At 58.1% G+C, this 56,262-nt stretch carries 54 protein-coding genes (1 of these 54 only partly in view); 36 read left to right on the top strand and 18 right to left on the bottom strand.

What is annotated here, in order from left to right:
• The 5 genes from AC2LD7_RS06440 to AC2LD7_RS06420 form a co-directional block, all read left to right on the top strand.
• On the top strand, window positions 1–513 hold the end of the coding sequence (locus tag AC2LD7_RS06440; RefSeq protein ID WP_021207989.1) for a hypothetical protein. 516 nt of this gene lie to the left of the window's left edge; only the last 513 of its 1,029 coding nucleotides appear in the window; its start codon lies beyond the left edge, outside the window; it ends in the stop codon at window positions 511–513.
• Between the two features lie 73 nt (window positions 514–586).
• On the top strand, window positions 587–1,372 hold the full coding sequence (locus tag AC2LD7_RS06435) for an SDR family NAD(P)-dependent oxidoreductase (RefSeq protein ID WP_392569946.1): 786 nt from the start codon (window positions 587–589) through the stop codon (window positions 1,370–1,372).
• A gap of 46 nt (window positions 1,373–1,418) precedes the next feature.
• Window positions 1,419–2,672 carry an MFS transporter gene (locus tag AC2LD7_RS06430; RefSeq protein WP_392569945.1) on the top strand — a complete coding sequence of 418 codons (1,254 nt, stop codon included), beginning with the start codon at window positions 1,419–1,421 and terminating at the stop codon, window positions 2,670–2,672.
• Window positions 2,673–2,738: 66 nt separating this feature from the next.
• Entirely contained in the window at window positions 2,739–3,095 is a 357-nt protein-coding gene (locus tag AC2LD7_RS06425) for a hypothetical protein (RefSeq protein WP_021207986.1), read from the top strand.
• A 102-nt stretch (window positions 3,096–3,197) separates the two neighbouring features.
• Complete coding sequence (locus AC2LD7_RS06420; protein WP_417780115.1) at window positions 3,198–3,959, top strand: SDR family NAD(P)-dependent oxidoreductase; 762 nt, start codon at window positions 3,198–3,200, stop codon at window positions 3,957–3,959.
• 11 nt (window positions 3,960–3,970) lie between these two features.
• Here the strand turns inward: AC2LD7_RS06420 and AC2LD7_RS06415 are convergent, their stop codons facing one another.
• The 5 genes from AC2LD7_RS06415 to AC2LD7_RS06395 all read right to left on the bottom strand — a co-directional run bounded on the left by AC2LD7_RS06415 (window position 3,971) and on the right by AC2LD7_RS06395 (window position 9,036).
• Window positions 3,971–5,167 carry an MFS transporter gene (locus AC2LD7_RS06415; protein WP_417780116.1) on the bottom strand — a complete coding sequence of 399 codons (1,197 nt, stop codon included), beginning with the start codon at window positions 5,165–5,167 and terminating at the stop codon, window positions 3,971–3,973.
• 104 nt (window positions 5,168–5,271) lie between these two features.
• Complete coding sequence (locus tag AC2LD7_RS06410; RefSeq protein ID WP_484596971.1) at window positions 5,272–6,108, bottom strand: oxidoreductase; 837 nt, start codon at window positions 6,106–6,108, stop codon at window positions 5,272–5,274.
• Window positions 6,109–6,154: 46 nt separating this feature from the next.
• The gene (locus AC2LD7_RS06405; protein WP_417780117.1) at window positions 6,155–7,390 is read right to left on the bottom strand and encodes an NAD(P)/FAD-dependent oxidoreductase; all 1,236 of its coding nucleotides are present in this window, start codon (window positions 7,388–7,390) and stop codon (window positions 6,155–6,157) included.
• Between the two features lie 33 nt (window positions 7,391–7,423).
• Window positions 7,424–7,744 (bottom strand): 2Fe-2S iron-sulfur cluster-binding protein, encoded by a 321-nt coding sequence (locus AC2LD7_RS06400; RefSeq protein WP_417780118.1) that lies wholly within the window; start codon window positions 7,742–7,744, stop codon window positions 7,424–7,426.
• Between the two features lie 23 nt (window positions 7,745–7,767).
• The gene (locus tag AC2LD7_RS06395) at window positions 7,768–9,036 is read right to left on the bottom strand and encodes an MFS transporter (RefSeq protein WP_417780119.1); all 1,269 of its coding nucleotides are present in this window, start codon (window positions 9,034–9,036) and stop codon (window positions 7,768–7,770) included.
• A gap of 156 nt (window positions 9,037–9,192) precedes the next feature.
• On the opposite strand from AC2LD7_RS06395, the gene AC2LD7_RS06390 reads away from it, so the two are divergent.
• The 7 genes from AC2LD7_RS06390 to AC2LD7_RS06360 all read left to right on the top strand — a co-directional run bounded on the left by AC2LD7_RS06390 (window position 9,193) and on the right by AC2LD7_RS06360 (window position 16,388).
• Window positions 9,193–10,869, top strand: coding sequence for a methyl-accepting chemotaxis protein (locus AC2LD7_RS06390; protein ID WP_417780120.1), 1,677 nt, complete (start codon window positions 9,193–9,195; stop codon window positions 10,867–10,869).
• 62 nt (window positions 10,870–10,931) lie between these two features.
• Window positions 10,932–11,150, top strand: a complete 219-nt coding sequence (locus tag AC2LD7_RS06385) for a ferredoxin (protein WP_021207972.1) — start codon at window positions 10,932–10,934, stop codon at window positions 11,148–11,150.
• Window positions 11,151–11,212: 62 nt separating this feature from the next.
• Window positions 11,213–11,974, top strand: coding sequence for an SDR family NAD(P)-dependent oxidoreductase (locus AC2LD7_RS06380; protein ID WP_212619688.1), 762 nt, complete (start codon window positions 11,213–11,215; stop codon window positions 11,972–11,974).
• Window positions 11,975–12,035: 61 nt separating this feature from the next.
• Window positions 12,036–12,977 carry a VOC family protein gene (locus tag AC2LD7_RS06375; protein ID WP_484596970.1) on the top strand — a complete coding sequence of 314 codons (942 nt, stop codon included), beginning with the start codon at window positions 12,036–12,038 and terminating at the stop codon, window positions 12,975–12,977.
• Window position 12,978: 1 nt separating this feature from the next.
• Window positions 12,979–13,875 (top strand): fumarylacetoacetate hydrolase family protein, encoded by an 897-nt coding sequence (locus AC2LD7_RS06370; protein WP_484596969.1) that lies wholly within the window; start codon window positions 12,979–12,981, stop codon window positions 13,873–13,875.
• A 40-nt stretch (window positions 13,876–13,915) separates the two neighbouring features.
• Entirely contained in the window at window positions 13,916–15,502 is a 1,587-nt protein-coding gene (locus AC2LD7_RS06365) for an MFS transporter (RefSeq protein WP_484596968.1), read from the top strand.
• 91 nt (window positions 15,503–15,593) lie between these two features.
• Window positions 15,594–16,388, top strand: coding sequence for an IclR family transcriptional regulator (locus tag AC2LD7_RS06360; RefSeq protein ID WP_484596967.1), 795 nt, complete (start codon window positions 15,594–15,596; stop codon window positions 16,386–16,388).
• Window positions 16,389–16,391: 3 nt separating this feature from the next.
• Here the strand turns inward: AC2LD7_RS06360 and AC2LD7_RS06355 are convergent, their stop codons facing one another.
• Together AC2LD7_RS06355 and AC2LD7_RS06350 are read right to left on the bottom strand one after the other, a co-directional pair.
• Window positions 16,392–17,582: a thiolase family protein gene (locus AC2LD7_RS06355; RefSeq protein ID WP_484596966.1), complete on the bottom strand. Its 1,191-nt coding sequence runs from the start codon at window positions 17,580–17,582 to the stop codon at window positions 16,392–16,394.
• Window positions 17,583–17,981 carry a Zn-ribbon domain-containing OB-fold protein gene (locus tag AC2LD7_RS06350; RefSeq protein ID WP_131648019.1) on the bottom strand — a complete coding sequence of 133 codons (399 nt, stop codon included), beginning with the start codon at window positions 17,979–17,981 and terminating at the stop codon, window positions 17,583–17,585.
• A gap of 132 nt (window positions 17,982–18,113) precedes the next feature.
• Here AC2LD7_RS06350 and AC2LD7_RS06345 point away from each other — a divergent pair, with 132 nt between their 5' ends.
• From AC2LD7_RS06345 to AC2LD7_RS06330, 4 genes are all read left to right on the top strand, one after another.
• Window positions 18,114–18,815 (top strand): SDR family NAD(P)-dependent oxidoreductase, encoded by a 702-nt coding sequence (locus AC2LD7_RS06345; RefSeq protein ID WP_417780124.1) that lies wholly within the window; start codon window positions 18,114–18,116, stop codon window positions 18,813–18,815.
• A complete protein-coding gene (locus AC2LD7_RS06340) occupies window positions 18,812–19,807 on the top strand; it encodes a fumarylacetoacetate hydrolase family protein (protein WP_417780125.1) in 996 nt (331 codons plus the stop codon). Before AC2LD7_RS06345 ends, AC2LD7_RS06340 begins: the two co-directional genes overlap by 4 nt.
• Before the next feature lie 137 nt (window positions 19,808–19,944).
• Entirely contained in the window at window positions 19,945–21,351 is a 1,407-nt protein-coding gene (locus AC2LD7_RS06335) for an aromatic ring-hydroxylating dioxygenase subunit alpha (protein ID WP_417780126.1), read from the top strand.
• A gap of 47 nt (window positions 21,352–21,398) precedes the next feature.
• On the top strand, window positions 21,399–21,974 hold the full coding sequence (locus AC2LD7_RS06330) for an aromatic-ring-hydroxylating dioxygenase subunit beta (protein WP_042928779.1): 576 nt from the start codon (window positions 21,399–21,401) through the stop codon (window positions 21,972–21,974).
• Window positions 21,975–22,031: 57 nt separating this feature from the next.
• Here AC2LD7_RS06330 and AC2LD7_RS06325 read toward each other — a convergent pair whose 3' ends face one another.
• Complete coding sequence (locus tag AC2LD7_RS06325) at window positions 22,032–22,775, bottom strand: DUF2889 domain-containing protein (protein ID WP_417780127.1); 744 nt, start codon at window positions 22,773–22,775, stop codon at window positions 22,032–22,034.
• Between the two features lie 103 nt (window positions 22,776–22,878).
• On the opposite strand from AC2LD7_RS06325, the gene AC2LD7_RS06320 reads away from it, so the two are divergent.
• Complete coding sequence (locus AC2LD7_RS06320; RefSeq protein ID WP_484596965.1) at window positions 22,879–23,679, top strand: SDR family NAD(P)-dependent oxidoreductase; 801 nt, start codon at window positions 22,879–22,881, stop codon at window positions 23,677–23,679.
• A 111-nt stretch (window positions 23,680–23,790) separates the two neighbouring features.
• Here the strand turns inward: AC2LD7_RS06320 and AC2LD7_RS06315 are convergent, their stop codons facing one another.
• Window positions 23,791–25,422, bottom strand: a complete 1,632-nt coding sequence (locus tag AC2LD7_RS06315) for an ATP-dependent acyl-CoA ligase (protein WP_484597017.1) — start codon at window positions 25,420–25,422, stop codon at window positions 23,791–23,793.
• Between the two features lie 260 nt (window positions 25,423–25,682).
• Here AC2LD7_RS06315 and AC2LD7_RS06310 point away from each other — a divergent pair, with 260 nt between their 5' ends.
• From AC2LD7_RS06310 to AC2LD7_RS06245, 14 genes are all read left to right on the top strand, one after another.
• The gene (locus tag AC2LD7_RS06310) at window positions 25,683–26,333 is read left to right on the top strand and encodes a TetR/AcrR family transcriptional regulator (protein ID WP_021207957.1); all 651 of its coding nucleotides are present in this window, start codon (window positions 25,683–25,685) and stop codon (window positions 26,331–26,333) included.
• Between the two features lie 341 nt (window positions 26,334–26,674).
• The gene (locus AC2LD7_RS06305) at window positions 26,675–27,751 is read left to right on the top strand and encodes an amidohydrolase family protein (RefSeq protein WP_484596964.1); all 1,077 of its coding nucleotides are present in this window, start codon (window positions 26,675–26,677) and stop codon (window positions 27,749–27,751) included.
• Window positions 27,751–28,605 (top strand): fumarylacetoacetate hydrolase family protein, encoded by an 855-nt coding sequence (locus AC2LD7_RS06300; protein WP_484596963.1) that lies wholly within the window; start codon window positions 27,751–27,753, stop codon window positions 28,603–28,605. The genes AC2LD7_RS06305 and AC2LD7_RS06300 overlap by 1 nt, the downstream gene beginning before the upstream one ends.
• 16 nt (window positions 28,606–28,621) lie before the next feature.
• A complete protein-coding gene (locus AC2LD7_RS06295) occupies window positions 28,622–29,527 on the top strand; it encodes a 3-hydroxyacyl-CoA dehydrogenase (RefSeq protein ID WP_484596962.1) in 906 nt (301 codons plus the stop codon).
• The gene (locus AC2LD7_RS06290; protein WP_021207953.1) at window positions 29,524–30,699 is read left to right on the top strand and encodes a thiolase family protein; all 1,176 of its coding nucleotides are present in this window, start codon (window positions 29,524–29,526) and stop codon (window positions 30,697–30,699) included. The genes AC2LD7_RS06295 and AC2LD7_RS06290 overlap by 4 nt, the downstream gene beginning before the upstream one ends.
• Window positions 30,700–30,723: 24 nt before the next feature.
• A complete protein-coding gene (locus tag AC2LD7_RS06285) occupies window positions 30,724–31,227 on the top strand; it encodes a carboxymuconolactone decarboxylase family protein (RefSeq protein WP_484596961.1) in 504 nt (167 codons plus the stop codon).
• Between the two features lie 163 nt (window positions 31,228–31,390).
• Window positions 31,391–32,665: a cytochrome P450 gene (locus AC2LD7_RS06280; RefSeq protein WP_484596960.1), complete on the top strand. Its 1,275-nt coding sequence runs from the start codon at window positions 31,391–31,393 to the stop codon at window positions 32,663–32,665.
• 231 nt (window positions 32,666–32,896) lie between these two features.
• Window positions 32,897–34,204, top strand: coding sequence for an amidohydrolase family protein (locus tag AC2LD7_RS06275; protein ID WP_042928790.1), 1,308 nt, complete (start codon window positions 32,897–32,899; stop codon window positions 34,202–34,204).
• Between the two features lie 137 nt (window positions 34,205–34,341).
• Window positions 34,342–35,490, top strand: a complete 1,149-nt coding sequence (locus AC2LD7_RS06270; protein WP_484596959.1) for an acyl-CoA dehydrogenase family protein — start codon at window positions 34,342–34,344, stop codon at window positions 35,488–35,490.
• A gap of 2 nt (window positions 35,491–35,492) precedes the next feature.
• Window positions 35,493–36,566, top strand: coding sequence for an acyl-CoA dehydrogenase family protein (locus tag AC2LD7_RS06265; protein ID WP_484596958.1), 1,074 nt, complete (start codon window positions 35,493–35,495; stop codon window positions 36,564–36,566).
• Window positions 36,563–37,363, top strand: coding sequence for a crotonase/enoyl-CoA hydratase family protein (locus AC2LD7_RS06260; RefSeq protein ID WP_021207947.1), 801 nt, complete (start codon window positions 36,563–36,565; stop codon window positions 37,361–37,363). Before AC2LD7_RS06265 ends, AC2LD7_RS06260 begins: the two co-directional genes overlap by 4 nt.
• Before the next feature lie 44 nt (window positions 37,364–37,407).
• Complete coding sequence (locus AC2LD7_RS06255) at window positions 37,408–38,532, top strand: acyl-CoA dehydrogenase family protein (RefSeq protein WP_484597016.1); 1,125 nt, start codon at window positions 37,408–37,410, stop codon at window positions 38,530–38,532.
• 43 nt (window positions 38,533–38,575) lie between these two features.
• Window positions 38,576–39,448 (top strand): cache domain-containing protein, encoded by an 873-nt coding sequence (locus tag AC2LD7_RS06250; RefSeq protein ID WP_484596957.1) that lies wholly within the window; start codon window positions 38,576–38,578, stop codon window positions 39,446–39,448.
• Between the two features lie 44 nt (window positions 39,449–39,492).
• A complete protein-coding gene (locus tag AC2LD7_RS06245) occupies window positions 39,493–40,239 on the top strand; it encodes an alpha/beta fold hydrolase (protein WP_392633810.1) in 747 nt (248 codons plus the stop codon).
• A gap of 838 nt (window positions 40,240–41,077) precedes the next feature.
• Here AC2LD7_RS06245 and AC2LD7_RS06240 read toward each other — a convergent pair.
• The 3 genes from AC2LD7_RS06240 to AC2LD7_RS06230 are packed head-to-tail and all read right to left on the bottom strand — an operon-like array spanning window position 41,078 to window position 44,199.
• Window positions 41,078–41,485 carry a phosphate ABC transporter substrate-binding protein gene (locus AC2LD7_RS06240; RefSeq protein WP_392633812.1) on the bottom strand — a complete coding sequence of 136 codons (408 nt, stop codon included), beginning with the start codon at window positions 41,483–41,485 and terminating at the stop codon, window positions 41,078–41,080.
• An 11-nt stretch (window positions 41,486–41,496) separates the two neighbouring features.
• Complete coding sequence (locus AC2LD7_RS06235; RefSeq protein WP_319299168.1) at window positions 41,497–42,552, bottom strand: porin; 1,056 nt, start codon at window positions 42,550–42,552, stop codon at window positions 41,497–41,499.
• Between the two features lie 27 nt (window positions 42,553–42,579).
• Window positions 42,580–44,199 (bottom strand): methyl-accepting chemotaxis protein, encoded by a 1,620-nt coding sequence (locus AC2LD7_RS06230; RefSeq protein ID WP_031310958.1) that lies wholly within the window; start codon window positions 44,197–44,199, stop codon window positions 42,580–42,582.
• A 413-nt stretch (window positions 44,200–44,612) separates the two neighbouring features.
• Here AC2LD7_RS06230 and AC2LD7_RS06225 point away from each other — a divergent pair, with 413 nt between their 5' ends.
• Entirely contained in the window at window positions 44,613–47,012 is a 2,400-nt protein-coding gene (locus AC2LD7_RS06225; protein ID WP_484596956.1) for a putative bifunctional diguanylate cyclase/phosphodiesterase, read from the top strand.
• A gap of 445 nt (window positions 47,013–47,457) precedes the next feature.
• On the opposite strand, the gene AC2LD7_RS06220 is transcribed toward AC2LD7_RS06225, so the two are convergent.
• A complete protein-coding gene (locus AC2LD7_RS06220) occupies window positions 47,458–48,291 on the bottom strand; it encodes a DUF1206 domain-containing protein (protein ID WP_484596955.1) in 834 nt (277 codons plus the stop codon).
• A 202-nt stretch (window positions 48,292–48,493) separates the two neighbouring features.
• On the opposite strand from AC2LD7_RS06220, the gene AC2LD7_RS06215 reads away from it, so the two are divergent.
• Entirely contained in the window at window positions 48,494–49,864 is a 1,371-nt protein-coding gene (locus AC2LD7_RS06215; RefSeq protein WP_484596954.1) for a multicopper oxidase family protein, read from the top strand.
• Between the two features lie 160 nt (window positions 49,865–50,024).
• A complete protein-coding gene (tadA, locus tag AC2LD7_RS06210) occupies window positions 50,025–50,543 on the top strand; it encodes a tRNA adenosine(34) deaminase TadA (RefSeq protein ID WP_484596953.1) in 519 nt (172 codons plus the stop codon).
• Between the two features lie 10 nt (window positions 50,544–50,553).
• On the opposite strand, the gene AC2LD7_RS06205 is transcribed toward tadA, so the two are convergent.
• Both AC2LD7_RS06205 and argF read right to left on the bottom strand, forming a co-directional pair.
• On the bottom strand, window positions 50,554–51,663 hold the full coding sequence (locus AC2LD7_RS06205; protein ID WP_484596952.1) for an ABC transporter ATP-binding protein: 1,110 nt from the start codon (window positions 51,661–51,663) through the stop codon (window positions 50,554–50,556).
• A complete protein-coding gene (gene argF / locus AC2LD7_RS06200; RefSeq protein WP_484596951.1) occupies window positions 51,660–52,580 on the bottom strand; it encodes an ornithine carbamoyltransferase in 921 nt (306 codons plus the stop codon). Before argF ends, AC2LD7_RS06205 begins: the two co-directional genes overlap by 4 nt.
• A gap of 272 nt (window positions 52,581–52,852) precedes the next feature.
• Here argF and grxD point away from each other — a divergent pair, with 272 nt between their 5' ends.
• On the top strand, window positions 52,853–53,179 hold the full coding sequence (grxD, locus tag AC2LD7_RS06195; protein WP_484596950.1) for a Grx4 family monothiol glutaredoxin: 327 nt from the start codon (window positions 52,853–52,855) through the stop codon (window positions 53,177–53,179).
• A gap of 162 nt (window positions 53,180–53,341) precedes the next feature.
• Here the strand turns inward: grxD and bfr are convergent, their stop codons facing one another.
• Both bfr and AC2LD7_RS06185 read right to left on the bottom strand, forming a co-directional pair.
• Window positions 53,342–53,812: a bacterioferritin gene (bfr, locus tag AC2LD7_RS06190; RefSeq protein WP_255980858.1), complete on the bottom strand. Its 471-nt coding sequence runs from the start codon at window positions 53,810–53,812 to the stop codon at window positions 53,342–53,344.
• Between the two features lie 198 nt (window positions 53,813–54,010).
• Window positions 54,011–54,229, bottom strand: coding sequence for a bacterioferritin-associated ferredoxin (locus AC2LD7_RS06185; protein WP_484596949.1), 219 nt, complete (start codon window positions 54,227–54,229; stop codon window positions 54,011–54,013).
• 223 nt (window positions 54,230–54,452) lie between these two features.
• Here AC2LD7_RS06185 and AC2LD7_RS06180 point away from each other — a divergent pair, with 223 nt between their 5' ends.
• Window positions 54,453–54,995 (top strand): YaeQ family protein, encoded by a 543-nt coding sequence (locus tag AC2LD7_RS06180; RefSeq protein WP_484596948.1) that lies wholly within the window; start codon window positions 54,453–54,455, stop codon window positions 54,993–54,995.
• 46 nt (window positions 54,996–55,041) lie between these two features.
• Here the strand turns inward: AC2LD7_RS06180 and AC2LD7_RS06175 are convergent, their stop codons facing one another.
• Window positions 55,042–56,202, bottom strand: a complete 1,161-nt coding sequence (locus tag AC2LD7_RS06175; RefSeq protein WP_484597015.1) for an NRAMP family divalent metal transporter — start codon at window positions 56,200–56,202, stop codon at window positions 55,042–55,044.
• Window positions 56,203–56,262: the final 60 nt, after the last annotated feature.

Here is a 56,262-nt window from a genome sequence, read left to right as displayed (position 1 = left end):
GCTGGCGTGGTCGAGGGCCGGCGGGTCAAAGGCGCCATTGCGCTCGATCAGTTCTACATGGCCGAAGGGGGCGCCATTCACTACAAAAAAGACCTGGTAGTGAATAACAACAAACACGTCCTCTGGTGGTCCTTTGTCACCGTGTACAAAGACGGCAGCTGGGATGCTGGCTCGTTCATGGTGGGCCACGACCACCTCGGTTACGCGATTTTCAACAACGAGAAAGGTGAGGTGCGCGTCACCACTGATATCGAAGGCGAAACCGAGCACAAGGACGGCAGCTATTTCCTCAAATCCGCGAAGATCGTCATCGAGGGCAAGGAAGAATGGGAGTTTCTGCCGGACGAAAAGGGCGAAATGATCGACTTCGTTGGCGGATTTCCAGTTACCGCGCAGCAGGAAGGGCGCTGGCGTCGGGTAGGCGATACCCGCGAGCCGTCGCACTGGCTTGGCTGGGGCGAGTCGGATCGCCGCAACGGCTCGGCGCGTAACGTCCCTGGCGCGGATCTCTGATAGCGAACCGGGTAGCTTCGGCGCAGAAGCGTCGCAGCTTTCGTAAAAACAACAATAAGAATGAGGAACGGCGATGAAATTCCGCGACAAAGTAGTGCTGATCACCGGCGCCGGCCGTGGCATGGGGCGCGCCATTGCCCTGGAATACGCCAAGCAGGGCGCCAAAGTCGTGGTGTCGGCCCGGACCGCGAGATATGGCGAAGAAACCGTCGAACAGATCACCGCGCTGGGCGGCAGTGCCTGTCTGGTGGGTGGCGATATTGCGGATCGATCGGCGATCAAATCGATGGTTGAGGGCGGCTTGGAAGCATTCGGCGCGCTGGATATCGTAGTGCATTGCGCGGCTGACGCCCCTCATGGACTCATCGCCGAGATGACTGACGACAACATCGATCGTCTCGTGCGCAGCAACGTTCAATCGCTGTTCTGGCTGGCCAAGGATGCCGCGCCGCATCTTTCCAAGGCGAAGGACAAAGGCCGCCTCATTTTCATTTCTTCTGGCGAAGCCAACCGCAAATACACACCGATGCTGATCGGTTATGGTTCGAGCAAGGCGTTCATGAACGCTTTCGCACGCGGTCTGGCGGTGGAGTTCGGGCCGTTGAATATCCTGGTCAACGTGGTCGAGCCAGGCCTGATCGGCACTGATCGGATGACCGAAGCGCTGGGCGAAGATCTGCCCCATAAGCTGGCGGAGCATTTCCCGGTTGCGCGCCTCGGGCAGTCTCTGGACATCGCTAATGCTGTGCTATTTCTGACCTCCAACGAGGCCTCCTACATAACCGGCACGTCGCTGCTGGTGGACGGCGGCGCGACCATGGTCTCGCTGCCGATCGATGAAATACTCAAGGGGCACTAACCCAGTCACCCAATCATCGCCCGCGAAGTGCGCCAGGAGTCTCGTCATGACACCGACAAGCGAAACAAATGAATTCAAGCAGGGCTGGCGCATCGTGCTGCTCGGTCTGGTAGGCATCTGCACCAGCATCACTGCTGCGCTGCTCTATGGCTTCGGCACAATGGTCATCCCGCTGGAACAGGCCTTTGGCTGGAGCCGGGGCGATCTGCAGGCGTCGATCACATTCCTGTTTGCTGGGGTCGCCATTTCCACTCAATTGGTTGGCCCTCTGTACCGGCGCTTCGGGCTTCGGCGGGTCGCCATCATTTCCATCGTGCTGCAAATCATCGGCTATTTCGCGATCACCCAAATAGAGGGTTCGATCGGCTGGTTGTACCTGGCTTTTTTTCTGATGCCGATCGTGTGCGCGGGGACTATCGCGATCACCTGGACTCAGCTGGTCAATCTGTGGTTTGAGCGGAACCGGGGGCTGGCGTTGGCCGTCATTCTTTGCGGGACTGGGCTGATGGCAATGGTCTTGCCCCCGCTGCTGGCGCGGCTCGTTTCGGAGTACGGCTGGCAGGCGGGTTTTTTCGCGCTGGGTGCGATGCCGCTGTTGGCGACCTTGCCGCTGTCGCTGCTGTGGTTGCGCTTGCCCTCGGAGACTGTGGCCCGAAATCAGACTGCAGAGAAGAAAAGCACTGAACTGCCCGGCATGTCATACAAGCAAGCCCTGCGTTCCGGAACCTATTGGGGCTTCAACGTCGCGTTGATTCTTTCGGTGTCGCTTACCGTCGGTATGGTCACCAATATGGTGCCGATGCTTCAAGGCACAGGCTTGAGCGCGCAGACGGCTGCTCAGGTCTTCAGCACCTTTGGCATCGCAATCATCGTCGGGCGGCTGCTGGTAGGGTATCTGCTGGACCGCTATTCGCCATCGCTCGTGGCCGCGATCAGCTTGGCCCTGCCGGCGGTTGGCTGCGCCATCTTTCTGTTTTCCGATGGCCAGAACGTGCCGCTGTTGGTGCTGGCTACACTGACCATTGGGGCGAGTGCCGGAGCTGAGTTCGACCTGGCGGCGTTCCTGATGGCGCGCTATTTCGGACTCAAGGACTACGCCCGCATATTCGGCCTGCACTTGGGGTTGATTACCGTTGTCTCAGGCATGGTGCCAATGCTTTTTGGTTACCTGTTCGAGCTTTATGACGGTTACTCCGCTGTGCTGACGAGCTGTCTGGTTTTCGCGATTGTTGGCCCGTCGATTTTGCTCTGGCTGAGGATGGAGCCGGCATATCGCGCCCGCCAGCAGCAAACCGCCTGAGGCGACTGCCCAGGCTTGAACCTTTACCGGCGGGCACAACTGCCTCCATCGAAACGAGGAAATCAAATGAGTGACGAGGCAAAACAAGCTATCGAACACTTCCTGCATGGCCAAGTGGAGTGCTGGAACAATGGCGACAAGGAAGGTTTTTTCGAGCATTACCGCAGCATGACTCGTAGCGGTCTGAGCATCGAATTCGTGGGGCGACCGCTGCCGACGGACTCTTGGGAAATCCTCGAAGGGATGTGGGCGCAGCAACAACCGCGCTGCCGCATCGAAGTCAGGGAAACCATCATCAATGGTGAAGAGGCCGCGTGCTACCACTACAACGCTATGCGTGACGGCAATGGTGGTATCGAAACCATTGAGCTGTACCGCTTCGACGGCGGCAGGCTGTGGGTGCGTTATTTCATTAAAAACTGAACGGGTCGGGGCGCGCCGGGGCGACCTTGCTCTGTCTTGATTCCTTGCTCCGGCCCGATACCGAAGCGCTGTCCTGCGGCGCCTTCTGACAAGGAGACTCGAATGGACTTCAATCTTCGCGGAAAAGTCGCGTTGGTGACGGGCGGCGCAACAGGGATAGGGTTTGCCGCTGCAGTGGCCCTGGCGAAAGAGGGTGCCAGGGTGGTGGTCTCCGGCAGGCGCCTCGACGTAGGGGAGCAAGCTGTAGCCTCTATCAGGGAGAATGGCGGCGAGGCGATCTTCATCCAGGCTGACGTCAGCCAGACCGCTGATGTGGAAGCACTGGTCACTCGCGCGGTGGAGCAGTGGGGGCGCTTGGACGTTCTGATCAACAATGCCGGCATAGAAGGGTCACCTTTCGTGACGATTGCCGACTATTCCGAGCAGGAGTGGGACAGCGTCATTGCGGTCAATCTGAAAGGCACATGGCTTTGCATGAAATATGCGATCCCGTTTCTGCTCAAGCAGGAGGGCGCGACCATCGTCAATATTTCCTCGGTGGGTGGAGTCAATGGCGGCTCGTTGGGCGCTGCCTACCACGCCAGCAAGCACGGCATTCTCGGTATTACTCGCTGTGCGGCCATCGAATATGGCGCCAAGGGTCTGCGCGTCAATGCGGTTGCACCGGGTGTGTTCGGTACCGAGATGTCCGACCGGTTGTTTCCAGGAGATGGTAAATACGATGCCGTGGCACAGACCAATCCGATGAAGCGCTGGGGTCGCCTGGATGAAGTGGCTGGCACCATCGTCTGGTTATGCTCGTCGAGTGCGGGCTATGTCAATGGACACACGCTCGCTGTCGACGGTGGCTTTCTGATTCAGTGAGATCGGGTGGCTCAGCGCGCCAGTAGTGGCTGGCTCTGGTGTCGCCTGCGAAGGGACACCACCAGCATGAAACCGATGCCGGAAAGTAGCGACGAAATAAGGAACACGTGGCCAAGGCCCAGACTGGCTGCTGCCAGACCCATCAAGGGGCCTGCCAACCCGACCGCCAGATCGAAGAACAGCGAAAGCGCGCTTAATGCGGAGTTGCGATTGGCGTCTGGCGTACGTGCCAGCGTTTCTACGGCAAGTCCGGGGTAAACCCAGGACACACCCATGCCAGTCAGCGAGGCTCCGAAAATCGCTATCTCGGGTGAGGGGGCCAGCCAGACGAGCAGCAGTCCGAGGCCCTGTACCAACAGGCACACTGTCACCACTGGATAGCCACCGAAACGTACCACTACGTTGGGCGTGACAAGCCTGGCGACGATGAAAGCGGCGCCGAAGCCGGTCAGGCACAAGGCGGCATTGGCCCAGCCGAGGCTGTCGAAATACAAAGCTATGAAGGCGGTCAGACTGCCAAAGCCGGCTGAGCTGCACGCCAATGCCAAACCGTTGGGCACCACCGACCAAAATACGTCGAAAAAGGGCAGCCGTTCGCCGCGCAACAGCGGCGCTGAACGCCTGACCATCGCAAGAACCAGCGACAACAGACCGAGCAAGACGATGCACAGGCCGAGGCTGGCCAGACTGAACTGATCGCTGATTAACACGCCCAAGGGCGCACCGACGGCAATACCGCCATAAGCGGCAATGCCGTTCCAGGACATCACCCGTGCGGTGTTCGCCTTGCCATGCAAACCGATGGCCCAGGTACAGCAGGGCGTGGAAATCATGGCTGAAGCGATGCCCTGAATTATGCGTGCGCCAATCAGGATCGAGACGCTGAGCCAGGGCGAGGCGTACATGACAATCGCCAGCGTGGTCAGTACGCCGCAGACTGCAAGGCCGGCCAGCCCGACGATGACAGCCCATTTCGCGCCGAAGCGATCGGCCAGCACGCCGGCCAATGGTCGTGACAGCAGGGTCGACACGTACTGCGTGCCAATGACGATGCCTGCCAAGACAGTGCCAAATCCAAGGTCGTTGAGAACGAAGCTGGGTAATACGGCCAGCGGTAATCCATTGGCCACATAAGACATGAAGTTGAAGCAGACGATGAAGATGATCGACAACGTGAGCCGGGTGGGATGTGTGGTTCCGGTATCCAAACAGCTAGCTCCTGAGGCGGACGACGCAGGCTTATGCCCCGAGAGAAGGAAAGAGATACCGAGCGGACCCGTCGGTTCGCTGGATCGTGCGGGCTCCGTTTCGCCTAGAAAACACCGTCGGATGAAGCGGACAGATCACGCCATTGCTCGATTTGTTCTTTCATCTTGTCGAGCTTGCTGGTGATCGCTTGGTAGGCGTCGGACCCCGCGACGTAGCGGAGCGGCGGCGTTTCCATATTCGCGATTTGCACAAGCGCTTCACCCAGTTTGGCGGGATCGCCTGTCTGTCGATGGTTGTTGGCGGCTGAGCCTGCTCTGATCTTCGCGGTAAACGTTGCGTAGTCCTCAAGCCCATTGGCGCCGAACACCGCGGAGCTTGGATCGAGAAAATCCGTACGGAACACGCCGGGCTCAACCAGCGTAACCGTGATGCCGAATTGGCTGACTTCCTGAGCCAGCGACTCGGAAAATCCTTCCACGGCGAATTTGGAAGCGCAGTACAGCGCGGCGCCGCCCATGGCTACCACGCCGGCCACCGACGAGACATTGAAAATATGGCCGCTGCGCTGTTTGCGCATGATCGGCAAGGCCGCTCGGCATAGGTTGAACACGCCAAACACATTGGTGGCGAACTGTCGCTCGGCATCGCTGGGCGTATTTTCTTCGAACGGGGCGAGTTGCCCATAGCCGGCATTGTTGACCAGCACATCGATGCGTCCGAAACGAGTGATGCCAGCCTCAACCGCCGCTACCGCCTGGTCTTCTCGGGTAACGTCGAGCTCCACGGCAAGCGTTTGTTCGGGAGCTTGCGCGACGAACTGATCCAGCTGTTCGAGCCGGCGGGCGCTGATCACTACATTATCGCCAGCGGCGAGCGCTGCCTGGGCAATCGCCGCGCCGAGGCCGCGAGAAGCCCCGGTAATGAACCAGGTTCTGCTCATTTCATATTCCTTGAGGTGGTGGTCAGTGCCTGATTGTCATCGACGTTCAGTCGCGGTTGGCCGCTTCCCAGGCTTTCAGATCGAAGCCCTGGGCAGCTGCTGTCTGGGGAGTGAGCCTGGGCGGGCGGGCGAGAATCTTGCGTGCCGCCATGTGATCGCCCATGCGATTACAGGACTCCACAGCAACCAGATGCTGATTGCGGAAACACAGCACCGATACTTCACGCGACTCGACCGAGCCTAGCACCACGGTACTGTCGTAGCCGGTCGAGAGCCCAGCGATCTGCAACTTGAGGTTGCCCTGATCTGTCCAGAACCACGGCAAGGCGGAGTAGGGCGCGGGCTTGCCCATCAGCCGCGCCGCAATGCAGCGGCCCTGATCGACGGCGTTCTGCACCGATTCAAGCCGGGTTGGCTGCTCATCGTTATACAGGCAGGGGAAGCAAGCGGCATCGCCAAGGGCGGAAATCTGTGGATCCACGGTGAGCAGGCTGGCGTCGACCTTGATGCCGTTTTCGATCTGCAAGCCTGCTTCGGTCGCCAGTTGTACGTTGGGGATCACGCCGATGCCGAAGACCACGAGGTCGGCCGGCAGCGTACGGCCATCAGAGGTTTCCACTGCGCATACCCGCCCGTTTTCGCCAATGACGCGCGCGAGACCCTGACGGAAGTCGAAATGGACGCCCCAATGTTCATGCGCATCCCTGAATAGCTCCGACATTTCTCGCGACAGTGCGCGGGCCATGGGGCGATCACCCAGTTCCAGCACATGCACGGTAGCGCCAAGCGCTGCTGCGACTGCTGCGAATTCGAGGCCGATAAAGCCGGCGCCAACCACGACGACATTTCGCGCTTCCTTTACCAACGGTGCCAGCACATCAGCATCGGCCTTGGCCTTGATGCCGAAAACGCCTTCCAGTTCGGCACCCGGAACGGGCAGCGGACGATTGTGCGCGCCGGTGGCAAGCACCAGATGGTCGTAGGTGGCAACGGCGCCGGAAGCGAGCAATACCCTGCGGTTCAAACGGTCTACCGCCGTGGCCTGGTCATGCAGCAGCTCGATACGCTGAGTCTCGAAGAATTCGGCAGGACGGAAGAGCAGACTCGTCTCGGTAATCTTGCCGAGCAGGTAGGCCTTGGACAGCGGCGGCCGCTGATAGGGCAGGCCAGGCTCATCGCCGATCAGGGTGATTTTTCCGTCATAGCCTTCCTGGCGCAGCGAAGCAGCTACCTGAAAGCCGGCGTGGCCAGCACCGATGATCACTACCGAGGCGAGTGACATAGGACCTCCTTGAATTACGCCAGCGTGCGGCGCTTAGAATTGGGACTCGGGCAGGTGGATAACCAACCCGTCCATGGCTTCGCTGATCACCAGCTGACAGGTCAACCGGCTGTTGTCGCGCCGCTCGAACGCATAGTCCAGCATGTCCGACTCCATGCCTTCGGCGGCGGGAAGTCTGTCCATCCACGCTTCTTCGACATACGCGTGGCAGGTCGCGCATGCGCAGGCTCCACCGCAGTCCGCCGGAATTCCAGGGACCGACGCAAAGGTTGCGGCTTGCATCACCGACTGGCCGATGTCACCGATAACCTGATGCTGTGTGCCGTTGTGTTCGATAAAGGTCAAGGTAGGCATGGTCTGCTCCGTTTTTATTTGGGTCAGGGATGGGCGAGCATGGGAGACGCGGCAAAGCGCGGTGTTCGACCCAATGTAAGCAGCAACAGCGGGCCAACGACGCAGCAGGCCGCTGAATAGAACAGCATGGCGTTGTAGTTTCCGGTAGTGCTCAGCATGTAGGCGAATAGCAACGGGGCGAGCGCTGAGGCCACGGTATTCAAGCCTTGATGCACGCCGAACAGCCGGCCGTATTCGCGCAGCCCGAAATAGCGTGCGATCAGGAATGCGGCAATATCGAACTCCGCCCCGGCGCCAAAACCGACGAGCACGGCGGCCAGCAGCAGTGAAGAAAACTCTCCCGTTCCGCTGAGATAGATTGCACATCCGATGGCTGGAAGCGCCAGGCTGATGGCCGATATCGCAGGCGGCCATACACGGTCGAGCAGGTAGCCGATCAGCATGCGACCGAAAATGAGCGAAAAGCCAAAGCCGCTAAAGATAAGGTTGGCATCGCCTGCCGACAGTCCTCTGGATTGCAGCATCGGGACTGTGCTGGTGACCATGCCCACGATCGAGGAAATCACCAGGCCGAGCGCGAGGTTGCAGGTCCAGAATTTGCGTGAAGCCATACCCTCGCGAAAGGACATGCCGGGCAGCTTTTGAATATCACTTGCTTGATCGTTCGCCTCGGCCTCGGCAACGCCTGGAACCTTGAACCACAGTAGGATGAGCGGAAGCAGTACGAGCAGATTGAGCAAAGCCAGGATCACGAACGCGGCGCGCCAGTCCCATTGGCCAATCCCCCAGGCCATCAATGGAGGAATGGTTGCGGCGGTGATGCCAGTGCCGGACAACCCGATCGCCAGAGCCAGCCCACGGTTGCGGTCGTACCAGAGGCTGAGCAGTTGGGTCCAGGTGACTGCCAGCGCACCCATGCCAAGAATGGGTAGCACGGCGAAAGCGAAATACAGCGACCAGATTGATCCATTCAGCAACGTGGTTGCCAGGTAACCGAGGGAGAGCAGCAGCAGGGAAACGACGGTGACCCGCTTCATGCCGTAGCGAAGATTGAACCAGCCGACCAGCTGCAGCGAAATGACCGCGCCACCGAACAGAAAGGTGATGCTTGCTTGAAGCTCACTCTTGCTCCAGCCAAAGGCGTCGCCCAACGGTACGACGAGGGTACCGAAGCCATAGAGAAGTGCCGCGTTGATACTGATAGCGACGCCCGCCACGGCGAGAATCAGGATTTTCCAGCTCTGGCGAAATTCGAGGGTATCGATCGCCACTTCGCTCTTCGAAGAGGGCATGGTTTGGCTTCCTTATAGGTTTTGTTGAGCCAAGCGAAACGCATCGTGCTGTTGAATTCTTAATATGAAATCAAATACTGTATTGAGAATAAAGCGACTGTGGCAGCCTGTCTAGCCATAGGGCCTCAAACATATAACAACAAGATGGGAATCATCATGCCAACCCTGGGCCGCTTCACCATCGGAGCGAAGCTCCTGCTGCTCCCGCTTTTTTTTATCGTCTCGCTGGTCGTCCTCTCGGGCGTCGCTTATCAGGGGCTGGAAAGGCAGCAGGCCGTGATAGATGAGATAGACCAGTTGCGATTTCAACAATATAAACGGGTTCTTGAAACGTCTGCGGCTTCCCAGACGGCGATGATCAACGCGTACGCCATGGTGGTCCGAATTCTCGAGTCCAATGGGCAGGCTTCAAGCGAGGAGCTGGAGTTCTATCTGGAAGAGATGGATTTGAGTTCCGCCGAGATGCTAAGCCTGCTCGACAACGCGGCGAAAGAAACACGACTTGTCGAGGATGAGCAGACTGCTTACCAGACCGTGCGGGAACAAGCGGAGATTTATGCGCGCGGTTTGGCGGACATGAAACAGGCAGCCCTGAGCTACCCACCGCAAGCGGTATCGCTTCTTGGCATCGTTCGTGCGGATTTCAATAGTCTTTCCGGACAGTTCAGCCGCTTGCTGACCCTGCAGGAAGAGCTCACTTCCGCTGCGTTTACCGGTGCCAGCAACCGGGTAAAAACCGTAGTGGAGGTACTCGCCGGCGTGCTGTTGGCTGCAATAGCGGTGTCCTTGCTGGCGAGCGTCATGCTGCGCGGCCAGATTGTCCGATCCATTCGTGTAATCGAGCACGCGTCGATCAAGCTGCGCGATGGCGATCTGACTCAGCGTGTACGAATCATCGGTCGCGACGAAATCGCCCATACAGGCCAAGCGTTCAACGAGCTGATCGAGAGCTTTCAGCAAGCGGTGCGTCGCGTGGCGGGCGTGGCAGCGGCAGTGGGGTCTTCGGCGGAGGAGCTGGTTGTGACATCAGCGCAGGTCGCGCGGAGTTCGGCCAGCCAGTCCTCCGCTGTGACGGAGGTATCCGCTACGGTCGAGCAAATGAGCGCTGGCATCGCCTCGATATCGTCCCATGCGCAGGAACTGCGCAGTTCCGCCGATGCCAGCCTGAAGGGGGCCGAGGCGGGGCACTCGACGCTGACGCGACTGCTTCGGGAAATAGAGAGCGTGCGACAGGCCTTCGCCGCTATCCGCGGGTCGGTGGGCGATTTTGTTGAAAGCACGTCGGCGATCACCGCAAGCATCACGCAGGTGAAGGAACTGTCGGCTCAGACCAATCTTCTTGCGTTGAACGCAGCGATCGAGGCTGCGCGGGCAGGCGAGAGCGGGCGCGGCTTCAGCGTGGTTGCCGATGAGGTGAGGAGCCTGGCGCAACGCTCTGCCCTGGCGGCGAATTCGATCAATGACCTCACTTTGAAGTTGGACGGTCAGTCGGGCGTGGTCGACCAAGCGCTGCAAGCCGGTACGGTCGCGCTGGACGACAGCAGCAAGCTTCTGGTTGAACTTGAGAGCACGCTGCAACAGGCAGCCGCGCTGGTCGGGGATTCGACACGCGGCGTCGACGAGATCGCAAGGGCAGTCAAGACTCAAAGTGAGGGCGGGCGTGATATAGCCTCAAACGTTGAACGCATAGCGCGTATGGCTGGCGAGGGTGATGCGATTACTCACAGCGTTGCGAACGCTGTTGCGGGACTTCGCGAGCTTTCACAGGAACTGAACCTTGCGGTGAGCCGTTTCAGCTTTGAGCCTGAGGCGATGGAATGTTCAAAAAAATAATGTACAAAAAATCGATAAGTGTTCATTATCAGCGATAGCTGGGCCTGATAAGGAGACAAGAAATGAGTTCAGAAAAAGTACAATTCAAAGTGGTTGCCGACCGTAGCCGCTGCTGCGGATATGGTCTGTGCGCGTCCGTCTGCCCGAGCATCTACAAGCTCGATGCTGATGGCCTTGTGTATCTCGATAGCGACCTCGTTCCCGTAGAGCTCGAAGAAGAAGCCCGCGAGGGTGCAGCGGCTTGCCCCGCCGAAGCGATTTGGCTCGAAGAAATCAAATGAATGACAAATCGGCCTAGGCGCTGGTAATTAGGACTAGGCGGATCGGGGTCGGGAGGACAGCAATGGTAGGTCGCTTACAGAACAAGGTTGCGCTGATCACCGGTACTGGCGGTGGGCAGGGCAGGGCAGCCGCGCTGCGTTTCGCTCAGGAAGGCGCCATTGTGGTCGGTTGTGACTTCAATGGGCCGGCGCACGAGGAAACCGCTGCGCTGATGCAGGAGCAGGGTTTGCGCTTATATGGCATGGCTCCGCTGGATCTTGGCGATCACGAACAGGCCAAGGCCTGGATCGACGCCGCCGTGGCCGAGCATGGTCGCATCGACATCCTTTATAACAACGCTTCGGCCGCGCGTTTTGGGGCGGTTAGCGAGATGTCGATCGAGGACTGGCACTACACCATCCGTAATGAGTTGGATCTGCTGTTCTACACCACCAAATACGCTTGGCATCATCTTGCCGAGCAGCGTGGCGTGATTATCAATATTTCATCCACTGCAGCGTGGGGCGGCTCCAAGGTCGCCGGCATCTCGGCTCATTCGGCTGCCAAGGGTGCGGTGGTGTCCTTTACCCGCCAGCTCGCGGTGGAAGGTGCGCCGGTTGGCATACGTGCTGTCAGCCTCAGCCCCGGATTCGTTGCGACGCCCGGTACCCGAGCATTTCTGGAGAATCCGGAAGCGCGTGCAGCGTTGCTAGATGGCGTGCTGATGGACCGTCCCGGTGAGCCTGAAGAGGTGGTCGCCATGGCGCTGTTTGTGGCTTCCAGCGAGGCCTCGTTCATTACCGGGTCGGATTTCGTCATAGACGGCGGGTTGCTCGCAATCTAGCAGCGCTCGTGCGGGCGCCGGTGGCGTCCGTGAACCTAGAACAACAAAGAGGTGAATTCTCGTGGATATCATCGGCATCGGTTACATGGGCTTCGAAACCACCAAACTCGATGAGTGGCGTGACTATGGCCCAAACGTCATGGGCTTCGGAATCGGCCGCAGCCCCGAGAGCGACCCCGATTCGCTTTATTTCAAGATCGACGATCGCCGCCATCGTTTTGCCTTCCACCCCGGTAAGGTCGACCGTCTCGCCTATATAGGCTGGGAAGCGATAGGGCGGATGGCCTTCGAGGATGCGTTGAAGAAATTCACCGCTGCCGGCGTTGAGTTCACCCGCGGCGACGCGGAGCTTTGCGAGAAGCGCGGCGTGCGCGAGCTGATCCGTTTTCGCGATCCGGTCGGCTATCAGCATGAACTTTTCTACGCACAAAAATGGACGCCACGCTCCTTCATGCCGGGGCGCTGCCATGGCGGCTTCGTTGCCAATGAGCGCGGTGCTGGGCACGTCGTGGTGATCACGCCGGAATACGGCCCCGAACTCGAGAATTTCCTGATCAACGTGATGGGCTTCAGCTGGTATGGCGCAGGCGCTGGCAAGGGTCGCACCGGCTTTTTCCGTTCCAAGCTGAACCATCACACCAGCCATGACATCGCATATGGGTTCGGGCCGGGGCGTATGGGTGTGCAGCATGTCGGCATCGTTGTCAGCAGCATCCGCGACGTTGGCGAGACCTACGACATCGTGCGTAAACGTGAGCTGCCAATGATGATGACGCTCGGCCAGCATACCCAGGACCCGCACGTGTCCTTCTACCATTTCACGCCTTCGGGCTTCGCCATCGAGACCATTGCCGAGATCGAGCCGTGGCAGGGCGATCCGTTCGAACTCAATCCAGAAGTATTGAGCGTGTGGGGGCATGAAATGGTTGGCCCCATCCTCGGGCCGAGCGTGAAAACGCCTGAAGAGGTACTCGATCCGGATTTCTTGGCCAGCAAGCGCTGAGATGCGCATCGCGCGCGTGGAAGTTGCCGGCGAGGCCTTTTGGGCGTTGCTGGATGCCAACGGCCTTCGCTTGCGGGCCATTCGGGCGCCTTTCAGCGAATGGGCACCGTCGCTTGGCGCGGAAGGAGAAGCGGCGCTGGATCTCGACGCTGAGTGGATTCCTCTATCAGCGTGCCGCCTGCTACCGCCACTTCAGCCTGGCGGGCGGATTTTCGGCGTTGGGCTCAACTATCTGAGCCATCTCGAGCGGCTAGGTAGCAAAGCGCCGGCACATACCCTGGCGTATTCGATTCCGGAATCAGCTTTGGTTGGCGCGGGTGAAGACATTCAGTTTCCAGCCGTGACGGGTGAGCTCGACTATGAAGTCGAGCTAGTCGCCGTGGTCGCCCGTCCTCTACTGGACGAGCCGCAGGCGAGCGCGTGCTTGCTCGGCTATACGGTTGGCAACGACATCAGTGCGCGAGATGCGGGCCGGCAGATCGGTCGTCTCGACCTGCTTACGCAAAAGGCCATGGATCGCACTACTCCGATAGGTCCTTGGATCGTTACGCTCGATGAGCTCGGTGGTCCCGGTCAGCCGGCACTGAATCTGCAACTGAGCGTTAATGGTGAACAGCGTCAGCAGGACAACACCGGAAACATGATTTTCCCGGTGGACGAGCTTCTGAATTACCTCGATGCACGAATAACGCTTCGTCCAGGGGATATGGTTTTTACTGGCTCGACGCATGGCGTGGCGCTGGAAACGGGCAGCTTCCTAAAACCCGGCGATGTGATCGATGCCCAAATCGAGGGCGTTGGGCAACTGTGCAACCGCGTCGGTGAGCGGCGCGAGCTGCATGCTGCACGCAGAGTGGGCCGGCTTGGGCTGCCTGTGGGTGATGACGTTATAGGCTAAGTGGCGCCCATCGTTCGCAGCCTTGTGTGAAGGAGCAGCAATGAAAGAGGGATCACCCTGGATTCCGTTCCGTCACCGAATATTCCGAGGCCTCTGGTTTGCTGCTGCTGTCGTAAACCTGGCCATCTGGATGCAAACGGTCGGTGCGGCCTGGATCATGACGACGCTGTCGTCGTCACCGCTGATGGTCTCGCTGGTACAGACGGCGATGACGCTACCGGTCTTTTTGTTCGGCCTGCCAGGTGGAGTGATCGCCGATCTGGTGGATCGCCGCCGCTGGCTGATCGTAACGCAGGCGACGATGTTCGGCGCGGCCGCAGTCCTATGTCTGCTTGCCTACAGCGGCGAACTGGGTGCCTGGACGCTGCTTTTGCTGACCTTTGTTCTGGGTACTGGCAGCGCGTTGGGAATGTCCGCGTGGATGGTGACCATCGTCGATGTGTTGCCGCGAAGTGAGGTTCCGGCCGCAGTATCGCTGAATGGCATCGCGACCAATGCCGCTCGGGCATTGGGCCCGGCGATTGCCGGCGTGCTGATCGCATACTGGAACGCGGCATCGGTGTTTCTGGTGATTGCTCTGTGCATGACGGCCGTGATCCTGTTTATTCTCACCTTGAAATCGAGCCGGCAGGCGCATGACCTGCCGCCGGAAACCTTCAGCGGCGGCATGCGCAGCGGTTTGCGCTATATCCGGCACTCGTCAGTCCTGTTCAATGCGTTGAAGCAGGTGTTCGTTTTTACCAGTTGCGCCAGCGCACTATGGGCGCTGATGCCTCTGGTAGCTAAGGAAGAGCTCGACATGGATGCTGGCGGCTATGGCTTGCTCATGGCATTCATGGGCGGAGGGGCAGTGGTAGCTGCTCTCAATCTCACGAAGCTGTATCGCCGATTTACGTTGCGCACGCTCATTGCTGCAGGTGCGATCGCTTTTGCAGCTGCAACACTTGCTGCTGCCCTAACGCATAACCGTTACGTCGTGTGCGCGATGCTGATTTTCGCTGGCATGGGCTGGATGGCGGTGAATGCGACCATCTCCACGGTCGTACAAACCTACGCGGCGAACTGGGTGCGTGCCCGGGTCGCTTCGGTGTACCTGCTAATGCTCATGGGAGCTATGGCGCTGGGCGGGGCTCTGTGGGGGGCGTTGGCAGAATATATCGGACTCAATAACGCGCTCATCATTTCTGCTGCGACTATTCTGTTGGGGCTTCTCATCACCCGTAACGGCACAATCGAGCTGGGTAACGAAGCTGATTTCGCTGAAGCGCAGCAGACTGACAAGCTGGTACTGGCACGCGATGTTTCTCATTCCGATGGTCCGGTGTCTGTGGAAATCAGCTACCGAGTCAATGATGCCGAACGCGACATTTTCGTCCGCACGGCCTATGACGTCGGCCAATCCAGGCGGCGAAACGGGGCACAGAACTGGCGACTTTACCGCGATTTGAGCGAAAAGAACCTATACGTTGAGCGTTTTATCGTCGAGTCCTGGCTCGAATATCTGCGCCAGCGGGCTAGAGTCACCAAAGCTGACGAGTCTAGAGAAAATAGCTTGCAGCGATTCCGATGTGACACTTTGGCAACGCGCCGCTACATCTACCAAGCCCCTTCGGTAAACGATCAGTAATACCGCTTGGCATCCGTATGCTGAATTAGTTGCGGTGTTTTATTCTCAGTATAGAATGCAGATCTAAAGCGAGCATGAGTTAGGGATCTGCATGAATAGCAACGAAATTATAGACCTCGGTGAACAGCAGAAGGCCAACGGTGCCGTTCTTGTCAAACCGGTGGCCAATGCGATTCGTATCTTGCGACATCTGAGCCAGGTCGGGACGCCTGAGCGGTCCGTTGATATCGCACGCCAGCTTTCAATCAATCCAAGCACATGCTTCAACATCCTGCGCACATTGGTCGCTGAAGACGTGGTGGATTTCAATCTCATGTCAAAGCGCTATTCGGCGGGGATAGGGCTGGCGCGTCTCGTTGAGCAGTTGGTCACCCAGGGGCAGCGGGTGCAGCTGGCGAAGCCGTTATTGCAAAGCTTGGCTGCGAGGCAGAGCATCACTGTCACGTTGTGGCGGCGCCTGGGTGCGGACCGCATTGTGATCGTCAGTTCCGCGGCAAGCCCCACGGACGTTCGAATCGATATGGCCGAAGGGCAACGTCTGCCGATGCTGATGGGTGCCAGCGGCAGATTGTTCGCGACGCAGATCGATCTCGACAGCCCCGAAATACACGCGACCTACGACAGCATCCGCTGGGCTCGACCGTTGCCTTTCGATATGTACCGGGAAGAAGTACGCGAGGCTCAGAAGCGAGGCTGGGCAACAGACGATGGCCATTTTTCCGTGGGCATTCTTGCCGTTGCCGCGCCTGTTTTTTCCCCCGGCGGCAGCATCGACTTTACGGTTTCGGCAGTGATGTTCCGCGGTCAGCGTGATGAGGAGGGCATCGCCGAATTGGGCGATGCCCTCGTAGAATTCTGCAGCGAACTGACCAGCGTTCTCTTCTAGTAACTATTCCCGAACCAGCAAAAGACTGCCGCCCAATGGGCCACCTCCAGCCGCCACTGCGCAGACTCGGTTCTCCGTAGTCTGCCGCCCCTCGGCTCGCCCCCATAGCTGCAGGCAGGCCTCATGCACATAGCCCAGGCCGTGGGTGCGGCCGCCGGAAAGCTGGCCGCCATTGGTATTGATAGGTAGCTCGCCGTCCAGCGCGATACGCTGACCACCCTCGACGAACGCGCCGCTTTCGCCGGTCGGGCAGAGCCCCAGGGCCTCCAGCCAGATCATGGTGAGGATGGAAAAGCCGTCGTATAGCTGCGCGGAGTCGACATCCTGGGGGCGATAGTCGGTGCGGTCCCACATCATCCGACCTACGTCGAAAGCCGCCATCTGGGTGAGCGAGATCTGATCCCACGACCACGGCTGATTCAATGCCGCGCCAATGGATTCGATACGAATCGGCGTATTGCGCGTGTCGCGCGCGGTATCTCGCCGCGACAGTACGATTGCGGTGGATGCATCGCAATGTACGTCGCAATCGAACATACGCAGTGGAGTCGAGATCATCCGCGATGTCATGTAGTCGTCCATGGTCATCGGCGTTCGATAAAGTGCCTTGGGATTACGCATCGCATTTCGGCGACAGGTCAGGGCTATCTGAGCCAGCTGTTCGGGTCGTGTGCCGTACTCATGAAAATGGCGCTGCGCATAGAGCGCCATTAGGTTGATGCCGGACATTACGTTGAACGGCGTGAACCATTGCCACGCAAAGCTGCTGTCGCGGCCCTGGGTCTTGTTGGTGAGCGCGCCAGCCTGCTTGTTCGACATGCGGGCCGATGCTTCGGTGATGGTGCGAAATACCAGCACGTGTTTGCACAGGCCTGCTTCGATGGCCATGGCTGCGTTGATCACGCCAGCAAGCGGGCCGGGGCCTTCATAGCCTGCACCGAACCAGTTTACGTTCAGGCCCAGTGTGCTTTTGAGCGCGCTGGGGCCAACGGGAGAAAAGGGGTCGCCGTTGTTGTTGTCCCCCGGCCAGCACGCGACGCCGTCTATGTCGCTACGCTCCAGGCCTGCGTCGGTAATGGCTTCCAGGCAGGCGTCAAGCGTCAGGCGCATTGCTGACAGCGAAGATGGGCGACCGATTTCGGACTGTCCGATGCCGGTGATGGCTACTTGTTTATCGTATCGACGATCGAACATTCATTGATCCCTTTCGAACATGGGCAGCCAGACATCCTCGACGTTCAGGAAGCTGACTCGGACCGGCATGTCGATATGCACCTGTTGCGGATCCATGCCGATAACATTACTGACGAAGCGCAGACCCGACTGCTCGACCAACTCGATGATCGCTACGACGTACGGCACGTCGAGTTCGGCGGTCCATGGCTGGTAGTTAAGCGTGTAGCTCACCACCGTGCCTTTACCGGAGACTGAGCGTGGGCCGACCTCGAAACTGGCACAGCGAGGACATATGGGACCGGGAGGATGAAAGAACTGAGAACATGCTTCGCAATGGTGAATCAGCAGTTCGCCTCGCTTGCCGCCCTGCCAGAAGGCGAGGGTATCGGCGTTCAGCGCGGGTAGTTTTCTAGGCATCGACATTCCATCCAGGTGCGCATCTTTCAGTTACGTTATCATTTGTACATAAAATCGAAAAGTGTCATATTTCGTTTCGAGTTGGCACTGCTCCGAGCGGTGCGTCGTAGAAAAAAACAAGAGGCTTTCAGTATGTCCCAGTCTTTGCAGGACAAGACCATTGTCGTCACAGGCGGCTTCGGCGTGCTTGGTAGAACCCTTGGCGATCTGCTTCTGGCCCGAGGTGCCCGAGTAGCGCTACTCGACCGCGCCGAGCTGTCCGGCTCATTACCTGAAGCTGCACAACTGCATGCCATCGGCGGCGTTGACCTGACGTCCGTCGACGCGGCAGCGGAGGCATTGAACAGGGTAGTCGAGCATTTCGGGCGCATCGATGGATTGGTCAACGTAGCCGGCGGTTTCGCCTGGGAAACGCTTGAATCCGGAAGCCTCGATACCTGGGATCGCATGTATCAAATGAACGTGCGCACTGCGGTAGTAGCTTCCCAGGCGGCACTGCCCCATCTCACCGCGACTGGTTCGGGGCGGATCGTAAATGTCGGCGCATTGGCCGCACTCAAGGCTGGCATGGGTATGGGCGCCTATGCGGCGTCCAAGGCTGGCGTGGTTCGTCTGACCGAGGCGCTGGCAGAGGAGGTCAAGGATCGGGGCGTCACTGTCAATGCCGTACTGCCAAGCATCATCGATACGCCGACCAATCGCGCCGACATGCCGGACGCCGATCCGGGCCGCTGGGTATCGCCAACAGCACTGGCATCGGTAATCGCGTTTCTTCTGTCGGACGAAGCGGCCGCTGTAACCGGCGCCTGCCTGCCTGTGAGTGGTCGCGTATGAGGCTCGTAACCTATACCGATAGCGCTGGCTTCGAGCGCGCCGGGGCATTGATCGAAAATGATGGGCTGATTGTCGACCTCCAGACTGCCTATCGCAGTATGCAAGGTCGTGAGAGCCCCGAATTCGCCAGCGTTCTGACGTTGATCGAAGGCGGCGAACAGGCCCTCGAACAAGCTCGGACGCTGGTAGCCAAGGCGCCCTCCGCAGCTGTCATCGAACGCGCCACCGTCAAGCTGCGCGCGCCGATCCAGCCACCGCCGCAGATGCGTGACTGTTCATGCTTCGAGCTGCACTTGAAACAGAGTTTCGCCGCCGCCAGACGAGCGCGTGCCCTACGTACGCCGGACCCAGAAGCAACGCTGAAAGCGATGAATACGGGGGCCGATGATCGGGTAATCGAGACCTTTAACCGACAGCCGATCTATTACAAATGCAACCGCTTTGCGGTAGTCGGTATCGACGATGAGTTTCAGTGGCCGAGCTTTAGCAGAGCATTGGATTTCGAACTGGAATTCGGCTGCTACATCGGTAAGCGGGGCAAGGACATAAGCCGTGATACGGCCCGCTCGCACATCGTTGGCTACACCATATTCAATGACATGAGCGCGCGCGATGCCCAGGCGAAAGAAATGTCTGGAATGCTCGGTCCCGCCAAGAGCAAAGATTTCGATACGGCCAACATCATGGGCCCCTGCCTGGTCACCGCCGACGAGTTGGGCGACCCCTATGACCTGGACATGGTGGCGCGGGTGAATGGTGAAGAATGGGGGCGGGGCAACACCCGAGACATGCGCTGGCAGTTCGAAGATGTCATCGCTCATGTTTCACGTTCGGAAACGCTGTACCCCGGCGAATTTCTCGGCTCCGGCACCGTGGGCAATGGTTGCGGGTTGGAGCAGCTGCGTTACCTGAAGCCCGGAGACCTAGTGGAATTAGAAGTGCAGGGCATCGGCGTGCTGCGAACCCGAGTTGGCACCGCCACTAACGGATGAGCTAGCCTCGCCGGTTTTCAGCAGCAAGATGTCACATAAATAATATGGACATGTAGTGTACATATTGGAGAAAAGTGTCTTATATTCAGCCTGTCTCAATCGCTATCAGCGGCTATGCCTATAAACAGGAGGCAATCATGCTAACAACAACGAGCCCCGTATTGTCCGACGGAACCAAGGTCTCGGATCTAATCTACCCAGCGACACGTGAAGTACAGATGCGTGTCCTGAGTGACCGGGAAATCTATGAGCTGGAGATGGAAAAGATCTTCGGCAAGATCTGGGTCTTGCTCGGCCACGAATCCGAAATTCCTAACTCCGGCGATTTCATCGTTCGCGACATGGGCTCGGATTCGGTGATTGCCGCCCGAACTAAAGAGGGCGAAGTTCACGTCTCGCTCAACGTCTGCCCGCACCGCGGCATGCGGATCAGCACCGCCGATTGCGGTAATACGCAGATTCACAAGTGCATCTACCATGGTTGGGCGTTCCGGCCCAATGGTGACTTCATCGGCTCGCCAATCGAACGCGAGTGCATGCATGGCAAGATGATGGCCAAGGAAGAGCTGGGTCTGAAGAAGGCTCGCGTAACGCTTTATGGCGGCCTGATCTTCGCAACCTGGAACGTTGACGGCCCGTCTTTCGATGAGTTCCTGGGCGACGCCAAATGGTATTACGACATGCTCTTCTGCCGCAGCGACAAGGGCATGGAGGTATTGGGCCCACCGCAGCGGTTCATCGTGAACGCCAACTGGAAGACCGCTGGCGAACAGTCCGCCGCCGATGGCTTCCATACCCTGACCTTGCACCGCTGGCTGGGTGAAGTGGGCAACTACGCCAAGAAAGGCGAAGGCGAGGGCGAGGGTACCGACCTGAGTCCAGAAATGATCGGCGTCGAGATCAGCTCTCCCCATGGTCATGCACTGCGTTGCATTGATCTGGCGCGCAAGATCAAGCGCCTGACGGGGCTGGATCCGGCGACCTTGTCGGTCGAGGAAAAACTGAACGCGCTGCCTCCTGCCGGCATGACGCGTGACATGGTCGAGCAGCTGGCGCGCAACCTCAGTGAAGATCAGCTCAAGGTGTTGACCAGTATGCCGCCGCAGGTGGGAGGCATGTTCCCGAACATTCTGTTTGGCTTCGTTTATATCCCGCAGCCGGACGGCAGCGTGGTCGGCTCCATGACGCTGCACGCCTATGTTCCTCAAGGTCCGGACAAGCTTGAGTTCGTCAACTGGGTATTCGCCGAGAAGGATGCGCCACCAGAGCTTCGTGAAAAGATGCTCAAGCAGACCATTCAGCTGTTTGGTACATCCGGCATGGTCGAGCAGGACGACTCCGATACCTGGCCCCATATGACTCAGTCCGCCAAGGGCGCAATGGGTCGCAAGAGCACGCTCAAGTATCAAGCCTGCTTCGAAACCGGCGCGCCGGAAGGATGGCCAGGCCCAGGCATCGTCAACGAAGGCTTCACCAAAGACGATACCCAGTGGCACTGGTGGCAGTACTGGCACGAACTGATGACCGTTTCGGACGAAAAATAGGCACTCGCTGGCCCGGGTCACGACAATAAAAAGTAATGGAGATTTCCATGGCAGAAGTTCAACAACGCGGCGAGGACCAGATCCAGCCGGGCTCTCCGGTCGGTATCAAGCGTGTGCCGGTCGGGGCGGATATTTACAACCAGGCCGTGACCTTCCTTTACGAGGAAGCAACGCTACTGGATCAGATTCGTCTGCAGGAATGGGCAGCACGGCTTGATACCGATCTGATCTATACCGTGCCGCTGCGGCATACCCGCACCCAGTCCGAGCTGTCGGCGAGCATCGTGCGTACCGTTCAGCATTACCACGATGACTATCGGTCGATCATGGGGCGTGTGCTTCGCCTTTCCGGCAAGAGTGCCTGGGCGGAAGATCCGCCGTCGCGTACCCGGCGGCTGGTGACGAATGTGTTCGTCGAGGAAACCGCCAACCCTGATGAGTATGTGGTGACCAGTTATCTGCTGTTGACGCGCAGCCGGTTCAAGGACCACCACGTCGACATCATCAGTGGTGAACGTCGCGACGTGCTGCGTATGCGCGAAGACGGCTTCAAGCTGGCGCGGCGCGAAGTCATTATCGACCAGGCCGTTCTGGGCACTCCAAACCTCGCTGTATTCCTCTGATGACGAGCCCGCACCTCTTTCGGGGTGCGGGCCGTCTTATGCGCAATTCGTCCTTCGCTATGATCCTCGGCTGTTCAGCCAATCCTGATCACTAGCACACAGTTGTTCTTGCGACGATTCGAAATCCCACGTCGAACCCTTCATGCGTATGGCTTGTTCCGCTCGCTTGGGTTGCTGGCTATAGCAGAGGCCGCTCGGGACTGCATGTATCTGCCTGTCCAGGTCACGTTCCCGTCCCAACGAAATGAGCGTACAGCGGCGCAGTATCAAAGCAGCTTCCGCTTCCTCTTCCGACAATGTTTGCAACGCCCAGCGCGCCATCCCCTCGCGTAGATTGACTCCGGCGTAAGTCTCGGGAGCCTCGATAAGCGGACCATTTACGGACCAGTCCAGTTTCCAGTCCTGATCTCGCGTCAATCTCGCGATTGTTCGATTGTCGACCCGGCCAGGAATCTCGATATCGTAACGACGCCTGCGACTCTGACGGGCAGCTGCGGCAATCGCCAGCCCTGCCAGATCGAGTAGATGCGTGCACTGGTGCGTTGCGTCCGTCTGGCGTGTTACCGAATGGGCGACCCGGCTGAGCGGCATGCCGACCAGGCGCTCAAGGGGCTCGGTTGCCTGCAGGCAAGCGGTGTAGGGGTACCGTATCGCTTTACCACCGACAGCAATCAGTGCGCCGGCTTGGTATTTCGCCCATACGCGAAAGTGATGAAAGTCATCTTCGAGAGCCGCGCGAACTTCACCTTCGCCGTGTTCTTCGCTGGTCACTATGTCCACTCGGCGGCGAAACGTACTCATCTAGTTATCCTTTTATTACCGAATAATGCCCGATGATGCGGACAAGAGTATATTTGAACACTATAGTAAAAATTGTCTATCTAACAACAAGAAAGGAGGGGCTATGAAACTGTTACGAGAGCGTGTGGCGCTTATCACTGGCGCGGGCGGCGGTATAGGTCGAGGTGTGGCGTTGAGCTTCGCCAAGGCGGGCGCTGCGGTGGTAGTTGCGGAGCTGGACGAACAAAGCGGCGCAGCCGTTGCGCAAGAGCTGAAAGCGTTGGGCGCCAGGGCGCTCTTTGTGAAGACCGATGTTTCCAGCAAGGAAGACATCGAGGCGGCCATTCAGGCTGCCGTGGATGAATTCGGTGGGCTCGATGTCCTGGTGAACAACGCCTTCGCGCCTACGCCCAACGTCCTGCTTGAAGATAAGACCGATGAGATGCTGGCCCAAACGCTTAACTCCACGGTATGGGCGGCCTGGTGGGCGATGAAGGCTGCGCTGCCTCATATGAAGGCACGCGGCGGTGGAAAGATAGTCAACTTCTACTCCATCGACACCGAGATCGGTGCGTGGCTGCATGGCGATTACAACACCGCTAAATCAGCCATTGTCGGCCTGACCCGCAGCGCTGCGTCGGAGTGGGGGAGGTTCAACATTTGCGTTAATGCCGTAGCGCCCACAGCCATGGGCGCTACCTTTCATAAGCTGGCTGCTGAAAACCCGGGGTTCGCTGAAATGTCGGCCTCGATGCGGCCATTGGGGCGCTGTGGCGATCCGGAGGAGGACATTGGCCCGGTAGTGGTATTCCTGGCCTCGGAGATGTCGCGTTTCATTACTGGCGAGACCATTCACGTGGATGGCGGCCTGCATTTGCCGGGCTACGACTCACGCCCTAAAGACGTTCCAGTTCGAGAGTACTGAAACAATTGTGGGCGCAGCTCTCGCTGCGCCCACATGCCATTCCCATTCCTTGGCCGCCCCGGTTGTTTTGCGAGGCGGGAAAGGGGCTGTGCCCAGCCCCTCGCAGCAATCTTAGCGCTTATCGACCTTGATGTCCGTATCTTCCCAGTCCCAGGTCGAGGTTGTTTTACCTTCGTCCCGAAGGAGGTATTTCAACACTCGCCCCTGGGGATTTTTCGGCAGCGTCTCGCGGAATTCGATGTACCGTGGCAGCGCGTAGTAAGGCACCGAGTCGGTGGCCCACCTGAATAGCTCTTCTGGCTGGAGCTTCGCGTCAGCGTGCAATACCGCAGTGACCTTTACGTCATCTTCACCCTTGTCCGACGGAACGGCGTGTACCGCAACTTCGGAAATGTCCGGGTGCACGGCGAAAGCGGCCTCCATCTCGAAGCTGGAAATGTTCTCGCCACGCCTGCGCAGATAATCTTTTTTCCGGTCGACGAAATAGAAGAAGCCGTCGTCATCGAACTTGCCGATGTCGCCCGTGTGGAACCACATGTTGCGCATCAGCTTCAGGGTGTCCTCCGGGCGCTGCCAATAGCCTTGGAACATGATGTCCGGGCGCAGCGGGCGCACCACAATCTCACCGGACGTGTTCGCCGGCACTTCGCGATCTTCATCATCGACAATGCGTACATCGAAGTCCGGGATGCGCTTGCCTGACGAGCCAGGCGCCGCATATTCGCCACCTGCAAGCGAAGTAATCACGCAGGCCTCGGTGAGACCGTAGCCATTACCGCCTACCAGCTTGGTGCCAAAGCGCTCACGCCATATTTTCTTGGTCTCCTCGGTATATGGATTGCCGCGAGCCGTATGGATCTGGCCATAACACCGCTTCATCGCGTCGTTTTCAGGCGCCTTTGCCAGCAGTCCGCCCATGCCACCGAGAATCGAAGCAATGGTGGCGCCGGAGCGTTCGACTTCCTGCCAAAAGTTGGAAACGGAGAAGCGCGGCAGTATCGCTGCCCGCGCGCCCACCAGAATGCTGGCGATAATCGACACGCACAGGGCATTCATATGAAAAAGCGGCAGCGGCGTGATGGTTACGTCGTTCTCGTTCGCAGGTCCGGCCCGTAATTGCAGGCGCGCCAAGTTGCACATGAAGTTGTAGCTGATCATGCAGCCTTTCGATGGTCCCGTGGTTCCCGAGGTGTAGATGAGGCAGGAGAGATCGGATGGCTGGGGCTTGGTCTCGAAAGGCGTTTCGTCATGGCCGCGGAACTCATCCAGCGAAGCGACCGAAATGGCGCTTTCAGGAAGCGAATCCAGCTGGCCACGGTAAAGAATGCTCTGCACCTCAGACAATTTCGATGCAAGCGGCACTATACGATCCAGATAGGCCGCCTCGCAGATCACCACCTTGGTATTGGTGTCGGCTATCTGGTGGCGCAAAAACTCGCCCTTCAAGGCGGTATTGATCGGCACGCTAACGGCGCGAAGCTTGTTGATCGCGAGCCATGTCACGACGGCGTCGATGTTGTTGTTCAGCATCGTCAGTACCGTTTCGCCTGCCTGCACACCCAGCGAAGCCAGCGAATGAGCCATTTTGGTGGAAAGTAGATCAGTTTCTCTGTATGTGTATAACTCACCACTAAAATCAAGCAGAACCTTGTCTGGATGCCGCGCCACAGCGCGCTCAAGCGCTGCGATAACAGTGTCTCTTTCGCCTACTGCCCAGGTGTCTGAATTTCCCGTGCCGCTCATGGCTCTTCTCCTTGTGGGGCGCCGCCAGTCGCTGGATCGCCTGATGTTATTTTGAAGGGAGAATTCGATTCTAAATACAAATTCACAGAATGTCTTTAGGCAAAAGTTGAACAAATCTAGATTATGTTGCCTATTTCATATGCTAGTGTTGCGTATCTTTCTTGTTATGAGCCCGTGCCCCCATGCCAAAGCGCGCAAATCAGCTTGCTGAAGCAGCGTCACCTCCGCCGAAAAAAAAGGCCGCACCCCGTGTGAAACCTGTGAGTACTGTCAAGAAAACCGTTCGTCAGGGCATTGGCGTTTCATCTTCTGGTGCCAAGGTAAAACCCAACCGCCGGTCGGAAGAGACCATTTCCAATATCCTCGCGGCCACCGAAGAAGTAGTGCTGCGATCAGGTGCTGATCGCATTTCGATCCTTGACGTGTGCCAGGTCGCCGGTGTTTCCCGTGGGACGTTCTATCGATACTTCTCGTCGCAAGACGACCTGCTCGATACCTTCTCCAGACACAAGCGCGACAGTTTCCATACATCGCTGACCCAGGCGTTGGGAGATATCGCCGATCCGGATGCGCGGCTCAACGCGCTTATCGTCTATTTGGACAATTACCTCGAGCAAAGTCGCGCGCAGCGCCTGCTGACGGTCGCGCCTGAATATGCGCTGGGGTTCTTCCGCCGAATTTTCCATGACTCCATTGTTCGTTTTCAGGATGTGCTCGACATCGTTTTCGATCAGTGGGACGAGCGCCTTGGCGTCAGGCTCGATCGCGAACTGATCAGCGAATTGATCATCCGCTATGTGATGAGCGAGACGCTGGTGTCCGAGTCGGCGAACCGTCGCATGCTTCCCGTTCGTGTGAAGAAGCTGATCGCGGCGCTGACAGTCGGATCGACTTCGCGCTCGCGCCGCTAGCCCCTTAATCCCGATACACCTAAAGCAGAGCTCTCCTTCCGAGAGCTCTGCTTTTTTTTGCGCGCCATTTTTGCAGCCAGCATGCGAATAGAGCCGCGATTCGGGCGAATTTACGTTTTTGTGTGGTGATGGCTTCTGTAAAGAGACGCTCTAGAACAGCGCTTTCGGCGTTATCGTAAAAATAAATTGAACAGTTTTTTGATTTATGAACAGATTAATTTTATGCTCTGTCAATGGGGCTTGCAGACTGCCGTTCAGGGGCAGTCGACCCCGGTTATACGGCGCAGCTGCACTGCGCTATACATAATTTTAAAAAGTGACAATTTCTGAGGTAACCGGACATGCTTATCGATCTTCACGCCCATGCGCCACACCCTGATTACTACGACCAGCATCCCCATTGGGGTCCGGCTTTTGAGTCGCAGCCCGATGGCGATATCAAATTGCGTGTCGGTGAGTGGATTCTTTCTCTAGGCGCACCAGAGCGTAAGAAAGCCTTGCGCGAGGCCCATGCCCGCGGCGAGACCTTGAACGTCGAAGAATACATGGCCAAATGGCGCGACCCGAGCAACCGCCTCGCGGCCATGGATGCGGCGGGGCAGGATGCTCAGGTTCTGTCCGTTCCAAGCCATTGCTACATGTATTGGACCGAGGCCGAATTCGCGGTCCCGTTCGCTCGCAAGGTCAACGATGTGATGGCTGAGTATTGCTCGGCAGCGCCCAATCGGCTGATGTTCTGGGCGCACGCACCGCTGAACGTACCCCTCGAAGCAGCCAAGGAAATCCGCCGCGCCTGCAACGAGCTGGGAGCGAAAGGCCTCAGCGCTGGTGGCTCAAACTTCGGCGGACTGGAATATGACTCGCCAGAGCTGGACCCGGTTTGGGAAGCGTTGTGCGAAGTTGACTTGCCGATTTTCGTTCACGGCTACAACCAGTCCGTGACTTGGGGCAAGGACGCTAATACCGATCGGTATGAAACGACCTCGATCCTCGGCATGAACTACGACGAAACCAAATGCCTGTGGTATCTCATTAACGGCGGAGTGCTCGATCGCTTCCCAAATCTGAAGATCTACATCACCCACGGTGGCGGATTCGTTCCTTATCAGCTGGGTCGGCTTGCCCAGACCAACCCGAACCTCGACGTTTTCCACAACAAAAAACCCTTCCTCGACTATCTGCCGAATTTCTATTTCGACGTGGAGCTTCACGAGCTTCCCATGCGTCAGGCCATGGTCGATGTGATCGGCGCAGATCGGGTGCTTTATGGATCGAACTTCGGTGGCAGCGACGCAGTCCGCCACGACCTGACCGAGGGGCTTCGCCTATCGGACGAAGACCTGCAGAAAATCCGCTGGAAGAACGCGTGCGAATTGCTGCGCCTCGATCCCGCTAAAGTCGGGAAGGTTGGTGTCTGATGAAGCTGGCGCGTTGTTCCCACAATGATGGAGAACCCTTCTGGGCGGTAGTCGATATCCAACAGGACGAAGTCACTCCCATTGTCGGCCCGTTTTCCGAGTGGGCTCCTGCCATCGCCCAGGGCAAGGGAATCAGTGCGTTGCGTTTCCTGGGGCGGCCAGTGCCGCTTTCCCAGGTTCGCCTGTTACCGCCAATCGAGCCCGTTAATCGAGTGGTTGTCGCTGGGGCGAATTACACCAAGCACCTCGCCGAGGATTTTGGCCTCAGCGCGCCGGCACAGCCTGTGGCCTTCCTCAAGGCCTACGGTGCACTCATTGGAGCCCACGATCCGATTCGCTTTCCGCCGCTGACCGAAAAGCTCGATCACGAGGTCGAGCTGGTGGCAGTCATTGGCGGCAGCGAAATCGACCTGGCTGATCCCTTGGGTTGCGTCCTGGGATATACCGTTGGCAATGATGTAAGCGCCCGCGACCTGCAGCTCAGCGGTCCGCCGGGGATCGGAATGGATCTGTTCGCCGCCAAAAGCCAGGACAAGACCACCGGACTGGGTCCATGGATCGTCACCAAGGATGAGTTCCCGGCGGGGTCTCCAGCTCTCAGGTTGACTTTGAAAGTAAATGGCGAAACCCGTCAGGACAGCTCTACCAGCGAAATGACCTGGAATGTTGGTGAGTTGATCAGCTTCGTCCAGCAGCGCTCCAGCTTTGCTTGCGGTGACGTGTTGTTCACGGGGTCGCCGGCAGGAGTCGGGATGGGAACTGGCGTGTATTTAAACCCTGGCGATGTGGTCGAGGCGACCGTGGAAGGCATAGGTACGCTACGTAACGTAGTTGGCGAAAAGCCCAGCGTCTAAATCGAGAGCGAATTAAATGACTAATAAAGAAGACAAAATTGTAGTGGTTGGTGCCGGCTTGATGGGTACCGGCATTGCGCATGCATTCGCCAGTTCAGGATTTGCCACTTTGTTGGTGGACACCAACGCCGAGTCGCTCACTCGTGCCAAAGGCAACATCGAAAATATCCTCAGCACCGGCGTGAAGCTGGGAAAGATTACCGATGAGGTCGCCCAATCTTCGCTGGCGAATTTGATTACCTGTGGTGATTTGAGCGAGGCGGCGCTTGGCGCCAACTGGCTGGTGGAAACCGTTTCCGAACAGCTGGCCGTGAAGAAAGCCGTCCTCGGTCAGGCTGCGCCTCTGCTGGCTCCGAACGCGATCATTGCGACCAATACTTCAGCGCTGAGCGTCACCGAGATTGCCGCATCGGTACCCGACTTTGCCGACCGGGTCGTTGGCATGCATTTCTTCAATCCAGTGCACAAGATGAAGTTGGTCGAACTGGTGCGCGGCCTGGCCACCACTGACGAGGTCGTCGTGCGTACCAAGGCCCTGTGCGATGCGATCGGCAAGACTTCGATCACCGTCAACGAGTCGCCCGGTCTTACTACCAGCCGTATGTCCGCCTTACTTGGTAACGAGGCCATGTACATGCTGCAGGAAGGCACGGCGACGGCCGAAGATATCGACACTGCGCTGCGCATGGGTTTCAACCACCCGATGGGACCGCTGGAACTCGGCGATCTGACGGGTTGGGATACTCGTCTGTCGGTGCTGCGTTACCTGCACCAGACGCTGGGAGAGAAATTCCGGCCCTGTCCGCTGATCATCAAGATGGTTGCCGCTGGGCGTCTGGGTCGTAAGACAGGGCATGGCGTCTATCGTTACGAGGACGGAAACCGAGTGCCGGGCTCCGGCCTCAAGGCGAGCGCGCTATGAAAGACATCGTAATTGTTGATGCGGTGCGGACGCCGGTCGGCCGTTTCCGTGGAAGTCTCGCCGGCGTACGAGCCGACCACCTGGGTTCGCTGGTCATCGGCAAGCTGCTTGAGCGTGTCGACCTGTCGCCATCTCAGGTCGACGACGTGATTTTTGGCTGTGTTACGCAAATCGGTGAGCAGTCAGCAAACATCGCACGCACTGCGCTTCTCGGCGCTGGCTGGCCGGTGACGATTCCGGGGCTGACGCTAGACCGCAAGTGTGGCTCGGGCGAGGCTGCGGTGCATGCTGCGGCAGGCGCTATTGCGTCTGGTATGGCTGATGTCATCGTTGCAGGTGGCGCGGAAAACATGAGCCGCGTGCCCATGGGCAGCAATCGTGAAATCCACGGCGAAGCCTTTGGTTGGATGGCGGCAGAGCGTTACGAGCTGACAAGCCAGGGCGAGGCCTCCGAGCGGATGGCTGACAAATGGTCACTCAGTCGTGAAGCGTTGGACGACTACGCTTTCGAAAGTCATCAGCGTGCCGCGAAGGCAGCTGATGCGGGTTATTTCGATAGCCAGATCGTTCCGGTACCGGTCGAGTTGTTGCGTGAGCACGCGCTGACCGAACCAGCAGCTGATCTGGCGGCGGACGAAACCATCCGTCGCGATACCTCGAGGGAAAAGCTCTCGACGCTAAAAACCAGTTTCCGCCCGGAGAATGGACGGATCACTGCAGGTAATTCATCGCAGATATCCGATGGTGCCGCTGCGCTGCTGTTGATGTCCGCGGACACCGCCAAGCAGCTGGGCCTCAAGGCTCGCGCGCGCATCCGCGCCTTCGCGACCGTAGGTGCAGACCCAACGCTGATGTTGACCGGCCCTATCGAGGCGACCAAAAAGGTGCTGGACAAGGCTGGTTTGTCCATCGATGACATCGACCTTTTCGAGGTCAACGAAGCCTTCGCGTCGGTACCGCTTGCCTGGATGCAGGAAACCGGTGTGCCGCATGACAAGCTCAACGTCAACGGCGGAGCCATTGCGTTGGGTCACCCTCTGGGTGCCAGTGGCGCGCGGCTAATGACTACGCTGCTCAATGAACTTGAGCGGCGGGGCGCCCGCTATGGCCTGCAGGCGATCTGTTGCGCTGGCGGCCTGGGTACTGCAACGATCATCGAGCGGCTCGACTGATCTTCCGACAGTGAGGTAGCGGCTATGGCGCGCGTGTCTTTCGTTCCGCTGGATGAAATGCCGAAAGAGTTGCGTAGCGCCGTTGCGCGCGGCCAGCAAAGTCGGATGCTGAGTTCGCCCAGACCTGTTCAGGTCTGGGCACATCGGCCCAGCGCAGCATTGGCCTGGCTTGGTTTGCTGGAAAGCCTGCATCAGGACAGCCTGCTCGATGAGCGCCTGCGTGAATTGGTGCGCCTGAAAATCGCCAGCATCACCACCTGCCAAGCGTGCCAACTCGCTCGTAAATCCGACCAAGTGACGGAAGATGACATCGCCTGTCTTTCTTCAGATAGCGATCGTTTCGATCCGTCTGAAAGAGCTGCTTTGATCTTCGCTGAATTGTTCGCCAGCGATTACATGGCCATCAGCGACGAACACTATGCGCGTCTGGCCGAGTTCTTCTCCGAGGCTCAAGTAGTCGAACTGAACATGTACTGCGCGCTGATGCTGGCGGGCGGTCGGATGACCTATGTGCAGCAGGCGTATTGAGCGGGTCGACGCCCTGGCATGGATGTGGAGCAGACCGTCCGGTAAATTTGATCGAAATGTAAAAAGCCGTTCAATAAGTAGTCAGTTGAGCCTAGTATCTCGCCCATGCAGGCTGCTTTTAGACGCAACGGCTTATGCCTGAACAATAACAAGGAGAAGAGCAATGTCTACACAGGCGCGGGACAATCTGGGCAAGGCGTTCGCAGACGTCGCCAGCAACTATCGTGGAAGCGATGTGGACCTTCATGCGGTATACCGCGAGATGCGCATGAATTCGCCGGTTCTTGAAGAGAACTTCATGGCGCGTCTGGGGGTGCCGAGCATCGCCGGGCTGGACGCCAACCGTCCTACGTTCACCTTGTTCAAATACAACGATGTCATGGCAGTGATGCGCGATGCCAGCAACTTCACCAGTGGTTTTATCGCTGAAGGCCTGGGCGCGTTTTTTGACGGGCTGATCCTCACGGCGATGGATGGAGACGCGCACAAGAACATTCGCAACCTGCTGCAGCCGGTGTTCATGCCTGAAACTGTCAACCGCTGGAAAGAAACCAAGATCGATCGCGTTATCCGCGAGGAGTACATCAAGCCGCTGGTGCCGAGCAAGGGCGGCGATCTGATGGACTTTGCCCTGTATTTCCCGATCCGGGTTATCTATTCCCTGATCGGCTTTCCTGAGGATCGTCCGGACGAGATCGAACAATATGCTGCCTGGGCGCTGGCAATCCTTGCCGGCCCGCAAGTGGATCCGGAAAAAGCCGCCGCCGCGCGTGGTGCCGCGATGGAAGCTGCCAAAGCGCTCTATGACGTCGTAAAGGTTGTCGTAGCCGAGCGCCGCGCAACCGGTGCCGAAGGGGATGACCTGATCAGTCGGTTGATCCGAGCCGAGTATGAAGGCCGTTCGCTTGATGATCATGAAATCGCGACCTTTGTGCGTTCGTTGCTGCCGGCGGCCAGCGAAACCACTACGCGTACGTTCGGTACGCTGATGACGTTGTTGCTCGAGAACCCTGACGTACTGGAGCGGGTGCGCAACGATCGCAGCCTGGTTTCCAAGGCCATCGATGAAGCGGTGCGGCTGGAGCCCGTCGCCACCTTCAAGGTGCGTCAGGCAGCCAAGGACATGGAAATCCGCGGTGTGCAGATTCCCAAGGGGGCTATGGTGCAGTGCATCGTCACCTCGGCGAACCGTGATGAGGATGCCTTCGAGCACGGCGACGTATTCGACATCGACAGACGACCAAAACCCTCGTTCGGCTTTGGTTTTGGGCCGCATATGTGCATCGGGCAATTCGTCGCGAAGACGGAACTCAACTGCGCACTGAACGCGATCCTCGACCTTATGCCGAATATCCGCCTGGATCCTTCCAAGCCTGCACCAGAGATTATCGGCGCCCAGTTGCGCGGACCTCACTACCTCCACGTCCTCTGGGATTGAGGCACGGGCTTACTGCCCTCACGCCACGTCCAGCCCTTTCCTGCTCCGCAGGGAAGGGCGCCTGCCTTGTTGTTTTCCCCTCGTTGAATCCCGTGGTGCCTGGTAGCGGTAAAAGAATGTGTTCGCTCTCAAGATTAGATTTGAACACAATCTAAATATGTGTTTAATTTGATCACAACGTGTTCTATGCTTTGAACACAACAACAAACCCATTTGCGAAGGGGAAGAACAATGAAGGTTGAAGATCTCATTCTCGTCAGCGTTGATGACCATGCCATCGAGCCACCAAACGCCTTTGCTCGCCACATGCCTGAGCGCTTCAAAGGGCGCGAGCCTCATGTCGTCAAGCGCGGCGACCGTGATGTATGGGTTTTCGAAGAGCAGGCCACCGGCTACATGGGCCTGAACTCGGTAGTTGGCCGACCGAAGGAAGAGTACGGCATGGAGCCGTTGGGTTATGACCAGATGCGTCGCGGTACCTGGAGCGTGGCTGATCGTGTCGACGACATGAACGCCAACGGCGTGCTCGGCTCGCTGTGCTTCCCGACGTTCCCAGGTTTTGCCGGTCAGCGTTTCCAGAATCATCCGGATCGCGCCGTGTCCCTGGCCGCGATCCAGGCCTACAACGACTGGCATCTGCACGACTGGTGCAACGCTGCGCCGGGCCGCTTCATCCCGCTGATGCTGGTGCCATGGTGGGACATGCAGGCCGCCGCCGCCGAGGTTACACGCCTGGCGAAACAGGGTGTGCATGCGCTGTCACTCTCGGACAATCCGGCGATCCACGGCTACCCATCGATCCACAGCGATTACTGGGATCCGCTCTGGCAGGCCTGCTCGGACAATAACGTCGTGATCTGCTGCCACATCGGTACTGGTGTAAAGGCCAACCATGCCTCCGACCTTTCGCCAATCGATGCCTGGATCACGTCCATGCCTATTTCCATCGCCAACTCTGCGGCCGATTGGATCTGGGCACCGATGTGGAAGAAATTCCCCAACCTGCGCATGGCGCTGTCTGAAGGCAGCATCGGCTGGATTCCGTATCTGCTTGAGCGCGCCGATTTCACCCACCGTCACCACAACGCGTGGACCAACTCGAACTTCGGCGGGCAGATGCCCAGCGACATCTTCCACAAGCATTTCATCACCTGCTTCATCGAGGATAACTTCGGTCTGCAGAACCTGAAATTCATGAACGAAGACATGGTTACCTGGGAAAGCGACTACCCGCACTCGGATTGCACCTGGCCGAACTCGCCGGAGTCCGCATGGGAAGGGCTGCAGCACCTGTCCAAGGAAACCATCGACAAGGTCACCCATCTCAATGCCATGCGTGAGTTCTCCTTCGATCCATTCTCCATTCATGGACGCGAGAACTGCACCGTAGGCGAGCTTCGCAAGAAAGCGACGCACGTCAAGATCGAGCCCGCATTGGGGCTCGGCGGCGCCGACCACGGTCGCAATGACGGCAAGCCGGTCACGTCGGGGGACATCAACGCGATGTTCGAGAAGGCTGATGCCGGAACTGCTCTCTAACAGGCCGTAAAAAGTAGCGGCAAGGCGAGGCAATTCCCCGTTGGGGCAGGTTCATTTGCGATAGGTATTAACGCCTCGCGAGTGCGCCTGCCCTGGGGCTAGTTCTAGAGCCTTGCGCCCAGTTGATGAGCGTGCACATGTCTATCACTCAGTTCAGTTACAGCAGAATTCCCGCCGAGGCCGAGTCTCTTCGGGCGGAGGTGCGGGAGTTTCTAAAAAGCAATCTTGCCGACTGTCCGGCGACAGCCAGAGCGCAGTCCTGGATGGGTTTCGATGCTGCCTTCAGTCGCAAGCTAGGCGCCCAGGGCTGGGTTGGCATGGCGTTGCCCGAGCAGTACGGCGGCGCCGCGGCAGGTCCGTTTGCGCGTTACGTGATCATCGAAGAGTTGCTCGCAGCCGGCGCGCCGGTTTCGGCGCATTGGATTGCTGACCGGCAGAGCGGACCGCTGATCAACCGATTCGGCACCGAGGCGCAGAGAGAGCGCTATTTGCCGCCGATTTGCCGTGGTGAGAGTTATTTCTGCATCGGCATGAGCGAACCGAACTCCGGCTCCGATCTTGCCTCGATCAAGACTTCAGCTGTGCGTAATGACGCCGGCTGGCTGCTCAATGGGCAGAAGGTCTGGACGACCAACGCGCAGCACTCGCACTACATGATCGCCTTGGTGCGCACCGGTGAAAAACAAGCGGCGCGTCACGAAGGCATGTCGCAGTTTATCGTCGATCTTAAGTTGCCGGGCATCACCATTCGGCCAATCCGCGATCTTGCTGGCGGCGAGCATTTCAATGAGGTGTTCTTCGACAATGTGCAACTCGATGCAGACGCGCTGATTGGGACCGAGGGCAAAGGCTGGGATCAGGTAACGGCCGAATTGGCTTTCGAGCGCAGCGGCCCGGAGCGTTTTCTCAGCTGTATAGAGCTGCTCAAGACGTTGATCGCCGGGATGGGCACAGCGCCGGACGCTTTGCAAAGCCGCGAAATTGGGCGACTGACCGCCAAGCTGCTGACGTTGCGCAACATGTCGCTGGCAGTGACCGCACAATTGGCTGCCGGCGCACATCCAGCCTGGGCTGCGTCATGCGTGAAAGACCTGGGTAACCAGTTCGAACAGGAAATACCCGAGATCGCCCAATTGCTGCTCGAAGCTGAGCCTCGTCAGAACGGCGGTAGCGAACACGCGCAGGTTCTTGCCTACCTGACTCAAATGGCACCGTCTTTCTCACTGCGCGGAGGCACCCGCGAAATCCTGCGCGGGATCATCGCGCGCGGATTGGGGTTGCGATAATCATGCGAGAACTATTCGAATCGACTATCGAGCGCCTGCTCGCTGATCTGGCGACACCTGAATACGTACAAGGCTGCGAAGGCGGCGAGTGGCCTGCGCAGCTTTGGGCTGCGGTGGAAGAGTCCGGGTTTGCGCTGGCTGCTGTTCCAGAATCCCTTGGCGGAGCACAAGCGGGATGGGGTGATGTGTATGTCTTGGCGCGCGCTGCTGGACGGTACGCCGCGCCTGTGCCGCTGGGCGAAGCGCTATTGGCCAACTGGTTGCTGGGTAAGGCCGGGCTTGAGCCGAGGACCGCGGCCGTCAGTTTTTCAGCCAATGCGCAGCTGAGCCTGAATGGCGGGGTGGTACACGGCACCGTGCGAGACGTGCCGTGGGGCCGTCATGTCGAGACGCTGGTCGCTATAGCCGACGCGGGTAGCGAGACGCCCAGCGTCGTATTGCTGTCGGTAGCCAGCGCGGCCGGTCAGACGCTGAGCCTGAACGTCGCGGGCGAGCCTCGTGACTCCCTGCATTTTAACAAGGCCCAGGTACTGGCTTGCGCTCCGTTGCCTGGCGAGCTGTCCGCCGATGTGCTGTTTTTGGGTGGCGCCATGCTGCGCTCGGCGCAGATCGCAGGTGCCTTGCATACGCTGCTGGACATGACATCGGGCTACGCCACTGAGCGCTCACAGTTCGGGCGGCCAATCGGCGCATTCCAGGCCATTCAACAGCAGCTTGCGGTGTTCGCCGAACAGACGGCAGCCGCGAACGTCGCTGCCGAGGCAGCCTTTGCTGAGTCGGATGCCGCACTTGCGGGGCTGACCATTGCGGCTGCGAAGGTCACCTGTGCCGAGGCGGCCAGCGCTGGCGCAGGCATTGCCCATTCGGTGCACGGTGCCATCGGCTTTACCCAGGAATATTCGCTGCATCTGTTTTCCCGCCGGCTGTGGGCCTGGCGCAGCGAGTTCGGCTCGGCCAGCGTCTGGAGCCAGCGCATCGGCCAGTTGGTCTGCTCATCAGGTGGTGGAGGCTATTGGCCGCTGATCACTGGCCATGCCAGCCAGTCGCTATCAACCCCTGCGGAGAAACCGCTATGAGTACATTCCTGCAAATCGAGCGTGATGGCGGCATCGTCACCGTTCGCATGAACCATCCCGAAACCCGCAATGCATTGACTTCCCCCGAGCAGATTCAGGAGTTCGTCGATCTCTGTGCCCAGTTGCGCAGCGACCGCACGGCGCGGGTAATGGTGTTGACCGGTAATGGCAGTGCATTTTGCGCCGGTGGCAACGTGAAGGACATGCGCGACCGCGCGGGTATCTTCGCCGGTTCGCCGTATGAGCTGCGCAACACCTATCGTGACGGTATTCAAAGGATCCCGCTCGCGTTGTATGAGCTGGACATTCCCATAATCGCTGCGGTCAACGGCCCGGCGATCGGTGCGGGCCTCGATTTGGCCTGTATGTGCGACATCCGTCTGGCTGCGAGCTCGGCGCTGTTTGCTGAGAGCTTCGTGCGCCTTGGCATCGTTCCGGGAGATGGCGGCGCCTGGTTGCTGCCGCGAATCATCGGAATCCCCAAGGCCAGCCTGATGGCGTTCACCGGCGACACCATCAATGCTGCGAAAGCATTGGAGTGGGGTTTGGTGGAGCAAGTCTGCACACATGAAACGCTGCAGGCGGAAGCGCAGGCGTTGGCTCAGCGGATCGCCGCCAATCCTGGGCATGCGCTAAGGCTGTGCAAGCGCCTGTTGCGCGAAGGCCAACATATGCGACTCGACTCATTGCTGGAGCTGTCCGCGGCGTACCAGTCTTTGGCGCATCACACCGAAGATCATCAGGAAGCGGTGGCTGCCTTCGTCGAGAAGCGTAACCCTGACTACCTGGATCGCTGATCAGCGCCGTTTGCAGAAGCAACGAAGAATTAGGAGTAGTAATGATGCGTGGCGTTTTCCGCGAAGATCACAATATGTTCCGCGAAATGGCCCGGCGTTTCGTCGATCGCGAAATCGTGCCGAACCTGCATGAGTGGGAAAAGAACGGCATCGTGCCCAAGGAGGCCTGGCTCAAGGCCGGCGAATTGGGGCTGCTCTGTTCGACCGTTCCTGAAGAGTACGGTGGCTCCGGTGGCGACTTCGGCCACTCCGCCGTCATGATCGAGGAGCTTGCGCGGGCCAATGCGACCGCCGTCGGGTTCACTACTCATTCGGAAATCGTTGCGCCATATATCGTTGCTTATGGCAGTGAAGAGCAGAAACAGAAGTGGCTTCCCCGCATGGTCAGCGGTGAGCTGATTGGCGTCATCGCCATGAGCGAGCCGGGCATCGGCAGCGATCTGCGTTCGATGCGCACACTGGCCCGGCGTGATGGCGATGACTACATCGTTTCCGGACAAAAAACCTTCATTACCAACGGCAGCAATGCCGGGTTGATCGTTACGGCAACCAAGCTCGATCCAGCCGCTAAAGAGCTGACGCTGATCTGTATCGAAGAAGAGCGTGAGGGGTTTTCCAAAGGACGGCGGCTGGAAAAGATCGGCCTCAAAGGGCAGGACACCGCCGAGCTGTTTTTCGATGAAGTGCGCGTGCCGGCCGCTAATCGCTTGGGCGAAGAAGGCATGGGCTTCAAGTACCTGACCCATCAGCTCTCGTGGGAGCGGCTGATCATCGCGATCCGCGCGGCGCAGTCAATCGATACGCTGCTGCAGGAGACCATTGATTACACGCGCGAGCGCAAAGTGTTCGGCAAGCCGGTGCTGGATTTCCAGAACACTCGCTTCAAGCTGGCGGAGGCCAAGGCGCAGGCGACCATGCTGCGTGTCTTCGTTGATGATTGCCTGGAAAAGGTCATGCGTGGCGAGCTTGCACCTGACGTCGCAGCCATGGCGAAACTGCTGGGCTCCGAAATGCAGGGCAAATTGCTCGATGAGTTCCTTCAGCTTCATGGCGGCTATGGATTCATGAGCGAATACAAAATTAGCCGTGCCTGGGTCGATGCCCGAGTGGCGCGTATATATGGCGGCACCTCGGAAATCATGAAAGAAATTATTGGCCGCGCTTTGTGACATTTCCAAATGTTAGCCAGCGGGACCTAGGAGAATGACACCCATGGGCTTCTATCGAGTCTTTCTGGCTTTGTGCCTGAGTGCGGTTTCGTTGCTGAGCGTTGCCCAGCCCGTCAGTCAGGCGGACGACTATAGCGCCGAGGCCGAGCGCGCCAAGACGCTGTTGGGCAAAGCCGTGACGGCTTACCAGGCGGAAGGCGACAAGGCGTTGGCCAAGTTCAGCCGACAAGGCGATTACATCGATGGTGAACTCTACATCTATGTTGTCGATACCTCCGGGGTGATGCTCGCCAGTGGTGGCCCTTCAGCGACGCTGATCGGCAAGCAGGTCACCAATGTTCTGGACGAGGACCTGAAGGCTGCGTTCGAAGCCGCATTGAAAGCGCCTGAAGACGGTACGGTACGCAGCGCGGATTACCGCTGGTGGAACTGGCAGCATGGCAAGGTCGAACGCAAGCAGGTGTTCTATCAGCGAGTTGGCGACCGCATCATCTCAGTCGGCTACTACATGCCTCGCTCCAGCAGTGAAGCGGCAGAAGAGTTGCTGGAGAAAGTCGCCAGCGAAGTAAAAGCCGATCCGAAGACGACTTTCGACCGAATCAACAGGCACGACAAGGCGCTGAGCCAGGATGACCTGTACGCATTCGTCGTTGATTTGAACACTCAGAAGTTTATTGCTCATGGCTTCATACGCCGCCTGGTAGGCACCGATTTTCAGGCGTTACGCTCTGCCGACGGCCAGCCGATAGGTAAGCAGATGCTGCGCGCTATGGCGCAGGGCGATACCGGGCAAGTCTCATATATATGGCGCAACCCTGTAACCGGCCAAACCGAGTACAAGAAGACCCTTTTAAAAAAGGTCGATGGTTATGCCGTCGCGGTCGGTTCGTATGAAAAATCAATGAAACTGGATTGAAAGCCGGCCGGCGTGGGACAGGATGTTAAAGGGAGGGTGGACCGATGACCGATCTGGTATTGCTTCATGGCGGGCAACACGGGTCTTGGTGCTGGAAGTTTTTTGTCGATGCGGTCAAGCAGCGCGAGGCCTTGTTCGAGCGGGTCATCTGCCTTGATATGCCTGGTTGCGGCACGAAGCGTGGGCGGGATGTAACGACGCTGACCCTCGGCGACATTGTCAAAGAACTCAACGACGAGTTGAGAGCTGCGAACGTTCGCGACGCGGTGCTGCTCGGCCACTCGATTGCAGGTGTTTTGCTGCCAATGATGGTCATCGAAGATCGGTCGCTCTACTCGCGGCTTGTGTACCTTGCAACTGCGATACCGGCCGAAGGCCAATCGATAATGCAACTGCTCGGTTCATCCTTGCATGGCCAGAATTCGGATGAGGTTGGTTGGCCGCTGAATCCTCTTACTACCCCGCCAGCTGACATGCTGAAAGCAATGTTTGGTGCTGATATGAGCGACGCTCAGCTTGTTTGGTTACTGGGAGAAGCAGCCGATGACGTTACGCCTCCTGCAGTAGCCACCCAGCCAGCAACCCGAAAAGGCTACGCAAATGCCATACCTTCGGTTTACATCCTAACGTCCAGGGATGGCATTTTGCCGCCTGAATGGCAGCGCCGGTTCGCTGAAAGATTAGGCTGTGAGCACCTCATCGAAATCGATACGCCACATGAACCGTTTGTAACTGACCCTGAATTGCTCGGCGCGACGCTGGCTGACTGGATGATTAGTCGACGATCCTGATTGTGGGCTTAGTGATCGTTATCGCTGGCCCCGCTTAGCCGTGACCCGCTAGAGCAACGGCATTTAGTTATACGTTTTTGTTGATAACGCCTAAAAAGCTCCGAGTGGTAGTGGCGCTAGGGCCAGCTAAAGCCTATCTTGAGACTTGGACATTCACCCTCGCACAGAATAAAAGGGGCATGAGCCATGAAAATGTTGCGTATTGCGATATTTAGCACTTTCTGCTTTTTTGTCACTTCGTCTCAGGTAGGCCAGCAAGCGCATACTTCCGTCGAAATAACGGCGGGTGTTGAATGTTCGAACGGGCACCCATGCTTTTATGCACTACCACCAGTAGTGTCCCTTTCAGGTCTGTTTTTTAGTAGCCCGCATTTGCTGCGCTATGGCGCAATGTCCATCCTAAGCCTATCGGTCTCACAGACGATCGGGTTCGGCTTAGGATGGCCACGTATTCACACAGAGCGAAACGAATTCACTATTACTCCCAATTGCTCTGCGACATTGGAAGCGCTATAGCCGGTTTGCTTGAACACGTCGAGCAAATACGTTCCTAGCGTCGGTAGTGGCGTGGCGTGGCGTGGCATAGCGTAGTGATGCTATCGCGCCCTTCCGCTTTCACACTAGTTTACGATGAGTCATGCATGAGGCGCCTCAGATGGTGCGAGGGACCGTGGCATCTACAACCACGAGCGGCCTCACTCCGTTATGAATACAAAAACGCCCGATGTGGTGCACCGGGCGTTGTAAGGCGTACGACGGCGGGAAAGTTGTAGCCTGTTCCGGTCTATATATTGCCAGAGCCTCTCAAAACGCAAACCTGCTAAAAAGCCAAGCTGAATTAGGGCAGGATGAACAGTACCTTGACGGAATCATTGACTGCGGCGCTGTCGACGTAGCCGATGGCGTCGGCTTCGGCGGCGACTTTGGCTACAACCGCGGAGTCGCCGGCTTCGGCAGGCAGTGGCTGGCCCTTGCCTGTGAACACCAGACCTGACCAGTACGACTTCAGCTGAGCTTCGTTCTTGCTGATGATGTCGGCGTAAAATTTTTCTTTGGTGGGATTCCAGTCTTTTTGGTCTATGCCTTTCAAGGACTTGTCCTTTCCAAGAAATATATTTGCCACCTCTGCTTGCGAAGGGGCTTTGGCTGCGCCCGGACTGACGATAACCGCCACTTCGGCCTGCGATACCGTGCAAGCCAGGCATGACAGGGCAGCGGCCAGAGTCTTTTGAGTGAAACGATTCATGTTGGCTCCCCTTAGAATACGAAGTCAGCGCCGATGCTGAAGATGTCGCCGTCGAACGTTGGCTCGGCGGCGTTATAAGCCGGCACAAAGCTGCCGTTGTAGTTGCGGGTGGATTCGACGCGCTTGTATTCGCTTTTCAGCGTAACGTTGGCGTTCAGGCTGTAGTTCAGGCCAAACGCCCATGACGAGTCGCGGCCAGCGTCGCTTTCGTCATGCTGCGCATAGGTAACGTGAGGCAAAAAATCACCGAAGCGGTGCCCGGCCATGATGTAGAACGCATCATGCTCGCCCAGCGGGCTGCGGCGGTTGATGACTTCAGCGTTAGTGACCCAGCTGCCGTTATCGTACTGATGGCCAAAGGACATGAATTTACCCTTGAACTCGTCGCTTTGGTCCACGCTCAGAGTGGACTCGGTGTAGCTGTAGCGGAACGTGCCGATGTCGTTGGTCGCCAGGCTCACGCTGCCAGTCAGCAGCTTTTTGTAATCCACGTCGAGACGGGTATCGAGACCGTGAATGAATATATTGCGGTTTACTGCCTGGCCGTAACTGGCTTGAAAATTCAGCGTACCGAAGGAAAGCGGCAGGGCGTATAGGGCATCGGCGCCTTCGTAATTTGTAATCGGCATCTGGCTGTAGACTTCGTCCGGCAGGCGCAGCCATGGGTAGGTGTAACCGACGTCTAGCGTCTCGGAGAACATGAACGCGCCCGGGCGCAAGCGGCCAGCACGAACGGTGAATTGATCGTTGACCGCGTACGCCAGATACGCCCATTCCAGCTGTAGACGCCAGTCGTCCTGCTCAGGCTTGGCGACGGTCTGAATAGTAGCGCTCAGCTGGTCGGTTAGGCCGTAGGAAAATTGTCCGCCGAGCTTTGACAGTTGGTCGCCGCGCCAGGAGTCGGTGGTCTGGCCGGAAACGCCATAGCCCTTCGCATCGTCTGCCCCACCGATGCGGCTGATGGCTGCAGTGCCAAAGCCGTTGAATCGGTATTCACCTTGATCCAAGGCGAACGCTGAGGTACTGGCCAGGCAGATGGCCACGCCGAGGATATTGAGTTTATTCATTGTTCGTACTGCTCCAGGATTATAAATTTAAACGCGGAATTGGGCGGTTGCCTGGCGTAGGTGATCTCCAGTACCTACCAGTTGTTCGCCGAGACGAGCCGTGGCTTCGGCCCCGTTTGCGGTTGCTTGTGCATCCTGCTGCAACACTTCTGTTTCTTTTTGAATCGATTCGGACAGACCGATCTGCTCTTGTGTATGGCGAGCAATGCCTGCGTTGAGCTCGTCGATCTTGCTGACCGTCTGCGCGATGGTTTCGAGTAGCTGAGTCGCCTCGATCGAATGCTCAATGCTTTCGCGGGATTTATTACCGTTGACTGTCATAACGTTAAGCACGGTATTGGCGCTGTTCTGTAACCGCTGGATGATTTGCTGGATCTCCGCGGTCGAGGCGGCGGTTTTTTGCGCTAGGTTGCGTACTTCGTCGGCGACCACCGCAAAGCCACGTCCCTGCTCGCCGGCTCGGGCGGCCTCGATGGCAGCGTTCAATGCGAGCAGATTGGTTTGTTCGGCGATACTGCGGATCACCGTCAACACCGAGCCGACTTCCTGGGTTTCTTCTTCGAGCTGTTGCATTGCACGAACGGCACCCATCACGCTGTCGCCCAAATCACTGATACTGCTTGAAAGGTTGCCGATGTTCTTGCGGGCCGTGACGGCCTGGCGCGAAGCGGAGCCGGCCTCATCGGAGGCTTGGCGCGAACGCTGCGCAACCTCATGGATGCTGCTGGTCATGGTATGGATGTCACGGCTGATCGAATCCGTGTGATGTTGTTGGGACTTGGCGTTTTCCTCGGAGCCTTGGGTCAGGCGGTACAGCTCTTTCGAGCAATCGCCGATGGGACTGGCGGCTTCGATGATTTGTCGGATAGTGGTTTGCAATTTGTCGAGGAAGCCGTTGAACAGACGGATCATCGCGCCGATTTCGTCGTTGGACTGGACGTTGACGCGACGGGTCAGGTCGCCGTCGCCCTTGGCAATGCCTTGTAATGAGTCGATCACGCCACGGACGTTGGCCATGATGCTGCGCGTGACGGCCCAGGCACATAAGGTGACCAGGATCAGCAGCGCCAGGCTGAGGATGATCCCCAGGCGAGTGGTGGTTGCGTTGACCTCACGGGTTTCGGCAAGCGTTTGCTCGAAGTCCTCGTAAGCGGCACTGCGGAATTCCGCGGCAAGTTTTTGGGCCTGAGCCAGGTCATTGGCCATGCGATCGAGACTCGGACGCAAGTCACCAAAGGACGCGCTGCCGGTGACGAGCTTACCGGACGCGGAGATCGCATTTTCAGCGTAACGATCCACGGCGAGACGCCAGTCGTTGAGTTGCTCACGGCGATTGGGTACCTGTACGAGCTTCTCCAGCTCCTGCTGGTGTGTGTTGATAGCCTGCAGAACTTCGCCAGCTTCGGTGAGCAGGTTCTGTTCGCCAGCCGCAACAGCGCTATTGAGCAGTCCGGGGATACGGGAGAACTGGAAAATGGCTGCATCGGCCCGTTCCAATACTGGATAGCGGCGGGTTTCCAATGCTTGCAGCCGCGAATCGGTCGCCGAGAGCTGAAACGACGTGTAGCCCACGTACAAGACAAGGCCAAGTATCGCAACGGCAGGGGCGAGGGACAGTTTTAGAGTCAGCGGTAGATTTTTAAGCATAATTTTGGCTCTAGGCAGAACGCATCGGATTGCACACTGAGTGATGGCTAGATGATGTTGGGCGCGACCGTTGATCATCGACCGCCGTCATACGTATCGACTTAAGTTGGCTTAACTTGAACAGAAAATAGAAAATTGTAGAATTTAGAAGGCTGCTTATCACAAACCTTCTCGATGATCTCTGCACCAAACTAGTCATGCTTGCCTGAGGTCGAATCCTCAATGCATCGGTGTACCGAATACCCCCTCTGCCGTTTCGCTGTGGTAATCCGGGGCGCTCCGCTCCGCCAGCACGTAACAAAAACAACAGGTATTTCATGGGTGTTAGCCAGATAATCCTTCGCCGCTCGCTTCCTTTGTTGCTCGCCGTGCTCCTGGTTGTATCGTCTGTTATCTCTTATTCCGTTAAGCGAATGACCGATACGCTTGACCGTAACGTGATCGAACACAGCCAGTTCTTGGTCAAAAAAGCGTTGAGTCACAGACAGGTCATGCTTCAGCAGGGAGTGGCCGCGCTCCTCGCGCTCAATAGCACGTCAACCGATCCGCAATCGCGAGCGGAGATGGCGTCTCCGGACGCGCTCTTCTACAGCCTCGATTTCGATGCCCTTCTGGTGTTTAGCCCCGGCGATGAAACAACTCGGGCGCTCACTTCCGAGGCCATGCGGGACAGCGATCTGCGTCAGCGGCTCGGCGTTGGGTTGGAGGGGCTGTTAGAGCAGGTCCGGCGGGGCGGCCCCGAGGTGTTCAGTAGTGGAATTCTGCGGCTCGATGACACGCTGGTTCTCGCTGCTGCGGCAACTGCCATGCCTGACGGTCAGGTCACCCTGAGGCGGGCATCCGGCACCACCTTGGTTCTGATTGATTTACTGGATCCGGACGAACTGCTGCGGCTCGGCTTCCAATACGGACTGATCGATTTACATTTAATTGGCGAAGGTGAGGGTGGTGCGGTATCAGAAGATGGCAGCCTAGCGCTCACCGACTTGGCTGGCTCCTCGGTAGTCTTCGGCTGGTCGGCTCCAGAGTTCGGTCATGAGATGCTTGAAGGGTTGCTACCGATTGTCGGCTTCTCCGCGCTATTAATGCTTGTTCTCATAGGGTTGATTGCCCTCGATGCGGTGAAGGCGTCGCGACGCCTTGAAGACAGTCACTCGGCGCTTACGCTCAGCCAGGCAAGCCTTGCTAGTAGTGAGAAGCGCTTTCGTGATATCGCCGAGGCTGCATCGGACTGGTTGTGGGAAACCGATGAGTGCTTGAAGTTGATATATCTCTCCGAACGATTTGAACGCGTCACCGAATTTAAAGCCAGCCAATGGCTGGGACGTCCGCTAGATGAGCTGCTTCAGGCCGATACGCAGGGCATCGGGCTGTGGTTACAGAAACAGAGCGGCAAACCCCTGCGTTGCAAGTACTCGGACCGGAACGGCGACGTTCGGATCTGTCGGGTGGCGTCGCGGCCGATCATGGCGGACGGGAAATGTGTCGGTTACAGAGGTACCGCCAGCGACATCACCGAGGAGGTCAAAGCGCAGACGCAGGTGGAGCATCTATCCATGCACGACGCTTTGACTGGCCTGCCCAACCGCAACAACTTGCACGGTTTTCTGGCCGGCAAGCTGGGAGCCAATAGGCCGTTGGCAATGATCAGTCTGGACCTGGATCGCTTCAAACCGGTCAACGACACCCTTGGGCATGCTGCCGGCGATCTGGTACTCCAGGAAATGTCGCTCCGTTTGCTTAACTGTACGCGCAATGAAGACCTCGTCGCTCGGCTTGGCGGCGACGAATTCATCATGGTGCTTGATGGCATAAGCTCCCAGGAAAGCATTGAGACGCTTTGTGCACGCCTTATCGATCAGATGAAGCAACCGATCGTATACGAAGGGCAGGACGTCTTCGTCGGCGGAAGCATCGGTATTGCGCTTGCGCCGCAGGACGCAACCGAGGCGAATGAGCTGTTGCGCTGTGCGGACATCGCGCTCTATCAGGCCAAGGAAGACGGACGTGCCACCTGGCGGTTCTATGCCAGCGAAATGAACCAGCGGTTGCTACAGAGACGACAGCTTGAGATGGATCTGCGGCAAGCTATGTCTAGGGGGGAAATGACGCTTCAGTATCAGCCGCGCTATCGAACCAACGGTATGCACATCATCGGAGCGGAGGCATTGGTGCGCTGGTTGCATCCGCGAAAGGGCCTGCTCGGACCGGCGCACTTTATTGAGCTGGCGGAGGAAACCGGGCTCGTCGTCCCGCTGGGACGATGGGTGTTGAGTGAGGCCTGCAAGGAAGCGGCGCGCTGGCCGGAGCATATTTGCGTGTCGGTCAACCTATCCGTTGTCCAGTTCCGTCAGAGTGACCTTCGACTTGATATTCAGCGGGCACTGAAGGAAGCCAATCTAGCAGCCTCACGGCTTGAGCTGGAGGTGGCCGAAAGCATCTTGCTGGATGAGTCAGCGGGTGCGCTAAAAACACTCAATGAGCTCAAGGAGTTAGGTGTACGCCTGACAATGGATCACTTCGGTACGGGCTATTCTTCGCTCAATTATCTTCGAAGTTATCCATTCGACGGGTTGAAGATTGACCGCAGTTTCATCGGCAACGTTCCAAGTTCCGCCAATGACCGTTCGATCATTAGAGCGATCGTTGGGCTCGCCCAGGCCTTGGAACTCACGGTGACTGCCGAGGGGGTTGAGACTTGTGCGCAGCTCGAGTGGTTGGAAGAAGCAGATTGCGCGGCGGTACAGGGCTTTCACATGTGCCAGCCTCAATCCGCTGAAGATATGGAGCGTCTGGTTCACGAGGCGGGATGATGCAGCTCCTCAATACTACGATACAAATTGTAGTGGGTAATCGGTAGTGAACTGCAACGTTCCGTGAACAAGCCTTCTAATCCCTATGCCAAGGGCGGCGATGTCATCCTTGCAAGCGGATCATCATACATCAACGAATTCAATATAAAGCCGCCCTGATTCCAGGCCCGAAGGAATTGGTGAAGGATGTTAAAGGTGGCTAAACTTGCCAGCCATCGATTATATAGCGCCAAAGTCTTCACTCTTCGAATGGCTCCGTCCCCCCGCAATATAAGTTCCTAGCGGAATGACGGTAAATATGACGGTAAAACCTATCTCGATTAATTTCATCTTTTTAACCATGCGGGTTTAGGTGACCTATTGATGATTGAGTGGGAGTGATCGGCTAGTCGATCGGCTGAAAAAAGAAGCCCCGGCAATATCGGGGCTTCGTCTTGTTGGGCGGTTAGTGCATGACCGCTGGCATATCGATACGGCGCCAGATCGCTTCGGAAAAACTGTACACGGCGAAGGCCACTAGTCCGAGCCCTACCAGCGAAAGCCAGAGCGTACCGAATGGCAGGTTTTGCAGTGCTTTCAAGGCATCTTCGAGTCCTGGAGGTTTGGTCGGCTCGTAGCGGGTGCCGCCGCTGAACAGCATCCCGGCAACGATCAGAAAGGCAACGCCGCGGGCGATCAGACCAATACGCGAGATCGGCCGAACCCAGCGCATGACGTGTTCGGAGGCGTAGAAATACTTTTCGAACTTGGCTTTCCAGCCTTTGACGATATGGGCGATACCCACGCCAAGCGGAATCAGCGCGACGACATAGACCAGATAATTCGAGTATTTCCATCCGAGCAGGCCGGAGAGGAAATCGCCGCTGCCAGAGCCGCCGCTACCGGTGGATTCGCCAATGGAGCTGCCGAGCAGGCCAAGGGTGAAGAGTGCAAGCAGGGTATAGGCGATGGCGCTGCCAATCAGTCCCGCTCGTATCATAAGCCCCTTGGCATCGGTACCGTGCCCCTCCGGATCGGTTATTGCCTGGGTCAGGCGCCACGCTACGTAGGCCACAAGGCCAACGACCATGATCCAGAGCAAGCTTTCACCGAAGGGCTGCCCCAACAGTTGCTGTATCGCGCCTTTGGTCCCGACGGTGTCCCCGCTGCCGATGCCGGCCATGAATGCGAATACGCCGATGATCAGATAGACGACGCCTCGTGCAGCGTAGCCGCTGCGAGCGAGCCAGACGATGCCTCGAGTGACTTCGCCTTTGGCATGGGTGGCAGTGATGTGCATGGCCCCTCCGGTCGATATTGCGATAAAGGTCTCTTTCAGTAGAGGTGCAATTGGCGGCTAGGGTTCGCGGGAAGTTGTCCATGGTTTCGTCTGGGGCGGGTGTGAGTACGGTCCGGAAGCTGTAGCATGACGCAAATGCGAGCTATTCCCTTTCCGGCCGCGGAGGATCGGTAAAGCTCGCGACTGTTTTATGGAAGGAAGAATGAGGTTTACACGACGAAAGCTGTTGACGGGACTGGCCGGGTTGGCAGTTTTGGGGATCGCTGGCGGTGGCGCACGCTACTGGCTGGGGCGACCCTCCGATTCGGTCACGCATGACTATGAGCTGATCGCCGCGCCACAGGATCTGGAATTGATCGCGGGGCAGCAGACGCCCGCCTGGTGTTACGGCGGGCAGGCGCCTGGACAGGAGCTGCGCGTACGTCAGGGAGATTGGCTGCGGGTGCGCTTCATCAATCATCTGCCGGAACCGACCACCATTCATTGGCATGGCATCCGCTTGCCGCTGAACATGGACGGCGTGCCCTACGTGTCGCAATTACCGGTGCTGCCAGGCGAGTTCTTTGACTATCTATTTCAAGTACCCGATGCGGGTAGCTTCTGGTATCACCCGCATACGTCCAGCGCTGAGCAATTGGGGCGTGGTCTGGTTGGGCCTTTGATTGTCGAAGAGCGCGAGCCGAGTGGTTTTCGCCATGAACGAACGCTGAGCCTGAAGAGTTGGCACGTCGACAAACAAGGCGCCTTTACCGACTTCAGCGTACCGCGCGAGGCCGCGCGAGGCGGCACGCCGGGCGTGCTCTCGACAGTCAATGGTGTGCATGCGCCGACGTTGGAATTGCCAGCCGGTCAGGTGGTGCGCTTGCGCGTCATGAATCTCGATAACACGCTGACCTATCGGCTCAACCTCTCGGACGGCGAGGCACGCATCTATGCGCTCGATGGCAATCCGGTCACGCCGCGGCCATTTGGCAAGAACTACTGGCTGGGCCCAGGCATGCGTATCGACCTGGCACTGAAGGTACCGCCTGCGGGGCAGCAATTATCCCTGCGCAACGGGCCGCTACGGCTGGCGACTCTCGCATCGGTGGACACCAACGAGCCTGAGGAAGCATGGCCGGCGCCGCTGCCACCCAATCCGATCATCGAGCCGGATCTGCGGCAGGCCGAAACCCTGCGCTTCAACTTCGAGTGGGCCGGCGCCTTGTCCAGCGACTCTGGACCGGGCGACGCCTTCACCTTCTGGCAGATCAACGGTCAGGCTTGGGACATCAATGACAAAACCTGTGCGGATCGGCCAATCGCGACGTTGAGGAAAAACGGCCACTACATATTCGAGCTGCGTAATCTCAGTCAGTACCAACACCCGATCCATCTGCACGGCATGACCTTCAAGGTCATCTCGTCCAATCGTAAAAAGATCGAGCCTTGGTTCACGGATACCTATCTGTTGGGTAAGAACGAGACTGCCAGGATTGCTCTGGTGGCGGATAATCCCGGCGTATGGATGTTCCATTGCCACGTCATCGACCATATGGAAACCGGCCTGATGGCGGCGATCGAAGTGATATAAAGCCGGAAAGACGAAAAGACGATAAACGCGCTGGAGGCTGGAGGCTGGACGATGGAAGCAGCTGCAAGCTACAAGTAGAAGCACTGCAAGAGTTCAGCTTGAAGCTTGAAGCTCGAAGCTTGCTCCAGCCTCCAGCCTCCAGCCTCCAGTTTCTGAAATCATGAAAAAACCCGAAATAATCGATCGCAGTCAGGACGAGCGCTTCATGCGCGAGGCGTTGGTACTGGCAGCACAGGGCGCGGCTCTGGGCGAGGTGCCGGTGGGAGCTGTGCTGGTGCAGGACGGGCAGATCATCGGGCGTGGCTTCAATTGTCCGATTTCTCGCCACGACCCCAGTGCCCACGCCGAGATGGTCGCCATCCGTGATGCCGCACTGGCCGTGGAGAACTACCGGCTGCCTGGTAGCACGCTGTACGTGACGCTGGAGCCCTGCAGCATGTGCGCCGGGTTGATCGTGCACTCACGTATTCAGCGCGTGGTTTACGGCGCTACGGAGCCCAAGGCCGGCGTTGCGATCAGTCGCGGTCAATTCTTTTCGCAAGAATTCCTCAATCACCGAGTGCTGATCGAGGGCGGAGTGATGATGGATGCGTGCAGTGCGGCACTGAGCGAGTTCTTTCGTATGCGCCGCCTCAAGTCCCGCGGCGAAGATGCCATACAGAGCCCAGCGAGCGGCTGAGCGCTGTAGGTTAGACGTTGCTGCTGTAGCGGCGCACACCGGCTTCCGGCAGTTTTTCATGGGCGGCGACACTGCCTTGGGCGGGGAAAACCACCAGATGATCAGCGGCGATGGCAATGCCGACTTCCTGCCCGGTCGGGTAGTCGGCGTGGCTGGGGAAGATGCCTTCGAGCTGATTGCCAGTCGGCAATTGCAGGCGGTATAGCGTCGAGGCGCCGAGGAAAGTCTTGCCGACAATAAGCGCCTTGAGCGAGCTCTGCGGCGCATAGACGATGTCGTCCGGGCGCAGCAGAACATCCACCGAGCTGCCGGGCGGCATTGTGTAGGCGCGGTTCCCGCGGATGACGCCAAGCTCGGTCTGGACCGTTTCTGGGTCGATCAGTTGGCCGCGGATGAAATAACCCTGTCCAATAAAGCTCGCCACGAAAGGCGTGAACGGCTCATGGTAGAGATTGTAAGGCGTGTCCCATTGTTCGAGGCGACCATCCTTGAACACCCCAACTTGATCGCTGACAGCGAAGGCCTCTTCCTGGTCATGAGTCACTAGGATCGCGCTGGTGCCGCGTGCCTTGAGGATTTCTCGCACCTCATGACTCAAGCGGCGGCGCAGGTCGCCATCTAGATTGGAAAAGGGCTCGTCGAGCAGCAGCAGTTCCGGCTCGGGAGCAAGCGCGCGGGCGAGGGCGACGCGCTGCTGCTGCCCGCCTGACAGCTCGTGAGGGTAGCGTTTGCTCAAGGACGAGAGATGCACCAATTCAAGCATCTCACCGACGATGCGTTGGCAGTGCGGATGCTTGCGGATGCCGAAGGCGATGTTGTCCGCCACCGTCAGGTGCGGAAACAGGGCGTAGTCCTGAAACACCATGCCGATCCGGCGCTTTTCCGGCGCAAGGGTAAAACCGCGTCGCGAAAGCACGGCGTCGCCTAGCTGAATCTCGCCCTCGTTGACGTGCTCGAAGCCGGCGATGGCGCGCAGCGTGGTGGTCTTGCCACAGCCGGAGGGCCCCAGCAGGCAACCGATGTCACCGCGATTCAGATGTAAATTGAGGTTCTGGACGACGCTCTGGCCGCCGTAGCCGCAATCCAGATTGCGCAGATGCAGGAGTGATTGATGGCTCATGCGTGGTGGTAGGCAGGCTCGACCAGGAATTCAAGCAATGCCTTCTGAACGTGCAGGCGGTTCTCGGCTTGATCCCAGGCTACCGAGCGCGGGTCATCGAGCAGGTCGTCGCTGATTTCTTCGCCGCGGTGAGCCGGCAGGCAATGCATGAAGAGTACGTCTTCGGCCGCCACATCAAGCAAAGCGCGGTCGACTTGATAGGGGCGGAACGTGGCGATACGTGCGGCTACTTCATCTTCCTGGCCCATTGAGGCCCAAACGTCGGTACTGATTAGATGAGCTCCGGCCGCCGCTTCACGTGGGGCACGGAATATTTTTACGCGGTCACCGGCCTGTGCCAGCAGTTCGGCCTTGGGCTCGTAGCCCTCCGGGCAGGCGATACGTAGTTGGAAATCGAACTGAATGGCCGCTTCCATATAGGAGTTGCACATGTTGTTGCCATCACCGACCCAGGCCACCGTCTTGCCGGCGATGCTGCCGCGGTGCTCGTGGAAGGTCTGCATGTCGGCCATCAGTTGGCAGGGATGCAGGTCATCGGATAGGCCGTTGATGACCGGCACCGATGAGTGAGCTGCGAATTCGGTAAGCGTGGCATGGGCAAAGGTGCGGATCATAATCGCGTCGAGCATCCGCGACATGACGATGGCCGAATCGCTGATTGGCTCGCCACGGCCCAGCTGAGTGTCGCGAGGCGAGAGGAAGATTGCTTGGCCGCCGAGCTGAATCATCCCCGCCTCGAAGGACAGTCGGGTGCGCGTCGACGCTTTCTCGAAAATCATCCCCAGAACGCGGTTCTTCAGCGGCTCGAACAGAATGCCGCGCTCGCGCAGATCCTTCAGCTCGATGCCGCGACGAACCAGGCCGATGAGCTCCTGGGGCGTGCAATCCATCAGTGAGAGAAAATGCCTTGCGCTCATATCAACTACCTTTGTTACCACAGTCGAGGCCGGAGGTTTTCTAAGGGAAAAGGAGGGCCTGCGGCAGGGGGTCGCACGAGAAGCGACGAAACGGGAAAGGCGCGATCTTATCCAGAAAGCCTTTGCAGGCGCAAATCGGCTCAGCGCGCCAACGACGTGTCCCACGGGTGGCCACTCGCTCGCTTCGGTCGATAAAAGCCGAGCCCGCGACTCGGCTTTTATGGCGCCGTTCCTGTACAATGCGCGCCAACCGTGACTAGCCGAGGTGCCCCATGGATATCATCGAAACCATCAAAGAGCAGATCGAAAAGAACCCGGTGCTGCTGTACATGAAAGGCTCGCCCAACGCGCCCCAGTGCGGCTTCTCCGCCCGCGCGACCCAGGCGGTGATGGGCTGCGGCGAGAAGTTCGCCTACGTCGACATTCTGCAAAATCCCGAAATCCGCACCAATCTGCCGAAGTACGCCAATTGGCCGACCTTCCCGCAGCTGTGGGTCGACGGTGAGTTAGTCGGCGGTAGCGACATCATTCTGGAAATGTTCGAGAAAGGTGAGCTGCAGCCCTTGATCAAGGAAGCCGTGCAGAAAGCCGGCGCCTGATCTCGACGCGTTGCCAAAACCCGCCGAACGGCGGGTTTTTTGTGGCTGCGATTTGAGTCGTGGAACTTTCGCTGTATCTGCGATCGCAAAAGCCCAACGGTGAGCTTGTCCTGAACGAAGAACGGGAGCCGATGGCTCCCGTTTTTTCAGCAGGCGAATGGATCACTCGTCCATCTGTGACTGCAGGTAGTTCTCCATGCCGACCTTGTCGATGAGACTCAGTTGGGTTTCCAGCCAGTCGATGTGCTCTTCTTCGGACTCGAGGATGTCTTCCAGAAGTTCGCGAGTACCGTAATCGCCCACGCTCTCGCAATAGGCGATCGCAACCTTGAGGTCCTGAATACCGCCTTGCTCGAGCTTGAGGTCGCAGTCGAGCATTTCGCGCGTGTTTTCACCGATCAGCAGCTTGCCAAGATCTTGCAGATTAGGGAGACCTTCGAGAAAGAGGATGCGCTTGATCAGCTTATCGGCATGCTTCATCTCGTCGATGGATTCGTCGTACTCATGCTTGCCGAGCTTGCCGAGTCCCCAATCCTCATACATCCGTGCGTGCAGGAAATACTGATTGATGGCGACCAGTTCGTTGCCAAGGATTTTGTTGAGATGCTGAATGACTAGCTTGTCGCCTTTCATGTCGATGCCCTGCTTCGAAACGGGTGCGTTAATGCAAGCAGTCTGGCCACGAATAATCAGGCTGTCAAACCTAAGTCATTGAATGGAAAAGGGTAAAACCGAATAAGAATACGTCTGTTCCGCGACTGGAAAGCAACACCTTGATTTTTCAGGCAGAAAAAAGCCGGGCATAAGCCCGGCTATGGGAAATCTTTTTATCTAGGCAGGAGAGAAACCAGCTGGGTAGGCGAGGGCCGCTTGGGCGCCCTGCACATTGCTCAGCGTCTCCCGGACAACCTGCTTCGCCACACAGGCGCATTTACCGCACTGGGTAGCGACACCTGTGGCATCACGCACTTCTCGATAGCTGCAGCAACCTTCATAGATGGCTTCACGGATCTGGCCGTCGGTAACGCCCTGGCAAAGACACACGTACATATGAACTACCCGTTGGGTCTGCGATGGTTGAGATGCTAAATATAATGAGAATGATTGTCAAAGAACATTCGTCGGGAAATTGCTGCGCCTTTCCCGCTTGAGGAGACGGTGCGTAGATTGTTGAGCTGACAGACGATCCGCAGGTTCTAGCGTTGCTTGCGAATGCAAGATCCGGATCGCTATGCGCTAAACTGCGACCCCCTTTTCCGCGCCTGGAGCCGTCATGGCCCTGCAAGCAACACCCTATAAAGTCGAGATCAATCTCACTGATCTGGATCGCCACGTTTATCAGGATCTGCGTTTCACGGTTGCCCGACATCCGTCGGAAACCGAGGAGCGATTGGCCGCGCGCCTTATTGCTTACGTGCTCTGGTATGACGAACAGCTGGCGTTCGGCCGGGGGCTATCGGACGTGGATGAGCCGGCCCTCTGGGAAAAGAGCCTGGATGACCGCGTGCTGCACTGGATCGAGGTGGGCCAGCCGGATGCTGAGCGCATCACCTGGTGCTCGCGTCGTACCGAGCGTTTCAGCTTGGTCGCCTACGGCAATTTACGGGTATGGCAGACCAAAGTGCTCGACAGCGTACGCAGCCTGAAAAAAATAAATGTAGTGGCGGTTGGGCAGGAGGCGCTGGAAACCGTGGCGCTGGATCTGCCACGTGCGATCAGCTGGAGTGTCATGATCAGCGAGGGCGCGCTGTTCATCACTGACGAACGAGGCCAGCACGAAGTGCCGCTGGAATGGCTGATCGGCGAACGCGGCTGAGCACGTCGCCACTCGACTCGGGGGCATCGCTGCCCCCGCCGCTAGCTCAGGATTGCCAGAACTGCAGCAGCGCGCTGAACGACAGCACCACGCCGACCGCTGTCGCGACCATTGCCAGCAGACCGAACAGCAACATCCAGGTCGGATGGCGATACTCAGTGCCGACAATTCCCGGCTTCTTCGCAGCCCAGAGGATGCAGCCCAGCGCTAGCGGCAATACCAGTGCATTCAGTGAGCCGGCCACTACCAGTACTTTAACGGGCTGGCCCACCAGACTGTAGATCAGGGTAGAGCACGCGATGAAGGCGATCACTACGCGCTGGTTGTTGCGCTGGATACTCTCATGTAGCGAATACATGAACGTCACGCTGGTGTAGGCGGCGCCGATCACCGATGACACCGAAGCGGCCAGCAGAACCACACCGAAAATCTTGTAGCCCACCGTGCCCATGGCGTGCGAGAACACCGAGGCGGCTGGGTTGCCTGGATCCAGACTCAGTCCTTGGCTGACGACGCCAAGCGCGGCAAGGAACAGGCAGATACGCACCACGCCGGTGGTAGCGATGCCGGTCACTGCGGCGCGGGTTACCACGCCGACATTCTGCACGCCAGTGATACCGGCCTCCACCAGGCGATGCCCGCCAGAGAACGAGATGTAGCCGCCGACGGTGCCACCGACCAGTGTCACGATCGGCAATAGCAGGATCAGCGGGTCGTCCGGATTGAAGCTGCGGCTGAGCGCTTCCATCACCGGTGGGTTGGATTGCAGCACGGCGTAGCCGATCATGCACAGCATCACCAACCCGAGCACCTGCATCACCGAGTCCATCACGCCCTTGGCGTTGCGCAGCATAAAAATGCCGATGATCAATACTGCGGCGATTAACGACCCCATCACTGGCGGAATGCCGAAGATCACGTTCAACGCCAGGCCGGCACCGCCGATGTTACCAATGTTGAAGGCGATACCGCCGAGCACGATGAACGCCGAAATGAGGTGACCGACACCGGGGATGACCCGATTCGCCACGTCCTGCCCGCGCAGATTGGCGACGGTGATGAAGGCGAAACTCGCCAGATACTTCTCGGTGAACAGCGAGGTCTGGGTGAGAAAGGCGGGGCCGATCGAGGATGTCGCCATGATGAAAATCGCGCCGCGTAGGACATTGCGCTGCGACGCTGGGGTGGCGCTGGTTGTGGGGTGCATTGAATTGAACCGCCCCGGCTTCCCCGGAGGCTCCAACTCTTGAGAGGATGGAGCCATGAA

The organism is Stutzerimonas sp. (assembly GCF_982611455.1).
Note: the sequence above shows the minus strand (reverse complement) of the source record. Positions and strands in the feature narration are given on the sequence as shown.

What these genes read in the sequence shown, in the direction of transcription:
- AC2LD7_RS06435 (WP_392569946.1), top strand. Translation starts at nt 587, where the DNA reads ATGAAATTCCGCGACAAAGTAGTGCTGATCACCGGCGCCGGCCGTGGC.
- AC2LD7_RS06430 (WP_392569945.1), top strand. Translation starts at nt 1,419, where the DNA reads ATGACACCGACAAGCGAAACAAATGAATTCAAGCAGGGCTGGCGCATC.
- AC2LD7_RS06425 (WP_021207986.1), top strand. Translation starts at nt 2,739, where the DNA reads ATGAGTGACGAGGCAAAACAAGCTATCGAACACTTCCTGCATGGCCAA.
- AC2LD7_RS06420 (WP_417780115.1), top strand. Translation starts at nt 3,198, where the DNA reads ATGGACTTCAATCTTCGCGGAAAAGTCGCGTTGGTGACGGGCGGCGCA.
- AC2LD7_RS06410 (WP_484596971.1), bottom strand. Translation starts at nt 6,108, where the DNA reads ATGAGCAGAACCTGGTTCATTACCGGGGCTTCTCGCGGCCTCGGCGCG.
- AC2LD7_RS06405 (WP_417780117.1), bottom strand. Translation starts at nt 7,390, where the DNA reads ATGTCACTCGCCTCGGTAGTGATCATCGGTGCTGGCCACGCCGGCTTT.
- AC2LD7_RS06400 (WP_417780118.1), bottom strand. Translation starts at nt 7,744, where the DNA reads ATGCCTACCTTGACCTTTATCGAACACAACGGCACACAGCATCAGGTT.
- AC2LD7_RS06395 (WP_417780119.1), bottom strand. Translation starts at nt 9,036, where the DNA reads ATGCCCTCTTCGAAGAGCGAAGTGGCGATCGATACCCTCGAATTTCGC.
- AC2LD7_RS06390 (WP_417780120.1), top strand. Translation starts at nt 9,193, where the DNA reads ATGCCAACCCTGGGCCGCTTCACCATCGGAGCGAAGCTCCTGCTGCTC.
- AC2LD7_RS06385 (WP_021207972.1), top strand. Translation starts at nt 10,932, where the DNA reads ATGAGTTCAGAAAAAGTACAATTCAAAGTGGTTGCCGACCGTAGCCGC.
- AC2LD7_RS06380 (WP_212619688.1), top strand. Translation starts at nt 11,213, where the DNA reads ATGGTAGGTCGCTTACAGAACAAGGTTGCGCTGATCACCGGTACTGGC.
- AC2LD7_RS06370 (WP_484596969.1), top strand. Translation starts at nt 12,979, where the DNA reads ATGCGCATCGCGCGCGTGGAAGTTGCCGGCGAGGCCTTTTGGGCGTTG.
- AC2LD7_RS06365 (WP_484596968.1), top strand. Translation starts at nt 13,916, where the DNA reads ATGAAAGAGGGATCACCCTGGATTCCGTTCCGTCACCGAATATTCCGA.
- AC2LD7_RS06360 (WP_484596967.1), top strand. Translation starts at nt 15,594, where the DNA reads ATGAATAGCAACGAAATTATAGACCTCGGTGAACAGCAGAAGGCCAAC.
- AC2LD7_RS06355 (WP_484596966.1), bottom strand. Translation starts at nt 17,582, where the DNA reads ATGTTCGATCGTCGATACGATAAACAAGTAGCCATCACCGGCATCGGA.
- AC2LD7_RS06350 (WP_131648019.1), bottom strand. Translation starts at nt 17,981, where the DNA reads ATGCCTAGAAAACTACCCGCGCTGAACGCCGATACCCTCGCCTTCTGG.
- AC2LD7_RS06345 (WP_417780124.1), top strand. Translation starts at nt 18,114, where the DNA reads ATGTCCCAGTCTTTGCAGGACAAGACCATTGTCGTCACAGGCGGCTTC.
- AC2LD7_RS06340 (WP_417780125.1), top strand. Translation starts at nt 18,812, where the DNA reads ATGAGGCTCGTAACCTATACCGATAGCGCTGGCTTCGAGCGCGCCGGG.
- AC2LD7_RS06335 (WP_417780126.1), top strand. Translation starts at nt 19,945, where the DNA reads ATGCTAACAACAACGAGCCCCGTATTGTCCGACGGAACCAAGGTCTCG.
- AC2LD7_RS06330 (WP_042928779.1), top strand. Translation starts at nt 21,399, where the DNA reads ATGGCAGAAGTTCAACAACGCGGCGAGGACCAGATCCAGCCGGGCTCT.
- AC2LD7_RS06325 (WP_417780127.1), bottom strand. Translation starts at nt 22,775, where the DNA reads ATGAGTACGTTTCGCCGCCGAGTGGACATAGTGACCAGCGAAGAACAC.
- AC2LD7_RS06320 (WP_484596965.1), top strand. Translation starts at nt 22,879, where the DNA reads ATGAAACTGTTACGAGAGCGTGTGGCGCTTATCACTGGCGCGGGCGGC.
- AC2LD7_RS06315 (WP_484597017.1), bottom strand. Translation starts at nt 25,422, where the DNA reads ATGAGCGGCACGGGAAATTCAGACACCTGGGCAGTAGGCGAAAGAGAC.
- AC2LD7_RS06305 (WP_484596964.1), top strand. Translation starts at nt 26,675, where the DNA reads ATGCTTATCGATCTTCACGCCCATGCGCCACACCCTGATTACTACGAC.
- AC2LD7_RS06300 (WP_484596963.1), top strand. Translation starts at nt 27,751, where the DNA reads ATGAAGCTGGCGCGTTGTTCCCACAATGATGGAGAACCCTTCTGGGCG.
- AC2LD7_RS06295 (WP_484596962.1), top strand. Translation starts at nt 28,622, where the DNA reads ATGACTAATAAAGAAGACAAAATTGTAGTGGTTGGTGCCGGCTTGATG.
- AC2LD7_RS06290 (WP_021207953.1), top strand. Translation starts at nt 29,524, where the DNA reads ATGAAAGACATCGTAATTGTTGATGCGGTGCGGACGCCGGTCGGCCGT.
- AC2LD7_RS06285 (WP_484596961.1), top strand. Translation starts at nt 30,724, where the DNA reads ATGGCGCGCGTGTCTTTCGTTCCGCTGGATGAAATGCCGAAAGAGTTG.
- AC2LD7_RS06280 (WP_484596960.1), top strand. Translation starts at nt 31,391, where the DNA reads ATGTCTACACAGGCGCGGGACAATCTGGGCAAGGCGTTCGCAGACGTC.
- AC2LD7_RS06275 (WP_042928790.1), top strand. Translation starts at nt 32,897, where the DNA reads ATGAAGGTTGAAGATCTCATTCTCGTCAGCGTTGATGACCATGCCATC.
- AC2LD7_RS06270 (WP_484596959.1), top strand. Translation starts at nt 34,342, where the DNA reads ATGTCTATCACTCAGTTCAGTTACAGCAGAATTCCCGCCGAGGCCGAG.
- AC2LD7_RS06265 (WP_484596958.1), top strand. Translation starts at nt 35,493, where the DNA reads ATGCGAGAACTATTCGAATCGACTATCGAGCGCCTGCTCGCTGATCTG.
- AC2LD7_RS06260 (WP_021207947.1), top strand. Translation starts at nt 36,563, where the DNA reads ATGAGTACATTCCTGCAAATCGAGCGTGATGGCGGCATCGTCACCGTT.
- AC2LD7_RS06255 (WP_484597016.1), top strand. Translation starts at nt 37,408, where the DNA reads ATGCGTGGCGTTTTCCGCGAAGATCACAATATGTTCCGCGAAATGGCC.
- AC2LD7_RS06250 (WP_484596957.1), top strand. Translation starts at nt 38,576, where the DNA reads ATGGGCTTCTATCGAGTCTTTCTGGCTTTGTGCCTGAGTGCGGTTTCG.
- AC2LD7_RS06245 (WP_392633810.1), top strand. Translation starts at nt 39,493, where the DNA reads ATGACCGATCTGGTATTGCTTCATGGCGGGCAACACGGGTCTTGGTGC.
- AC2LD7_RS06240 (WP_392633812.1), bottom strand. Translation starts at nt 41,485, where the DNA reads ATGAATCGTTTCACTCAAAAGACTCTGGCCGCTGCCCTGTCATGCCTG.
- AC2LD7_RS06235 (WP_319299168.1), bottom strand. Translation starts at nt 42,552, where the DNA reads ATGAATAAACTCAATATCCTCGGCGTGGCCATCTGCCTGGCCAGTACC.
- AC2LD7_RS06230 (WP_031310958.1), bottom strand. Translation starts at nt 44,199, where the DNA reads ATGCTTAAAAATCTACCGCTGACTCTAAAACTGTCCCTCGCCCCTGCC.
- AC2LD7_RS06225 (WP_484596956.1), top strand. Translation starts at nt 44,613, where the DNA reads ATGACCGATACGCTTGACCGTAACGTGATCGAACACAGCCAGTTCTTG.
- AC2LD7_RS06220 (WP_484596955.1), bottom strand. Translation starts at nt 48,291, where the DNA reads ATGCACATCACTGCCACCCATGCCAAAGGCGAAGTCACTCGAGGCATC.
- AC2LD7_RS06215 (WP_484596954.1), top strand. Translation starts at nt 48,494, where the DNA reads ATGAGGTTTACACGACGAAAGCTGTTGACGGGACTGGCCGGGTTGGCA.
- tadA (WP_484596953.1), top strand. Translation starts at nt 50,025, where the DNA reads ATGAAAAAACCCGAAATAATCGATCGCAGTCAGGACGAGCGCTTCATG.
- AC2LD7_RS06205 (WP_484596952.1), bottom strand. Translation starts at nt 51,663, where the DNA reads ATGAGCCATCAATCACTCCTGCATCTGCGCAATCTGGATTGCGGCTAC.
- argF (WP_484596951.1), bottom strand. Translation starts at nt 52,580, where the DNA reads ATGAGCGCAAGGCATTTTCTCTCACTGATGGATTGCACGCCCCAGGAG.
- grxD (WP_484596950.1), top strand. Translation starts at nt 52,853, where the DNA reads ATGGATATCATCGAAACCATCAAAGAGCAGATCGAAAAGAACCCGGTG.
- bfr (WP_255980858.1), bottom strand. Translation starts at nt 53,812, where the DNA reads ATGAAAGGCGACAAGCTAGTCATTCAGCATCTCAACAAAATCCTTGGC.
- AC2LD7_RS06185 (WP_484596949.1), bottom strand. Translation starts at nt 54,229, where the DNA reads ATGTACGTGTGTCTTTGCCAGGGCGTTACCGACGGCCAGATCCGTGAA.
- AC2LD7_RS06180 (WP_484596948.1), top strand. Translation starts at nt 54,453, where the DNA reads ATGGCCCTGCAAGCAACACCCTATAAAGTCGAGATCAATCTCACTGAT.
- AC2LD7_RS06175 (WP_484597015.1), bottom strand. Translation starts at nt 56,202, where the DNA reads ATGCACCCCACAACCAGCGCCACCCCAGCGTCGCAGCGCAATGTCCTA.